This is a genomic window from Heyndrickxia acidiproducens DSM 23148, assembly GCF_000374345.1.
Lineage (GTDB): Bacteria > Bacillota > Bacilli > Bacillales > Bacillaceae_C > Weizmannia > Weizmannia acidiproducens.
Window position 1 is genome coordinate 1 of record NZ_KB893996.1, and the last position, 49,373, is coordinate 49,373.

Sequence of the window (49,373 nt, forward strand, 5' to 3'; positions counted from 1 at the left end):
GAGCTGATGTTGACTTATCGGAGGGAGAAGACGGAGAAATACGCCAGCCGATAGGCGCTGGAGCTGGACAGTTTAGAAGTGCAATTCTTGGTTTTACCGTTTTTCTCCTATCCAGTTTTGAAGGAATACATCCTTTACAACTTAATATGGTCCGGCAATAATGGCGAGAAGGCCACACCCGTTTCCATCCCGAACACGGAAGTTAAGCTTCTCAGCGCCGATGGTAGTTGGGGGTTTCCCCCTGCGAGAGTAGGACGTTGCCGGGCAAACAAAGGCCAGCTAAATCAGCTGGCTTTTTTGATGCGCAGATGTTGGGGCAGAGTTATTTACGCTTGTCCCGTTTTCCAAAAACGGGACATTCACCAGTATCGCAATTTTGCATACGATAAGTTACGTAAACAAAAGCGAATGAGGCTGTTGGATGAAAATATAATATAATTTAAAAATTAGTAATTGTCCATTCTAAAAGTATAACCAATCATAAATTTGGAAAGCATAGTATTCAGGGGGGTGGGGTATACATGAAACTTGAAGCGGAACAGGAAAACCAGGAAGTCTGTATTATTTGCGAACAGGCCAAACAAAATGGCATCCATCTTTATCACGCCTTTATTTGTAACGAATGCGAAGATGAAATGGTGCATACAGAGACAGGGGATCCCCGGTACTTATATTTTATCCGCCAGTTAAAAGCGATAAAAGCACCGCGGATGTATTCTTAACCAAGCCGGCATGGATGCTTGGTTTTATTTTTTCATCCCCTTTCATTCGTTTCCTCATTCCTCTATGTTGTCTCCTATTACATTTTACAAAAAATACGCCTGGCGTGATTTATAAATTCAACTTATATAATTATTTCTCACAGCGGTTTGCTTTTGGTATGATTATAGGAAAAGGAGAGTTTCAAACTTGAGGGATTTATGCTATGGACCAAACCACGATGCCTTTATATAGAGTGCTTGACCGTTTTAAAAATAAGAAGCCCGTTTCATTCCATGTCCCCGGGCATAAAAACGGATTGCTGATGCAGCCATTGCCGGGGGAAGGTTTGTCTTTTCTGCAGTATGATTTAACAGAACTGGACGGGCTCGATGATCTCCACCATCCGGAGGGGGCCATTAAAGAAGCGCAGGAGCTGCTGTCGGCGTATTATGGCAGTACGAAAAGCTATTTTTTAGTGAACGGGAGCACGGTTGGAAATCTGGCTGCGATATTAGCTGTATGCCGCCCCGGTGATCGGGTGCTGGTGGACAGGAACTGCCATAAATCGGTGTTACATGGCCTACAATTGGCAAAAGCCAGGCCTGTATTTTTGTTTCCTGAAATTGACGGGGAACTTGGGTTGGCGGGCGGCTTTAAAGAAACGGAAATTGAACAGGCGTTCCATGCCTACCCGGACATAAAAGCGTGTATATTGACATACCCAACTTACTACGGAATGGTTTATGATCTGCAGCCGATTATTGAAATGGCACACCGGCACCACTGCCTTGTTGTGATTGATGAAGCACACGGCCCGCATTTCCATATTGGCGCCCCTTTTCCTGCTTCAGCAATGGACTTGGGCGCGGATGCGGTTGTCCATTCCGCCCATAAAATGTTGCCGGCATTGACAATGGGGTCCTTTTTACATATCAAAAACGCACAGTTTCCAATCGACAGGCTGGAATATTATTTATCCGTTCTCCAAACAAGCAGCCCTTCCTATTTGATTATGATGTCGCTTGATTATGCAAGATGGTATGCGGCAAATTTTAATGCGGAGGATATCCGTTATACCATGTCGCAAAGGAAGTTCCTGATCAGCCGGTTAAAAGAAATAAAGGGGCTTGAGGTATTGGAGCGGGGAGACCAGGATCCGTTGAAATTGCTGGTTTCTTGCCCCGGTGTTTCCGGTTTCGATCTTCAGTCTGCTTTTGAACATGCCGGTGTGTACCCGGAAATGGCGGACCTCAATTTTGCCGTCCTGGTGCTTCCTTTACTGAAAGAAGGTATGGCCTTTCCTTATTCTGAAGCGTCTGACCGGATTAATAGGGCTTTGAAGCAGGATTTTCCGAAGCGCAAAGTAAGAAAGGCGCCGGTCTATTTTTCCGGAGGAGTTGCTGGACTTAGCCTTTCTTACGAGGAAATGGAAGAAAGGCCGGTTGAATGGGTTTCTTTTGGGGCAGCAGCCGATCGGATTGCAGCAAAAACAGTAACGCCGTATCCTCCCGGTGTCCCGCTATTGATGCCGGGTGAAAGGATTACAGCCTCCCATATTGAGAGAATCAAAAGTTTGCGTGCATATGGTGCAAAATTCCAGGCAGATGCACACTTTAAACATGAACAATTGGCAGTATATTTATAAACAAATGAGGTCGATTGAATGAAAGGAATTTTTATCACATCAGAAGGCCCGGATGGCGCGGGTAAAACGACGATCACCCAAATGGTCGGGGAATATTTGATGAAAGCGGGCTTTGATATTGTCCTGACGCGGGAACCCGGCGGCATCAAAATAGCCGAGCAAATCAGGCAGGTGATATTGGACAAGCAAAATACAGAAATGGACGCACGGACAGAAGCGCTTCTCTATGCAGCCAGCCGCCGCCAGCATATGGTGGAAAAAGTAATTCCTGCATTGGAACGGGGGGCAATTGTGCTGTGTGACCGGTTCATTGATAGTTCCCTTGCATACCAGGGTTATGGAAGAGGGATCGGGATAGAAGAGGTCTACAAAATGAATCAATTTGCGACAAATGGCATGATGCCGGATTTAACATTATATTTTGATGTCAAAGTAGAAACGGGATTGGACCGGATTGCTCAAAGTAAAAGCCGGGAAGTTAACCGCCTTGATCTCGAAACGATTGAATTCCACAAAAAGGTACAAGAGGGATTCCAAATATTACTAAAACGTTTTCCTGAAAGAATGTATGTGATTGATGCAAATAAAGATGTAGAATATATTTATAGAAAAGCATTGGAAACGGTTCTGAACGCTATTAAAAATCACAACAGGCATCCGTAAAAATTCGTGCGCCTTGAGGAAAAAATTTCCCGGAGTGGTTTTTTTAAAAGGATTATCACACTATCAAACAGAATTACATATATAACAGTAAACATAAGGTATTATAATTGCCATAATAATGAACGGTTCAGATATTGATGTTTGCAGGAGGGAGAAAGTATGAAACTGATTGTAGCAGTTGTACAGGACCAGGACAGCAACAGGCTGATGAAAGCAATGGTGGAACATAATTTCCGTGTAACCAAGCTGGCATCAACGGGCGGATTCTTAAAATCAGGGAATACGACATTTCTCATTGGGACTGAAGAAATCAGGGTTAATAAAGCCTTGCAGGTCATCAAAGAAAATTGCAAATCCAGGGAACAATTTATTACACCGGTGTCGCCGATGGGTGGAAATGCCGACTCCTATATTCCGTATCCTGTTGAAATTGAAGTAGGCGGCGCAACCGTGTTTGTATTGCCGGTAGATGAATTTCACCAGTTTTAACGGAGGAATAGTGCATTGAAAATCAGCCAGGACATCCGCTTAGGAATCGAAAAGACGGCGCGTGAACAAAAAAGCGCAGCTACAGGATCAGCAAATTTTTCGGCAATGGTAAAGAAAAACAGGGAAAAACTGCAGATTGACGAATTTCATCACCTTTTGTCACAGATAGATGATGCAGGTAACAAACTGGCCCGTTCCCGCAATTTTAAGGACCTGTCCAAATATAAAACACTGGTGAAGCAATTTATCCGGCAGGCTGTCGATTATAATATGAATATGAAACAATCCCAAAGCTGGAACCAGTACGGGGACAGCCACCGATTAAATATTGTGGAAACAGTGGACAAAAAATTGGCGGATTTAACAGATGAATATATGAAAAAAGAGCGGCCCGTCCTCGATATTCTTGGAAAAATCGGCGAGATCAAGGGATTATTGATTAATTTATATACGTAAGTGAGTGATGGAATGCCATGACATGGGAAGAATTTGAAAAGCTCCAGCCAATTGCGGCCACATTGCTGAAAAACAGCATCAAACGGAACAGACTGGCGCATGCCTACTTATTTGAAGGCCTGCGCGGCGCGGGAAAAAAGGAAGCCGCCATGCTGCTGGCAAAGACTTTGTTTTGTTTACACCCAAAGGATGGGTTTTTTCCGTGTGAAGCTTGTTCAAACTGTTTAAGGATTAGCCATGGCTCGCATCCTGATGTGCATATCGTTGAACCGGATGGCCTTTCCATCAAAAAAGAACAGGTGAAACAGCTGCAGCAGGAGTTTTCAAAACATGCAGTGGAGTCAAACCGCAAGCTTTATATGGTTGTACAAGCAGATAAGATGTCAACAGGCGCAGCCAACAGCTTATTAAAATTTCTCGAGGAACCAAATGCAGATACAACCGCAATCTTAATAACGGAACAAATGCAGCAGATCCTGCCCACTATTTTATCAAGATGTCAAATCGTTTCATTCCAGCCGTTTTCACCCGCCGTGCTGAAAAATAAACTGATCGAAAATGGCGTCAGCAGCACGATGGCCCCGCTTTTATCCCAGCTTACCAATAATATCAGCGAAGCACTTTCATTAAATGAAGATGAGTGGTTTGCACAAGCCAGAAAATTAGTGTTAAAATTATATACAACCCTTAGTAAACAATCATCTTCTTATGCAATGGTTACACTGCAGGGAGAATGGTCTCAGCATTTTAAAGAAAAAAAACAACTGGATCTTGGGTTGGATCTGTTGATATTTATTTATAAAGATCTTCTTTCCATCCATTTAGGAAAACAGGAAGACTTGATTTATCCCGATCAGCAAACCCGCTTTACTTCTGATCTTCTTTCCTACTCTCCGCGTTCTCTGGCTGAAAAAATGGCCGCATGTTTAGAGGCAAAAAGGAAGCTGAATGCTAATGTCAACCAGCAGCTGCTAATGGAACAGCTGGTGTTAAATTTGCAGGGGGGAACTGCCTTTGTTTAATGTAGTAGGAATCAGATTTAAAAAGGCCGGCAAAGTGTATTACTTTGACCCGGGTGATCTCGCCGTTGAAAAAGGCCATGCGGTGATTGTCGAGACGACCCGCGGCATTGAATATGGCCAAGTTGTGACGAACCGCAAAGTTGTCGGGGAACATGATGTCGTGCTGCCACTTAAAAAGGTGATTCGTATCGCCGATCAAAAAGACCATATGACCGTTAGCGAAAATAAAATTGCGGCCAAAGAGGCACATGAGATCTGTACGAAAAAGATTTTCGAGCATCAGCTGGATATGAAGCTTGTGGATGTTGAATATACATTTGACCGCAATAAAATTATTTTTTATTTTACTGCAGATGGGCGTGTTGACTTTAGGGAGCTTGTGAAGGATTTGGCCTCCATTTTTCGGACAAGGATTGAGCTGCGCCAAATCGGTGTGCGCGATGAGGCAAAAATGCTCGGCGGTATCGGCCCGTGCGGAAGGATGCTGTGCTGCTCGACCTTTTTGGGCGATTTCGAGCCGGTTTCAATCAAAATGGCAAAAGACCAGAATCTTTCTTTGAATCCGACCAAAATATCCGGTTTGTGCGGCCGTTTAATGTGCTGTCTGAAATATGAGAATGATGAATATGAACAAGCAAAAGAAGCATTGCCTGATATCGAAGAAACGGTAAAAACGCCTTATGGAATCGGAAAAGTAACCGGTTTAAATATTTTGGAAAGAATATTGCAAATCGAGTTGAAGGGCCAGGGGCGTGTGATCGAGTATACAATGGAAGAATTTTTAAATGCGGACGTCGTTTCAATTCAATCCACAGATTAATGGGGTGGAGAACTGATGGATAGGAAAGAGTTATTTGATTCGATTAATCAGATGGAAGCGCAGATCGGGACACTTCAGGAAAGATTGGGAGAACTGAAGCACTATTTGATCGAAGTGATTGAAGAAAATAATACCTTGAAGATCCAAAATAATTATATGCAAAGAAGGCTGGAGCAGCATTCCGGCGAAGCAGATCCGGAACATCAGGATGAACCGGTTCCTTTTACAGGGCAGATGCATGAAAAAGGCGTTCCCCAGTCGCTGGCAAAAGTGCTGGATATCGGGGAAGGCTATGATAATCTTGCCCGCTTGTATCAGGAAGGGTTCCATATCTGTAATGTCCACTTTGGCAGTCCGCGCAATGATGAGGATTGTTTATTCTGCCTTTCATTTTTAAACAAGAAGTAACTTATGAAAGTCTGACTAATCCGGTCTTTTATGGATAGATTGATTTGCTTAGCCTTCCTTGATAGGGGAAGGCTATTTTTAAATGAGCAGTAATCAGCATAATTGTATGGAGGGAGGGGATAAGCATGGTGGAATTATTACAGGATGAACGATTGGATTATCTGCTGGCTGAAAACCTGCAGATTGTACAGAGCCCTTCTGTTTTTGCCTTTTCTTTAGATGCGGTGCTATTGGCAAGGTTTGCTTATTTGCCGATTCAAAAGGGAAATGTGCTTGATTTGTGCACGGGAAACGGGGTAATCCCTTTATTGCTGAGCACGAGGACAAAAGCGCATATTACCGGTGTGGAGATACAGGAGCGCCTGTACGATATGGCAGTTAGAAGTGTCGGTTGTAACGGTTTGGAGCAGCAAATCAAGCTGATTCACGGGGACCTCAAGGATATGCCTGAAGTGCTGGGGCACGGAAAATTCGATGTTGTCACCTGCAATCCGCCTTATTTTGCGACGGCAAACAATAAGATTCACAATGAAAATGAACACCTGGCCATCGCGCGGCATGAGATTTACTGTACCCTCGATGATGTCGTCAGAGTGAGCAGCCAAATGCTCCGCCATGGCGGAAAGGCGGCCTTTGTCCACCGTCCGGGCAGGCTGATGGATATCCTATCGGCAATGAAAAAATACCATCTGGAACCAAAGCGGCTTCGATTTGTCTATCCAAGGGCGGAAAAAGAAGCCAACACAATTTTAATCGAAGGCATCAAGTATGGAAAGCCGGACTTGAAGATCCTGCCCCCGCTTTTTGTTTACGGAACGGATAACCAGTATACGGGAGAAGTGGAAGAAATACTGTATGGAAAACAAGACTAAATCCTATTTCTATGTGCTTTTATGCCGCGATGGAAGCTTTTATGGCGGATACACCGTTGATGTAGAAAGAAGGCTCCGTGAACATAATGAAGGGAGAGGGGCGAAATACACAAGAACCAGGACGCCTGTTTACATGCTGTACTACCGCGCATATGAAACAAAAAGCGAGGCCATGAAAGCCGAGTATGCTTTTAAACATTTAACAAGGCGGAAAAAAGAGCAATTTTTAAAAGAGGCGGGTGTTGATATTGCAGCAGCAGGCAAGTTATCGTGATGAAGAAACGAAAGGTATGCTTTATTTGGTCCCGACGCCGATCGGGAATCTGGAAGATATGACGTTCAGGTCTGTCCGCATTTTAAAAAGCGTTGATTTAATCGCTGCGGAAGATACGAGGAATAGCAAGAAGTTATGCACCCATTTTGATATCCATACACCGCTTGTCAGCCACCATGAGCATAATCAGGCATCAAGTACGCGTGAGTTGATCCGGAGGCTGAAAGGCGGGGAAAAAATTGCGCTGGTCAGTGATGCGGGCATGCCATGCATTTCAGATCCCGGAGCAGAGCTGGTAGCCGAAGCCATCCGGGAAGAAATTACAGTCGTTCCGCTCCCGGGTGCTAATGCTGCATTAACGGCGCTGATTGCATCCGGAATTACGCCGCAGCCGTTTTATTTTTACGGATTTCTCCCGAGGGGAAAACAGGAAAAAAAGGCGGAACTGGAGAGGCTGAAGGCCATACCTTCAACATTTATTTTGTATGAAGCTCCCCATCGTTTAAAAGAAACCTTGAAGGCTATGGCTGTGGTTTTAGGGAACAGGAAAATCACGATTAGCCGTGAACTGACCAAAAAATTTGAGGAATTTTTGCGGGGAACGCTTGAGGAAGCGCTGGAATGGGCAGCAGAAAATGAAGCAAGGGGAGAATTCTGCCTGATTGTAGAAGGAAATCCAAACGCGCCGATGGATAAACCAACAGCATGGTGGGAGCCCCTGACCATAAAGGAACATGTCGAAGCCTATATGGCAAAAGACCGGCTCTCTTCAAAAGAAGCCATCAAACGAACAGCAAAAGACCGCACACTGCAAAAAAGAGAAGTATACCAAATCTATCATGAACTGAAATAAAGTGAAACTTCCATCAGTGGAAAGCCCTTACTGATGGAAGTTTCACCTTATCTTGCGAGATGGAAGTTTTCTTCAATTTCCTTTAATAATTGTTCAGCGCCATCACGGCTGAGAACAATTTTTCCACCGGCCAGCCGCAGGTTATCATCGGATACTTCCCCTGTCACCAGGCAGGCCATGTCCGGCTTGTACTTTTTCAAAATAATCTTGTCATCGTCCACATAAATTTCCAATGCATCTTTTTCGGCGATTCCCAGGTTCCGGCGCAGTTCAATCGGGATAACGACGCGGCCTAATTCATCGACTTTACGAACAATGCCTGTAGATTTCATAACTACTCCTCCCTCAATGAATTGTCATTTTTGATACGATTACATAACCAACAACCAATGATTGACTGAATGTTTTCCACGTCTATTTATCTATAAAAGATTGTAAATGGCCTTTTCAACTACAATTGCCAATATTGCTTAAACACTATCTAATTTTATTATAGGAGATAAATTGGAATAAAAAAACAAATTTGTTTGAAATTTTTTTCGGCCGATTGCCGGGGTTTTTGATTATTTATCGGAAAAGTTTTATACTTATGATTTAGGAAGTTCATGAATACGTGATAAGATGTGATGGGTGACGAGTATAAAGTGTCAGAAAGGTGGAAGCTGCAATGGAAGAAAAATTAAAAACTTTTTATATTACAACGCCGATTTACTATCCAAGTGGAAAACTACATATTGGCCATGCGTATACGACAGTTGCCGGTGATGCAATGGCCCGTTATAAAAGAATGCGCGGTTATGACGTCATGTTTCTAACCGGTACGGATGAGCACGGCCAAAAAATTCAGCGGAAAGCAAAGGAAAAAGGAGTGTCGCCGCAGCAATACGTGGATGAAATCGTCGCAGGCATCCAAAAGTTGTGGAAAAAATTGGATATTTCTAACGATGACTTTATCCGTACAACCCAGGAACGCCATAAAAAATCAGTTGAAAAAATCTTTAAAAAATTACTTGATAAAGGCGATATTTATTTAGATGAATATGAAGGCTGGTATTGCACGCCCTGCGAATCATTTTTCACGGAACGCCAGCTTGTAGACGGAAAATGTCCGGACTGCGGCCGCCCTGTTGAGAAGGTGAAAGAGGAATCGTATTTCTTCAGAATGGGGAAATATGTTGACAGGCTGCTTCAGTTTTATGAAGAAAATCCGGATTTTATTCAGCCGGAAAGCCGCAAAAATGAAATGATTAACAATTTTATTAAACCGGGACTTGAAGACTTGGCTGTGTCACGGACAACCTTTGATTGGGGGATTAGAGTGCCGGGTGATCCCAAACATGTCATTTATGTATGGATTGACGCCCTGACGAACTATATTACAGCGCTTGGTTACGGGAGCGATGATGATTCGAAATACTTGAAATACTGGCCTGCCGATGTGCATTTGGTCGGAAAAGAAATTGTCCGGTTCCATACCATTTATTGGCCGATTATGCTCATGGCGCTGGATCTGCCGCTGCCGAAAAAAGTGTTTGCACACGGCTGGCTGCTGATGAAGGACGGGAAAATGTCAAAATCAAAAGGCAATGTCATTGACCCGGTTACACTCATTGACCGTTACGGCTTGGATGCACTTCGTTATTACTTATTACGGGAAGTCCCATTTGGCGCTGACGGCATTTTTACACCGGAAGGCTTTGTCGAAAGAATTAACTTTGATTTGGCCAATGACCTTGGAAACTTATTGAACCGGACCGTTGCGATGATGAACCAATACTTTGGCGGTGTCATTCCGGCATTTTCAGGATCGCATAATCCGTTCTCCATCCAGTTGGCAGACGTTTATAAAGATACGCTGAAAAAATATGAAGAAGCGATGGAGAACATGCAATTCTCTGTTGCCCTGTCATCACTTTGGGAGATGGTGAGCCGGACCAATAAGTATATCGATGAAACAACCCCATGGGCATTGGCAAAAGATGAAACGAAACGCGCAGAATTGGCCGAAGTGATGGTCCATTTAGCAGAATCGCTGCGCCACATCGCAATCTTGCTGCAGCCGTTCTTAACCAGCACGCCGAAGAAAATTTTTGACCAGTTAAATTTAAAAGACGAAAGCCTGCAATCATGGGAAAGCCTCTCATCGTTTGCCAGGATCCCGGAAGGCACTAAAGTTGTTGAAAAAGGCAAACCCATTTTCCCGCGCCTTGATTTAGATAAAGAAATCGCGTTTATTAAACAACAGATGCAGGGTTCTCTTCCGAAAAAAGAAGAAGCCAAGAAAGAGGAACCAAAAACAGAAGATACGAAACCGGAAATCACGATTGATGATTTTATGAAGGTGGAACTTCGCGTTGCCAGGGTAACAGCTTGTGAACCTGTGAAAAAAGCGGATAAACTGCTCAAACTGCAATTGGACCTCGGGTATGAAAAACGCCAGGTAGTTTCCGGAATCGCACAGTACTATAAACCGGAAGAACTGGTTGGCCGGAAAGTGATAGTCGTCGCAAACTTAAAAGCGGTTAAGTTGCGCGGTGAATTGTCACAAGGCATGATTTTAGCCGGTGAAAAAGATGGTGTATTATCATTGGCGACAGTAGATGAAAGCCTGCCTGTCGGAGCAGTTGTCAGATAAACAGCTATTTTTCGGTAAAAAACAGGCAGCCTTCCTACTTTGTATCCATCAGGTATACGAGTACCATTTATGAAAAAGATGCCGCAAGCAGGCTGAAAAGGTTGAAAGATAACATAGAGATGTTTCACGTGGAACAATATTCGACGTAGATCTCTATGTTTTCTTCATGTTTGGCAGGAAATATTAGACTGATTAAAAAATGTAAAAAGAATTTGTACGGGATATAATAGGTAAAGAAAGAGGTGCAGTAAATGTTATTTGATACACATGTGCATTTGAACGATGAAGCATTTCAGGATGATCTTGAAGCTGTCATTGAACGGGCACAGCAAGCCAGCGTCGAAAAAATGACGGTCGTGGGATTTGACAGGCCGACGATAACAAAAGCCATGGAATTAATTGATGCATATGATTTTCTTTATGCTGCGATCGGCTGGCACCCTGTTGATGCCATCGATATGAAAGATGAGGATTTGGATTGGATTAAATCTTTGGCAGGGCATCCGAAAGTGGTGGCGATTGGTGAAATTGGACTGGACTACCACTGGGATAAGTCACCAAGGGAGATCCAACAGGACGTGTTCAGAAGGCAGATCCGGCTGGCGAATCAATTATCGCTGCCCATTATTATTCATAACCGGGAAGCAACAGAGGACTGCGTTTCAATTTTAAAAGAAGAAAATGCACAGGAAACAGGCGGGATTATGCACTGTTTCAGCGGCAGCCCGGAAACAGCAATGGAATGTATCGGCATGAATTTTTATATTTCACTGGGCGGTCCGGTCACATTTAAAAACGCGAAAAAGCCAAAAGAAGTTGCTGCTGCTGTTCCGCTTGATAAACTTTTGATTGAGACGGACTGCCCATATTTAGCGCCTCATCCTTTCCGAGGAAAAAGAAATGAACCGGCGTACGTCAAACTGGTTGCGGAACAAATCGCGGAGATTAAAGGAATTTCATATGCTGAAGTAGCCGAACAGACCATGCGTAATGCTGAAACTTTGTTTAACATAAAGGAATCCTGAACATGGGAAAAATCAAAGAGATCATTGTTGTGGAAGGGAAAGACGATACCGCGGCTGTGAAGAGGGCTGTGGATGCAGATACGATTGAAACAAACGGTTCGGCAGTTTCAGAAAGCACGATTGAAAAGATCCGGCTGGCCCAGGAAAAAAGAGGGGTCATCATCCTGACTGATCCTGATTATCCGGGCGAGAGAATCAGAAAAATCATTGCCGAAGAAGTCCCTGAATGCAAACATGCTTTCCTCACTAAAAGAGAGGCCCGCCCATTATCAGGAAAAGGGATCGGTGTTGAACATGCCTGCCCGGAATCAATCCGAAAAGCATTGCGGGAAGCCCATCAGATGGACCAGGACGTGCCCGAGTTGATTACACAGGAGGATTTGCTGGCCGCTGGTTTAATTGCAGGTCCGCTGGCGAGAAAGCGGAGGGAAAGGCTGGGGGATATCCTGAAAATCGGATATACAAATGGAAAACAGCTCCATAAAAGGCTGATGATCTTTCAAATAGACAAAGAAACGTTCAAGCAAGCACTCGTACAGGTATTACAGGAGGAATAAATTTTGCAAAAGGATATTGCTACCCCCATCCGCACGAAAGAAATATTGTCGAAATACGGATTTTCCTTAAAAAAAAGCCTGGGGCAGAATTTTCTAATTGACCCGAATGTACTGCGGAATATTACGGAACAAGCAGATTTAACGGAAGATTCCGGTACAATAGAAATCGGCCCCGGAATCGGCGCATTAACCGAACATTTGGCGCGCAGCAGCAAAAAAGTAGTGGCATTTGAAATTGATAAAAGGCTGGCTCCTATTCTTGAAGATACACTTTCGCCCTATCGAAATGTAAAAATTGTTTACGAAGATGTGTTAAAAGCAGATGTAAACAAAATCATCCAGGATGAATTTCCCGATATAAAAGATATTATGGTCGTAGCAAACCTGCCGTATTACGTGACGACGCCGATCATTTTAAAACTGGTCACCGAAAATTTGCCTGTCAGGGGTCTTGTTGTAATGCTTCAAAAAGAGGTAGCAGAAAGAATTTCCGCCGGCCCCGGCACGAAAAATTATGGGTCGCTGTCAATTGCCATTCAGTATTATATGACGGCAGAAGTCGCCATGATCGTTCCGAAAACCGTTTTTATCCCGCAGCCAAATGTAGATTCTGCTGTAATTAAGCTGATTAAAAGGGAAAAACCGAAAGTGGAAGTGACAGATGAACCCTTTTTCTTTCAGATTACACGGGCTTCATTTGCACAGCGGAGAAAAACTTTGATCAATAATTTAACAAGCCAGCTGCCGGACGGAAAAGAGAAGAAGGAAAAACTGCTGGCCGTGCTTGAAGCATTGAAGATTGATCCCTCAAGGAGAGGAGAAACCTTAAGTCTTGAGGAGTTTGCAGATTTAAGCAATGCGCTGTACCCGCTTTTTCATCATGAATAAAGCCGGGAACCGCTAAGATATTTAACAAGGCTGGCAATCATTATCCCGTTCATTTCGCCGGGGCTGGAAGAAAAGGAGAGAGGATTCTTTTTTTCTTCCAGCCCTTTCTTTTACTTGTCTGGTTTCACCATTTGTTCCGGAAAGCATAGGCTATAATGTCATACAGCAAGAACGAGAAGGAATTAATGGAGTTGACGATCATGGATGTGGAAATCAATTCAATCGTGGGCCGGAAGTCTTACCACTGCGATATCCTGTTCAGAGTAATCGATATCCGTGAACACGGAAATCAAAAAATTGCTATTCTTTACGGGGAAGAATACCGGCTGATTGCAGATGCACCGTTTCAAGACCTTGTCAAAGTCGGCCGGGAAGAAAGATCAAAAATTTTACAAGGCTTTCGTTCATTGGAAGAGCAATCATTTGAATTATTTAAACAGGACATCCAATTGTTAAAAGAAAAACGGGAATATGAGGCCACAAATGGTTATAATGAGTCGCTGAGTTACTTTCAACTGCCGGGCAAAGTGCTGCATATAGACGGAGACCCCAATTATTTAAAAAAATGTTTAAGCCTCTATGAAAAGATCGGGGTAACGGTGTACGGCGCCCATTGTTATGAAAAAGAAATGCCCTATAAAATCGGGCCGCTTTTAGAAAAATACCAGCCGAATATACTGGTGGTTACAGGCCATGATGCATACTTAAAATCAGTCGGCAAAAAAACGGACCTGAGTGCGTACCGCCATTCCAAATCATTTGTAAAAACGGTGATGGAGGCGAGAAAAAAGGTTCCGAGCCTCGATCAGCTTGTGATTTTTGCCGGGGCCTGCCAGTCGCATTTTGAATCTTTAATTCAGGCCGGGGCGAATTTTGCCAGTTCCCCGTTGCGCGTCAATATTCATGCCCTGGATCCTGTTTATATTGTCGCAAAAATCTGTTACACCTCATTTATGGAACAGGTAAATGTATGGGATGTGATCCGCAATACACTGACAGGTCAGAAAGGGCTGGGCGGCATCGAAACAAAAGGCGTATTGAGGACAGGTATGCCGTATAAACCGGTTGAAGAGGAATAGAAAGGGATCTGAGCGCTCAGATCCTCTGCCTGCTCTGTTTTACATAATTCGGCCCAATTTGGTCAAGACTACGGATATGGAAAAATTGGTCGCTGGCATGTAAAAAATATTGACAGATGTACTGTTTCATTGTTAAAATATATGTTTTGTTTGACCTTTTCCACATCCTATGTTACAATGAAAATTAGTGAGGTGGAGCGAAATGCCAAAAACATTAACTGACATTAAAAAATCCTTGGATTCAAACTTAGGAAAACGATTAATGTTAAAAGCTAATGGTGGACGAAGAAAAACGATTGAACGTTCTGGTGTTTTGGCAGAAACTTATCCATCAGTTTTTGTCATCGAATTAGATCAGGAGGAAAATGCATTTGAACGTGTTTCCTACAGCTATGCAGATGTCCTGACTGAAACCGTACAACTTGTCTTTATGGATAAACAACAAGAATTGTAATATAAGTAGCAGCAGACAATTGTTTGCTGTTTTTGCTTGTTTTCGAAAATTGAAAGGTGCCGGGACGGATTTTCCCTGCAAGATTCCACCGCTCCAACACAGGCGGGAGCCCGCTCATAATTCCGTATGGATCGACACATACTACCCCTATGGCATGCATGGCGATGATTGATTTTCAAACCGATTGAAAGGAATGGGCAGTTAGCTGCTGAAGGGCACGCTCATTCTGAAAAGGGGGAACTGGGATCATATGAGCCGAAGAAGAGGGATCATGTCTGAACGGTTTAAAGAAGAGCTGGCAAAGGATCTGGGGTTTTATGATGTTGTCCAAAAAGAAGGTTGGGGCGGCATCAAGGCCCGTGATGCCGGGAATATGGTGAAGCGTGCCATTGAACTTGCAGAACAGCAATTAGCTGGCGGAAAATAACCGGGCATTTGAACCATCGGAAACATTTGATAACAATCGCATGCCTAAAGGCCGGGGGTTTCCCCGGCCTTTTTTCGCGCTTGTAGAGCTGTTTTAAGGGGGCTTGGTAAAGAGGGGAGGGTCTTTACTTGTACCTGGCTTAAAAAACATGTATGGAGGCTCTGTGCGCGCCAAACGGGTGCCTGGCTGCTGTAAGGCTGTCCAACGGGTTCATTTCCTGCCGCATTGTTCAAGAATAATATCATATTTATGTAAATATTTGGCGAGCATTATGTTAGAATAAGAAAAATAAAGCATAGGAATTTTTTTGCGGTTAGTTGGATTAGAAGTAGGTGGACGTATTGAAACTGTTAGTCAAAGCCCCGGCAAAAATCAATTTATCGCTGGATGTACTCCGCAGGCGCGAGGATGGCTATCATGAGGTGGAAATGGTGATGACAACCATTGACCTCGCAGACCATATCGAACTTTCCGAGAGGAGCAGCCGGGAGATCGAAATTGTTTCCCAAAACCGCTTTGTTCCCGATGACAAGCGGAATCTGGCATACCAGGCTGCACAATTATTGAGGGAACGCTTTCAAATTAAGCGGGGTGTCTCGATCGCAATCAATAAGATGATCCCTGTTGCTGCCGGCCTGGCCGGAGGAAGTAGTGATGCGGCTGCTACACTGAGAGGGCTGAATGAATTATGGAAACTTGGTTTGTCCCTGGACCAATTGGCGCAACTCGGAGCAGAAATCGGTTCTGATGTGTCTTTTTGTGTTTACGGCGGAACAGCACTTGCAAAAGGCAGAGGCGAGAAAATCACACGGCTGCCGCCGCCCCCGAATTGCTGGGTGATTTTGGCGAAACCTTCCATCGGTGTATCAACAGCTGAAATTTACCGGCAGCTGAATTTGAATCAGGTTGTTCATCCGGATATTCCCAGCATGATTGAAGCCATTCGCCGCCAGGATTTCCAGCAAATATGCCGGGTAGCAGGAAATGTCCTGGAAAGTGTGACATTAAGTGGATATCCGCAAGTCAAGCAAATTAAAGACCAGATGAAGCGTTTTGGGGCGGATCTTGTTTTAATGAGCGGAAGCGGGCCGACTGTTTTCGGGCTTGTTCGGTATGATTCCCGTCTGCAAAGGATTTATAACGGATTAAGGGGATTTTGTGACCAGGTTTATGCTGTCCGTTTAATTGGAGAACGCGAACAATATCTAAATTAATGATAAAAACGTACGGTTTTTATTTGCAAGCAGACAAAATTATTGTATATTTATTGTATCAATGAAACTGACAAAGAATACCGGTACCCGGCTGTTTTGGAATTGCCTTATGAACGAAAAGTTTTTAAAAAAAGGCGGTAATTCCTCTCGATGATTCCTGCAAGGTGCCTGTGCTTTTGATCAGTTTGAATGTAACGGGGGTTTTCGAAGTGAAATTTCGGCGAAGTGAACGGCTTGTTGATATGACGCATTATTTATTGCAAAGGCCCAGGATTTTGGTTCCCCTCAGTTTTTTTGCTGATCGTTATAATTCTGCCAAATCTTCCATCAGTGAAGATTTGGCGATTATTAAAGAAACATTTGAAAAGCGCGGGGTCGGCACATTGCAAACGATTCCCGGGGCAGCCGGCGGTGTGAAGTTTATCTCCGGGGTAAGCAAGGAAGAGGCAGTGGACGTAATCGAAAATTTGTGCAAACGGATGGAAGACCCCGGGCGGCTGTTGCCGGGCGAGTATTTGTATATGACCGATCTTATTGGAAACCCGCAGGTCGTGAATGAGGTCGGTAAATTATTGGCATCCGCTTTTGCAGACAAGGAAATCGACACAATCATGACGGTTGCTACAAAAGGCATTCCGATCGCACTGGCAACGGCAACCTTTTTAAATGTCCCGGTGGTCATTGTCCGTAACGACAGCAAGGTAACAGAAGGACCGACAGTCAGTATCAATTATGTTTCCGGATCTCAAAAAAGGATACAAACCATGGTGTTGTCGAAAAGAAGCCTGAAGGAAGGGGCAAAAGTACTGATTGTCGATGATTTTATGAAAGCAGGCGGCACGATTAACGGAATGATGAACCTGTTAAAAGAATTCAATGCGTTTGTTGCCGGCATTGGCGTTCTGGTAGAGTCGGAAGATATACAGGAACGCCTCGTAGATGATTATGTGTCCTTGGTTAAATTAATGGATGTAGACGTCCGGAGGCAGCAAATCAAAGTGGTTGAAGGTAATTACTTTTCTAAAGTACACGGATTTCTGAAGGAGGAGGAAGTAAATTGAAAACAGTAGCAACAGAACACGCACCACAAGCAATCGGGCCTTATTCACAAGGTGTGATTGCAGGCAGTTACTTATTTACTTCAGGACAAATTCCACTCAAAGCAGATGGAACTTTGGTAAAAGGCGGGATAAAGGAGCAGACGCATCAAGTGCTGCAGAATCTGCAGGCGGTTCTTGAAGAAGCGGGTGCCTCATTCGATACCGTTGTAAAAACAACCGTGTTTATTAAAGATATGAATGATTTTGCGGATGTCAACGAAGTATACGGATCTTACTTCACGGCACATAAACCGGCCCGTTCCTGCGTGGAAGTCGCACGGCTGCCGAAAGATGCCGGAGTTGAAATAGAAGTGACCGCACTGATCCCGTAACAGGCGCCATCCATCAGCATGTCATAACTGATTCTGCAGCAGTTGGCACGGGAGGCGCTGCACCTGTTCCAATTCTATTTAACCTTTTTAAAAATCATAGAATTTTTTTCTAAAAAAGAAGGAAAAATTTCAAAGTATGTTGAATTCTTAAAAAGAACCCGTACTATAAGACCAAGGTGGTGATAGAATGGAAGTAACAGATGTCAGGCTGCGCCGTGTCCATACAGAAGGCAGGATGAGAGCGATTGCATCTATTACAATGGATAATGAATTTGTTGTCCACGATATTCGCGTCATTGACGGCAACAACGGCTTATTTGTTGCAATGCCCAGTAAAAGGACTCCCGATGGCGAATTTAGAGATATCGCCCACCCAATTAATTCGGGGACGCGCAGTAAAATCCATGATGCCGTTTTGTCGGAATATCATCGTTTAGGGGAAATGGATGAAGTGGAATTTGAAGAAGCTGGCGCGTCATAATAGAATATTTGCAACAAGAGCCTACTTCAAAAGTAAGGCTCTTCTTTTTTCGGACTGTTCCATTTCAGTCCGGGCTGCCGCCGCTCATTCCCTGGAAGCCGGGAGGAGAGATGGAATATAAACGGCAAAGTTTTTCTCACATCCGCCCGGTTAAACAGCCTCCCGCTACTACCGATTCAGCCACGATCCCGCCATATTATCCAATTGTAAATAATTGTATTTCCCCGTGTTTCCTTGAAATAATGGGCTATTTAAGATATATTTTGTATGGATAAAAAGGTTTATTGGGGGATCATACATGACAAATAGATTCGCTGTACTCTTAGCTGCAGGCCGGGGAACCCGAATGAAATCTAAATTGTATAAAGTATTGCATCCTGTATGCGGGAAGCCAATGGTGATGCATGTTGTTGATGCAATTTCGCAGCTGAATATGAAAAAAACAGTGACAGTTGTCGGGCATGGTGCAGAAGATGTCCGGGCACAACTGGAAGGCAGGACTGATTTTGTTTTACAGCAGGAACAATTGGGAACCGGCCACGCCGTGCTGCAGACGGAACCGGTATTGGGGAAGGAAAACGGCGTCACTTTGGTCGTTTGCGGTGACACCCCCTTATTGCAGGCACAAACGCTGGAGGCGCTTTTGCAGGAGCATGAATCCCGCCAGGCGAAAGTGACAATTTTAACCGCACAGGCATCCGACCCAACCGGTTACGGGCGGATTATCCGCAACGAATCGGGGCTTGTCGACAAAATCGTCGAACATAAAGATGCCACAGCGGAAGAACGAAACATTAAGGAAATCAATACAGGCGTTTATTGTTTTGATAATCAGGCGTTATTTAAAGCGTTAAAGCAAGTAACGAATGATAATGCCCAGGGTGAATATTATCTTCCTGATGTTGTCGGGATTCTAACTGCCCGCGGTGAAACAGTGGTTGCTTATCAAACGGAAAGCCTGGAAGAAACTTTAGGCGTCAATGACCGTGTCCAGCTTGCTGAAGCTGAGAAGATGATGAGAAAACGCATTAATGAACGGCATATGACAAATGGTGTGACGATGATGGATCCTGAGCAAACGTATATTGAAGCCGATGTCGTGATTGGCCGTGATACCATTATTTATCCGGGAACAAAAATTTCCGGCAAGTCAGTAATCGGAGAAGATTGTAAAATAGGCCCGCAATCGGATATTACCGATTGCAAAATTGGGGACGGTACTGTAGTCCGCCAATCTGTGGCAGAACAAAGTGAAATCGGTGCCCATGTCCAGATCGGCCCGTATGCCCATATCCGCCCTGAATCTGCTATATTTGACGAAGTGAAGATCGGAAACTTCGTGGAAGTTAAAAAATCGATGGTGGGAAAGGGCAGCAAAGCATCCCATTTGACATATATCGGCGATGCAGAAGTCGGATCCGGCGTGAACATCGGCTGCGGTACGATTACTGTAAATTATGATGGCAAAAATAAATACCTTACAAAAATTGCAGATGGTGTTTTTGTCGGCTGCAACTCCAATTTGGTTGCTCCTGTAACAATCGGAAAAAATGCTTATATTGCAGCCGGCTCCACGATAACGGAAGATGTACCGGGTGAAGCGCTGTCCATTGCGCGTGCCCGCCAGGTTAACAAGGAAAACTATGTCCACAAATTAAAACACAAACAATAATTGGAGGTCCATCATGTCTAACCAGTATCTTGATCCAAACTTGAAAATTTTCACTTTAAATTCTAACCCTAAGCTTGCGGAAGAAATTGCAAGAGTCGTTGGAGTAGAGCTTGGAAAATGTTCTGTTACACAGTTCAGCGATGGTGAAATTCAAATTAATATTGAAGAGAGTATTCGTGGTTGTGATGTATATGTCATTCAATCAACAAGTGACCCTGTCAACGAACACTTGATGGAAGTTCTGATTATGGTGGATGCACTGAAACGGGCCTCTGCACGTACGATTAATCTGGTTATCCCTTACTATGGTTATGCCAGACAGGACCGTAAAGCGCGCGCACGTGAACCCATAACCGCAAAACTTGTTGCGAACCTCTTTGAAACAGCAGGCGCAACAAGAGTCATTACGCTGGACTTGCACGCACCGCAGATTCAAGGATTTTTCGATATTCCGATTGATCATTTAATGGGTGTACCGATTTTGGCTAAATACTTCAAAGATAAGCAATTCAGTGATGAAATTGTCATCGTATCTCCTGACCACGGCGGTGTAACAAGAGCACGCAAACTTGCTGAACGGTTAAAAGCCCCGATAGCGATTATTGATAAACGCCGGCCGCGCCCGAATGTCGCTGAGGTCATGAATATTGTCGGGAATGTAGATGGTAAAATTGCAATTTTGATTGACGATATTATTGACACAGCCGGCACGATTACACTTGCAGCCAATGCACTTGTAGAAAACGGCGCGAAAGAAGTATATGCGAGCTGTACGCACCCGGTTCTTTCCGGCCCGGCAATTGAACGGATCAGCCATTCGCCGATTAAAGAGCTGGTTGTTACGAATTCCATTAATCTTACGGAAGAGCGCAAAATTGATAAGCTTGTGGAATTATCGGTTGCGCCACTGTTAGGAGAAGCAATTATCCGTGTGCACGAAGACCAGTCTGTCAGTCCGTTATTTGATATGTAATCTGCAATTCTTAAAACAAAAAATATTATAAATTCCGGCATAAAACATCGTTCGCATAAAATTTTTTTAAAAAATGGGTTTACTTTTAAATTCTTGAGGGTAAAGTTATAGTTGATGCTTTCTTAATTTACTGGAGGTCAAGATAATGACAAATGTACTAGAAGCGAAAAAAAGAGATAGCAAACATCATTCCAGCACTCACCAGCTCAGGGAAAAAGGCTACATACCAGGTGTTGTTTACGGTTATAACGTAGAAAACACTCCCGTCTATGTTGATGATGCTTCTTTATTAAAATGCATTCGTGAAGAAGGCAGGAATTCTGTATTTTCATTGGATGTTGAAGGTTCGAAACAAAATGTCATGCTCCATGAAATCCAGACAGACCCTATTAAAAATAAAATCATTCATATTGATTTTCTGGCAGTCAATATGTCAGAGGATATTGAAGCGGAAGTACGGGTTGCACTTTCTGAAGCGTGTGCAGGCGTAAGAGACGGCGGCGTGCTGCAGCAGTCTTTGCATGAATTGAAGATTACGGCAAAACCAAATGAGATCCCTGAATCTATCGAAGTTGATATTTCCAATTTACAGGTAGGAGAAAATATTTCAGTTGGGGATATCCGCAGCCAATACAGCTTCAAAATTGACCATGATGATTCAGAAACGATTTGTTCGGTATTACCGCCTCGCCAGGAAGAAGAAATCAGCACCGGGGAACAACAGGAATCCGGCACGCCTGAAAACCTTGAAGGCAGAGAAACAACCGAACCAGCAGAATAAAAATGGCACACAAAAAAAGGCGTATAAAAAATGCGCCTTTTTTTGTGAGATAAATGACAATCAGCCCCATAGTTTCAAAGCCTGTTCGGATCGGCAGACTTGCTCTTTTTCCTTTATTTATGGATAATGGATAGAGGAAATCAGGCATTTGCTGGTTTCCCTAACGATAGTGAATAAAGGAAAAAACCACTTTTTTAGAAAATTCCAATCATAGCCGTTGTGCTCCCGCATATTTTCATAAAGAGAAAGAAACGAAAAAGTATGTTATAGTAAAATTGAGGTGTTACGATGAAATGTATTGTCGGGCTGGGAAATCCCGGCGCCCAATATCAAAAGACACGGCATAATATCGGATTTGAAGTCGTTGAACGTTTATCCGAAAGATTCCAGGCCCCTTTTAAGGAATCAAAATTTAAGGGAATGTATGCGGTTTTTAACCTGGGCGGTGAAAAAGTGCTGCTCTTAAAACCATTGACATATATGAATTTATCCGGGGAGTCCATCCGTGCCTGTATGGACTATTACCACATTCCTGTGGAAGATCTGCTTGTCATTTATGATGATCTGGATCTGCCGGCAGGGAAAATACGCCTGCGCCAAAAAGGCAGCGCCGGCGGCCATAATGGCATAAAATCGACGATCGCCCATATCGGAACCCAACAATTTAACCGGATTCGGATTGGAATCGGACGGCCTGAAAAAGATGTCTATATGCCTGATTATGTATTGGGAAAATTTTCAAAAGCGGAATGGGAAATCATGCAAAATGCCGTGGAAAAAAGTGCGGATGCCTGTGAAGCATGGATTTCAAAGCCATTCATAGAAGTGATGAACGATTTTAATTAGCGGCATGAATAGCTTTATCCTGCTGTGTCCATAATAATACGGACGAATGAGGATAAAGGAGGCCGCAATATGGCGATTCATTACTATTGCCGGCATTGTGGAACGAAAATCGGCACGCTTGACGGAAATGTCCAAGTAGAAAGAATGGGGTTTTCCTTGTTATCAAATGAAGAAAGGAAGGAAATGATCCTTCCCCAGGCTGATGGGAATCTCCGTATTCAGGCCATTTGTGAAGTTTGCCAGGCTTCATTTGAACAGGACCCGAAATTCCATGAATATGGTTATTTAATACAGTAATGCGCTTTGGAACTTATCCAAAGCATTTTTCTGTTTGGTATAGAAGAAAATAGGAAACAGGAAAGAAAAACATGATTTTTCCTGCCGGCGCAGGGAGGATTTTTCCTCCATCTTTCGCTTTGTCTGTCATATTGTCTAAATATTTTTAATCATAAATGCGGGTAAGATCCTAAAGAAGAATGAAAAATCCATGTAATGATAAAGAGAGGAGTCGGCATATTTGGACGGGATGCAAAATATCATGCTCGAACATGATGAGATTGATTCAGTAGTAAAAGGTTTATCCGAAGGGTTGCGGGAACAGCTTGTGTCAGGCCTGTCCGGCTCAGCAAGAAGCTTGTTCATTTCCTCGATCTATCGGAAATTGAACGAACCAGCGATTGTATTAACTTATAATCTATTACAAGCCCAGAAATTATACGATGATCTTTCCCAATTTGTAAGTGAAAAGGACTTATTTTTATATCCGGCCAATGAATTAATTGCCGCTGAACTGGGGGTAGCAAGCCCGGAACTGCGTGCCCAGCGTATTGAGGTCTTAAATGCGCTGCTGTCGCGAAAGAACTGCATGGTAATTGTGCCGATGGCCGGCTTAAGAAAAATCCTGCCGCCAATAGAGGTCTGGAAAAACTACCAGCTGCAGTTTGAGGTTGGAAAGGAAATCCAGTTGGATCAGGTTTTGGAAAAATTGATTGATATGGGCTATAACCGGTCGGATATGGTCGATGCACCCGGGGAATTCAGTTTGCGGGGCGGTATATTAGATATTTATCCGCTGACGGAAGAAGACCCGCTCCGAATTGAGTTATTTGATGCCGAAGTTGATTCGATTCGGACATTCTCAGCAGATGACCAGCGTTCAAAACATAAACTTAAAACGATTACAATCGGGCCGGCCATGGAATATTTGACCGGCAGGCAGACTTTGCGAAAGGCAGCTGCGGCAGTTCAGGATGGTTTAACGAAAACGCTCGCTAAGATTAAAGACCAGAAGATAAAACAGGATCTGGCACAAAATATTGGATACGATATTGAAAAATTGAAGAGTGGTGAGAAACCGGAGCAGATTTTCAAATACATGGCGGCCCTCTATGACAAGCCTGGTAGCTTGCTAGATTATGCCGGTGATAACGGTATTCTGTTTCTGGATGAGTTCAGCCGGGTGATTGAAATCCAGGAACACCTGGAAAAGGAAGAAGCCGAGTGGTTGACATCCATGGTGGAAGAAGGCCGGATGGTTTATGATTTGATCGTTTCCCATTCATTATCAGGACTGCTTGCGCATAAAAGCTTAAAGCGTATTTATTTGTCGCTCTTTTTGCGCCATATTCCAAATACGAGCCCGCAGAATATTATTAATCTTGCCTGCAAACCGATGCAAACCTTTCACGGGCAAATGCACGTTTTGAAAACGGAGGTTGAACGCTGGAAAAAAGGGCAATTTACGGTTGTATTTGCGGGAGCGGACCACAAACGTGCACAAAAATTGCAAAGCGTTTTGGAAGACTATGAGATTGAGTCGGCAATTTTGAAAGAAGGCCAGCCGGTGATTCCGCATTACATTCAGGTAATGACTGGAAACCTGAATACAGGGTTTGAATTGCCGATGTTTAAGCTTGCGGTTATTACAGAAGAAGAACTCTTTAATAAAAAGACGAAGAAACAGGCGCGCCGCCAGAAGCTGTCAAACGCTGAAAGAATCAAAAGTTATTCCGAATTAAATGTCGGTGATTATGTTGTCCATGTCAACCACGGAATCGGCAAATACTTAGGCATTGAGACGCTTGTCATTAACGGCGTCCATAAAGACTATCTGCATATCAAATACCAGGGCTCAGATAAGCTATATGTGCCGGTTGACCAGATTGATCTTGTCCAAAAGTATGTCGGATCAGAGGGAAAAGAGCCTAAAATTTATAAACTGGGCGGAAGTGAGTGGAAACGCGTCAAGCGGAAAGTCCAATCCTCCATCCAGGATATTGCCGATGATTTGATTAAACTGTACGCAGAAAGGGAATCAGCCAAAGGTTTTGCGTTTTCGCCGGATGGGGATATGCAGCGGGAATTTGAAGCAGCATTTCCATATAGAGAAACGGAGGACCAGCTGCGATCGATTCAGGAAATCAAACACGATATGGAAAAAGCCAAGCCAATGGACCGCCTGCTGTGCGGAGATGTCGGCTACGGTAAGACAGAAGTGGCCATCCGCGCTGCATTTAAAGCAATTATGGACGGCAAGCAAGTTGCCATGTTAGTGCCAACAACAATCCTTGCGCAGCAGCATTATGAAACAATTACGGAAAGGTTCCAGGATTATCCGATTACAGTCGGGCTTTTGAGCCGTTTCAGGACAAGAAAAGAGCAGAATGAAACGATCAAAGGACTGAAAAACGGAACGATTGATATGGTAATCGGTACACACCGTCTGCTCTCAAAGGATATTCAATATCATGATTTAGGCCTTTTGATTGTTGACGAAGAGCAGCGCTTTGGCGTCAGCCATAAAGAAAAAATCAAGAAGATCAAAACCAATGTTGATGTGCTGACACTAACGGCAACACCGATTCCAAGGACATTGCACATGTCGATGCTCGGTGTCAGGGATTTATCAATTATTGAAACCCCGCCTGAGAACCGCTTTCCTGTCCAAACATATGTAATGGAATATAATAACCAAGCGGTGCGTGAAGCCATTGAGCGCGAACTGGCAAGGAACGGCCAGGTATACTTTTTGTATAACCGGATTGAGGATATAGAAAGAAAGGCTGAACAGCTCTCGATGCTGGTGCCGGATGCGCGGGTCACTTATGCACACGGGCAAATGACTGAAGCCCAGCTGGAAACGGTGATTCTTGGATTTCTGGAAGGGGAATACGACGTCCTTGTCACCACTACCATTATTGAAACCGGTGTAGATATTCCGAATGTCAATACCCTGATTGTGAATGATGCGGACCGGATGGGGCTTTCGCAGTTATACCAGTTACGGGGGCGCGTCGGCCGTTCAAACCGGGTCGCCTATGCCTATTTTACTTACAGGAAAGACAAAGTATTAGCCGAGGCATCGGAGAAAAGGCTGCAGGCCATTAAAGAATTTACCGAGCTTGGGTCCGGTTTTAAAATTGCAATGCGCGACTTGGCGATCCGCGGTGCGGGGAACTTGTTGGGGGCACAGCAGCACGGCTTTATCGATTCTGTCGGATTTGACCTGTACTCGCAAATGCTTAAGGAAGCCATCGAAGAGCGCAAAGGCGGGGATCAGGAAGCCGGAAAACTGCCGCCGTTTGAAGTGGAGCTGGATATCGACGCCTATATCCCGGATGCTTATATCAAAGACGGCTATCAGAAAATTGAAATGTATAAACGTTTCAGGGGCATTGACACCATTGAGGATATTGATGAATTAAAAGAAGAGATGGTTGACCGTTTTGGCGAATATCCGCAGCAGGTTAACGATTTATTCACGATTGCAACAATGAAAGTGTATGCGAAAGAAGCGATGCTTGCGTCTATTAAACAAAGCAAACAACTGATCACGATTCTGATGTCAGAAGCCGGGACAAAAGTGGTAAACGGTCCGATGGTCGTCGATATCGTGAAAAAGTACGGCCGTTCCGCAGGCTTCGGCATGGACGGGAATCAGCTTAAAATTACGCTCAATATCAAAAATTTTAAAGACAACGAATGGCTTTCCACATGTTCCGATATGATCAAAGAATTGAGAAAGGCATTCAAATCTGTTGAAAAAGTCAGCGTTACAAAAGGATAGGCTTTTCCATATGCAGGTATGCAATCCTTACAACAAAAGATAGGGTTGCATACCTTTTTTTATACTTTCAGTGTTTGCATTGGGTAAAATATGGGAAAATAAAGTTAAGAAATGGAAGCAGATGCATGTAATGGTTGTTGTAGAAAAAAGGATCATGATGTATATAACTTGCCAAGTGAAAGATACTAATGTCAACGCAGGTAAAGAATGCAAGAACCATCTCTCATTCACATGAAGGATGGATGATAATCATCTGATGAAAGTGAGGCAACATGATGAAAGCAACTGGAATAGTTCGTCGAATCGATGATTTGGGAAGGGTCGTCATTCCAAAAGAAATTCGAAGAACGCTTCGTATTCGCGAAGGAGACCCTCTGGAAATCTTTGTGGACCGTGACGGGGAAGTCATCTTGAAAAAGTACTCCCCGATCAGTGAACTGAGCGATTTTGCCAAAGAGTATGCTGAAGCACTATATGACAGTTTAACCAGTCCGGTTTTAATCTGCGATCGTGATGCAGTGATTGCCATCAGCGGGGGATCAAAAAAAGAATATTTGAATAAAAGCAACGGCGAAGTCATTGAAAAAGTAATGGAAGACCGCAGTCCGGTATTGTCGGCCGAAAAAGGAAAAGTAGCACTGGTCGACGGCTTTGAAGATGAGATATCCTCCTATACGATTGCACCTATCGTGGCAAGCGGAGATCCAATCGGCGCAGTCGTGATTTTCTCAAAAGACCGTGAGTTCGGGGAAGTAGAACAGAAGTCAGCTGAAACGGCAGCCGGTTTTCTGGCAAGGCAAATGGAACAATAAGATTCCCGGAAAAAGAAGAAAACGCGCTTATTATTATCTTTTGTATGGCAATAATCTTGCCCGCTAAGCCTTCGAAATGCTGTATATAAGAAAAGCACAGGCAATCCGCCTGTGCTTCTTCCATTGGGTATATATTTTATGAACTTGTAAAAAATATGCAGGAGGTGTATGGGTGTAACGAATATGCTATAATACATAAGATTTCAAAAACAAGAACGGCATCGCTTTTTTGGCGGCGCCTTGTGAAAGGCAGAAAAAGAGTTTGCAGCAGGAAAATGATTCTATTAAGCTTTTTAAAGGCATTATGGTCTTAACCATTTCTTCTGTGATCACAAAAATACTCAGCGCTGTTTACCGGGTCCCTTTTCAAAATATAGTGGGGGATATCGGTTTTTATATTTATCAGCAAATTTATCCGATATATGGGATTGTCATTGCACTTTCAACATCCGGCTTTCCCGTTGTGATCTCCAAAATGGCGGCGGAAAGGCAGGCTTCCGGCAAAGATGAATACGGCTCGTTTTTACGGCTTGTCTTTATTGTTTTGGGGGCAGTGAGTTTCTGCTTGTTTCTGGCTGTGTTTTTCGGCGCCCGCCGAATTTCTGTGTGGATGGGTGATACAGCGCTCACACCGCTGATTAAAACGGTCTCCTGTTCTTTTCTGTTAATGCCGTTTATCTCAACCATCCGCGGAAATTTCCAGGGCCGGGGCAATATGATTCCGACTGCTGTTTCACAAGTTCTGGAGCAAAGTATCCGCGTTTTTTTGATCCTCATTTTATCTTTCTGGATGGTGCACCAGGGCTTTTCCCTGTATACGACAGGACAGGCGGCCGTTTTTGCATCCGTGTTGGGCGGCGCTGTATCCGCTATTGTACTGATTTTCTTTTTCCATAAAAGCCGGGGGAATAGGGAACATAAGCTGCCGGTGCAATGGGAGGAAGTCAAAACCATTTGCCGTGTCCTCTTATGGGAAGGCACAGCCATTTGCATCAGTGCTCTGCTGCTCGTCATGTTCCAATTCGTCGATGCGCTGGATATTTATGCGCTATTGTGTGATTCCGGGCTGGATGTTGAAACAGCGAAAAAGCTCAAAGGCATTTATGACCGGGGACAGCCGTTTTTGCAGCTGGGCACGGTTGTTGCGACTTCCTTCGCCCTCACCCTTGTGCCGATCATTACGCTGGAATTTAAAAGAGGGAATCGTCTGCAGCTGGAACAAAAAGTTTACTCGGCTGTGAAAATCAGTACCATGATTGGCGCCGGTGCAGCAGTCGGCTTAATGAACCTGATGAAGTTTGCGAATATCATGCTGTTTGAAAACAGCGAGGGAACGGCTGTCCTGACCGTATTTTCGATTTCAATTTTATTCAGCACCTGGATTTTAACCTTGTCCGGGATTTTTCAGGGAATGGGCCAGGTATATGCACCGGCTGCCTATATTGCAGCAGGGGTGGCGCTGAAGTTTGTATTAAATGAATGGTGGGTTGCCCGCTTAGGGACGATGGGGGCAGCCGCCGCAACGGTTGTCTCCCTGTTGTTCATCTCCCTGTTATTGATGTTAAAATTAGAAAAAGCACATTTCAAACCGCTGCCGTTCCGCTTTTACGGAAAAATCAGCCTGGCGCTGCTTATGATGACCGGCTGTCTGCAAGTATGGATGCGTTTCTTCACATACAGCGGGATGCCGGGCAGAATGGCAAGTATTCCGGGTGCATTGGGGGGCGTTGCAGTCGGCGGTGCGGTTTATATTCTCTGCGTTGCCGCCATGGGGCTGCTTTCGGATGAAGAATGGTCCTTTATCCCTTTTGGCAATAAACTAACCGGTTTAAGGAGAAAGAATTGGAGTGGAAAAGATGAACCATAAAATAACGGTAGTGGGCTTAGGGGCAGGCGATATCAACCAGCTGCCGCTTGGTGTGTACAAACAGCTGATTGGGGGAAGCCGTGTTTTTTTACGGACAAAAGAACATCCGGCTGTTGATGCGCTCCGGCGGGAAGGAATGGATTTTACAGCACTGGATGATGTCTATGAACGGTGCAGCAGCTTTGAAAAAGTATATGATGAAATTGTCCGGATCCTGTTCAAAGAGGCGGGAAAAGGGGAATTGATCTATGCGGTACCCGGCCACCCGCTGGTCGCAGAAAAAACCGTGCAGCTGTTGCTTGAGCAGGGCCCGGCAAATGAAATCGGGATTGAAATCGGCGGCGGCCAGAGTTTTATTGATGCTTTATTTGCGGCAGTCAAGGTCGATCCGATTGAAGGTTTCCAATTGCTGGACGGGACTGCTTTGCAGCTAAAGGATATCAGGACCAGCCAGCATTTAATCATTGGCCAGGTATATGATGCTTTTATAGCTTCTGAAGTGAAACTTACATTAATGGAGAAATATCCGGTTGAGCATCGTGTGGCCATCATCTCAGCAGCGGGGAGCATGGAAGAAAAAATCACTTTTCTCCCGCTATACGAGCTCGACAGGCAGTTTGCGCTTGACAACCTTGCCAGCATCTATGTTCCGCCGCTTAAGGGACGGGATGTAAGGGATTTTTCAGCGCTGCGGCAAATTATTGCAGATTTAAGGGGCCCTGGCGGCTGTCCATGGGATAAAGAGCAGACCCATCTCTCCCTGAAAAAATACTTAATTGAAGAATGCTATGAGGTCCTCGAGGCCATCGATGAAAAAGATGACGGCCATCTTGTGGAGGAATTGGGGGATGTTCTTCTTCAGGTCATGCTGCATGCACAAATCGGCGAGGATGAAGGCCTGTTCCAAATAGAAGACGTAATAGAGGCGCTGGCTTCTAAAATGATCCGCCGCCACCCGCATGTATTCGGCGATGTGAAGGTATCCGGCTCAGAAGATGTGATGAAAAACTGGCAGTGCGTTAAAGCAATGGAACGATCCGGAAATGCTCAAGAAGAAATCCATTCCATGCTCGATGGCATTGCAAAAGGCCTGCCTGCGCTTTTGAGGGCGTATGAGCTTCAGAAAAAAGCAGCCAAAGCTGGTTTTGATTGGCCAAATGCCCGCCAAGCCTGGGATAAAGTCCGGGAAGAGTGTGCTGAATTTACTGAAGAGATGGAGCGTGGAAGGCAGGAGGAACAGGCGGCAGAGTTTGGCGATTTATTATTTGCCATGATTAATGTGGGGCGCTTGATGGCGATTCACCCGGAAGATGCTCTTGAGAAAACGAACCGGAAATTTATCCGGCGCTTCCGGGTGATCGAAGACGAGGTAAAGAAAAGCGGAAGGCCGATTGAGGATTTTTCTTTGGAGGAACTGGATAATTTTTGGAATTTGGCAAAAAAACAGGAAGATCGATGAGGTGAGAAAATGGAAACGGCAGTCATGCGATTGGATAAATTTTTAAAAGTATCGCGTTTAATTAAACGGAGAACACTGGCAAAGGAAGTGGCTGACCAGGACAGAATTCAAATTAACGGCGTCCAGGCAAAAGCCAGTTCGAATGTAAAAGCAGGCGATGAACTCACGATCCGGTTCGGGCAAAAAGTGGTCGTTGCGAAAGTGGAACGTTTAAAAGAAACCACGAAGAAAGAAGAAGCCGCCGATATGTATAAAATCATCAGTGAAAAGCGGATCAACGAATAGGGACAACATAAAACCGATATGCCGGAAAAAGCCGGTATACCGGTTTTTTTTTATGCAAAAAAGAGGATTGATGCGAAATACGGGACGGATTGTTTTCGGTCTTTTTTCTGCAGGCGGTGCATAGTATAGTACAAAGTTTGGACAAGGAAAGTGGGGATCAGGATGAATGATTTTTATAGCACTCCGTCCAATAGTAAACCGGTTCTTCAGGAACATGATGTGATAATGCGCGGCAGAAAACTATTAGACATTACAGGGGTGAAACAGGTAGAAAGTTTTGATAATGAGGAATTTCTGCTCGAAACGGTGATGGGATTTTTAGCAATCCGCGGCCAGAATCTGCAGATGAAAAACCTGGATGTCGATAAAGGCGTTGTTTCGATTAAAGGGAAGGTATTTGACCTGGTTTACCTGGATGACAGCCATGGGGAGAAAGCTAAAGGGCTCTTTAGCAAATTGTTCCGATGAGCCTGACTGTTCAATTTTATACGATGCTTGCCATGATCGCCATGGGAAGCTTTTTTGGATGCGCCCTTGATACGTATAACCGGTTTTTAAAACGGAGCGAAAGAAAAAGATGGATCGTTTTTATCCATGACATTTTATTTTGGCTGTGCATCAGCCTGTTGCTTTTTTATGTATTATTCATGGTGAATTCCGGCGAAGTCCGTTTTTATATTTTCGTCGCGCTCTTTTGCGGATTTGCGGCTTACCAGGCCTTGTTGAAACGGATCTATTTAAGTATATTGGAATGGTGGATTCAAGCCGCCGTCAGCATTGCACGTATGATCACCCGTTTGTTCCGCCTGGTCATCTTCAACCCGGCCAGATGGTTGATACTGGGTTTGGCGGCACTTGTCTTAGGTACAGGAAGGGCCTTTTACGCTATTGTAAAAGGCCTGGCAAAAGTGATATTATGGATATTAAAGATCATCTTCAAACCGGCTATTTGGATTGGAACAGCCATTTGGCATTTCGTTCCGGAACCGGCAAAAAAATTTTTTGCGGACCTTTTTGCAAACGTTGCAGGAGTATGGGGATTTCTAAAGAATATAGTTATGAAAGCAAAAAAACGATTAAGCCGCTTTTTTAAAAAATAGCCTGCTGCATAAGGGTACAGGAATAAGGAGGTATAGGATTGGAACATAAAATTGCTTCAATGGATAACGCTTATACAAAGCAGAAAATCGTCAAAGAAAAGATTATAGCAAGAAGGCGCAAATTGCTTGTGCGGCGGCTGACGCTGTTTACCGCTGTTGCCGTTGTCATTTCCTATATTCTGGTTGCAACCCTGATTTCCCGGAATGAGCAGCTGGCTGCCAAACAGCAGCAAAAGGCGGGCCTGGAACAAAAGGTAAAAGAAATCGACAAGCAGCAGGCCTTATTAAAAGGCGAAATTGTAAAACTAAAGGATAATGATTATATTGCGAAGCTTGCCAGGAGCGAATACTTTCTTTCCGAAAAGGGTGAAATCATTTTCAATATCCCAAATTCCAAAAAGAATGCCGAAGAAGGAGACGTGTCGTATTGACACTCTTTTTTCATGTTCGTTATAATATATAAAAGGTTGATTTTTTATCTTTTAAGGAGGAAAAATTTTTTTATGTCAATCGAAGTAGGCAGCAAGTTACAAGGGAAAGTAACAGGCATCACTCATTTTGGGGCTTTCGTTGAATTGCCGGATGGAAAAACAGGGCTTGTCCATATCAGCGAAGTTGCTGATAATTATGTGAAAGACATCAATGATCATTTGAAAATCGGTGATGTAGTAGAGGTCAAAGTCATTCATGTCGAAAAGGACGGGAAAATCGGGTTATCCATCCGCAAGGCGAAAGAGCAGGCGCAGCATTCCACGCAGTCACACCGCCCGCAAAGGCATAACCGGACAAATAACCATCGTCCAAAAGAAGATTTTGAGTCAAAGATGGCGCGTTTTCTGAAAGATAGTGAAGACCGCTTATCCTCGTTAAAAAGAAACACAGAATCCAAGCGGGGCGGCCGTGGTGCCAGAAGAGGCTAACTTGCTGTCTAATATATAAATAGATCTGCCGCTAGAAAAACTGATCAGTAAAGCGGCGTATGCTGCTTAAAAAAGCTTAAAGGGCAGATCCGACAAACAAGTTCCCTTTTGTCGGATCTGCCCTTTTTCTATCGCCGTTTTGGACAAATTTCGTTTAAAAATACAAAAAAAAGCCGGGCAATCTGCCCGGCCTTTTTCGTTATCATTAGTAGCGGCGGAGGGGATCGAACCCACGACCTCACGGGTATGAACCGTACGCTCTAGCCAGCTGAGCTACGCCGCCGTGATTTCTAAAAAGCACATCTTCTATAATAAAGGCATGCTGTCTGTTTGTCAACTTATCTTTTGAAGAAAATTGTAAAAAACATATCCTTTCACCGTATAAAAAGTCGAACTTTTCTTTTAAGTCTCCCTGGAATTTTGACAAACTTTTGAACTTGTCCCATTTATAATAACATTTAACAATATGGATAGGGGGAGTAGAAGTGAATATAGGGAAAATTGAACGCGGGACGTATGAGCAGGGAAGCAATGTAGATTTTCGGGAGACGAAGCTGGAAATGAAAAAGGGTTTTAAAAAACTGCAGGAAAAATTCGAATTCATCTTGATACAAAAAGGCATCAGCCTGCTGGTGATCGGGTTTTTACTGGGGAGGGCGCTGATCTTATCGCATTTTATGCCCTTTGCGCTGCCGTTCTTTGCTGCTGTATATGTAATGAAAAGGGAAAAGGCACCGATTGTATTGCTCGGCTTGGCAGCAGGGAGTTTAACCGTATCCATTACGAGCGGCATATATACACTTGCGTCAACCATCCTCTTCGTACTGGTTTTCAGGCAGTTTGGCAAATACCATAAAGAAGAGGTCAGGGTGCTGCCCTATTATATTCTTGCGATTTCGTTTCTATCAAGATGCACTTATACGTATTTGCAGCACTTTGACCTGTCGCTTTATGACAGCCTGATGGCCGGCGTGGAAGCCTGTTTAACTTTCATCCTTACCATGATATTTATGCAGAGCATTCCCATTTTATCACAAACGAAACGGAAAAAATCATTAAAAACAGAGGAAGTTGTCAGCCTGATTATTGTGCTCGCTTCAGTGCTGACAGGAACAATTGGCTGGTCTCTTCACGGCCTTTCCATTGAGCATATATTATCAAGATACCTGGTCCTCTTGTTTGCCTTTGCCGCCGGGGCAACTGTGGGTTCGACAGTCGGTGTTGTGACAGGCCTGATCTTCAGCCTTGCCAATGTCACCAGCTTTTATCAAATGAGTCTGCTTGCCTTCTCAGGGCTGTTATGCGGCTTACTAAAAGAGGGAAAACGCGCCGGTGCGGCAGTCGGTTTATTAATTGCGACACTCTTGATCGGCATGTATGGGGAAACGAACACGCCGCTGAGCGAAACGATGTATGAATCCTGTATCAGTATTCTGCTTTTGTTTCTGACCCCGCGGCGCCTGACTCAAAAAATGGCCAAGTATATCCCGGGCACGGCTGAATATGCAAAGGAACAGCAGCAGTATTTGCGGAAAGTCCGCGATGTGACCGTCCACCGCGTTGAGCAGTTTTCATCTGTTTTCCAGGCGCTCTCCACGAGTTTCGCGCAGTATGACCATTCGAAAGAAGAGGAAGACAACGAGCGGGAACTGGATTACTTTTTCAGCAACGTCACAGAAAAAACATGCCAAACCTGCTACCGGAAGGACAAGTGCTGGGCCAAAAATTTTGAACAGACATATGATTTAATGAAAATGACGATGAAAGACATGGATGAGGGGGGCGGGAACGTTTCCCGCAGTGCCCACCGCGAACTGGATAAACATTGTGTGAAAGCGAAAAAAGTAGAAGATGCAATCTTGCAGGAACTGTCATTCTACCAGGCGAATCAGAAATTAAAGCAAATGATTAAAGAAAGCCGCAAACTGGTGGCTGAGCAGCTGCAGGGCGTCTCTGAAGTGATGGGGGATTTTGCAAAAGAAATCCAGCGCGAGCGGGAAAACCACCAAAAACAGGAGGAAATGATTTTGGAGGCGCTGCAGGACTTTGGCCTTGATATTGACCAGGTTGAGATTTACAGCCTTGAGGAAGGCAATATTGATATTGATATTACGCTGCCGCAGTACAGCGGATACGGGGAGTGCGAAAAAATCATTGCCCCGATGCTGTCTGATATCTTAGAAGAAACCATTGTGGTCCAAAAAGAAGACTTCAGTACGTATTCCGGCGGGCTTGGATATGTGACGTTCCGGTCAGCAAAGGCGTATGTGGTGGAAACGGGTGTAGCCACCGCTGCAAAAGGGGGAGGTTTTATTTCCGGGGACAGTTATTCAATGATTGAGCTCGGAACGCGAAAATATGCGATTGCCATCAGCGACGGCATGGGGAATGGGGAGCGGGCCCATTATGAGAGTAATGAAACGCTCCGTCTGCTGCAGCAAATACTGCACTCCGGGATTGAAGAAAAGATCGCAATTAAATCAGTCAATTCAATTCTTTCATTGCGGACGCAGGAAGAAGTCTTTTCAACATTGGATCTCGCCATGATTGACCTGCAGGATGCAAGCAGCAAGTTTTTGAAAATCGGATCGACACCAAGTTTTATTAAACGGGGAAATAAAATCATTAAAGTGGAATCGGGAAATCTGCCGATGGGGATGATCAAGGAATTTGATGTCGATGTCGTCTCCCAGCAATTAAAAGCGGGCGACCTGCTGATTATGATGAGTGACGGCATTTTTGAAGGACCGAAATATGTGGAAAATCATGAAGTGTGGATGAAACGGAAAATTAAGGAGATCGAGACGGAAAACCCGCAGGAAATCGCGGATCTGCTGATTGAGGAAGTGATCCGGACAAGATCAGGCCTAATAGAAGATGACATGACAGTCGTCGTCGCAAAAATCAAACACAACACCCCAAAATGGGCCGCCATCCCAGTAAACAAAGGAAAAAAACTCATATCGTAATAAGAAAAGCGGAGGGCGCTAGCCCATCGGCGACAGGCAAATGGGCCGTCCCCAATGAAGTCCGCCCTTTGACTTCAATGGGGAAGGAACAGTTGACCCGAGCCGATAGCGCCCGCAGCCGGACAAAGAAAAGCGGAGGCGCCCTGCTGCCGTATAGATTTCTTCCCATTTGTCGATGATGGTAAAAACAAACCTGCCATCATGGGCGAAGGAGGAAATGGAATGAAACCAGGAACGTTAAAACAAATTTTATTGATTACGGACGGATGTTCAAACCAAGGGGGGGATCCGGCGGCGATTGCTGCATTAGCAAAGGAACAAGGCATTACCGTTAACGTGATTGGTGTCATGGAACATGATGTGATCGATGAAAAAGGCATGCAGGAAATCAATGAAATTGCACTATCGGGCGGCGGCGTCAGCCAGATCGTGTACACAAAAATTTTATCGCAAACTGTCCAAATGGTCACAAGAAAAGCAATGACACAAACACTTCAAGGCGTCGTTAACCGGGAATTAAAACAAATACTGGGAGATTCGGCATCAATAGAAGCTTTGCCGCCGGAAAAGCGCGGCGATGTACTGGAGGTGGTCGATGAGCTGGGGGAAACAGTGGATCTGGAAATCCTGATATTAGTCGATACAAGTGCGAGCATGAAACATAAACTTCCAACTGTAAAGGAGGCATTGCTTGATTTATCGCTGAGTTTGAATGCAAGAATGGGAAATAATCAATTTTCTGTTTTTGTATTTCCCGGGAAAAAGAAAGAGGTGGAGCGGCTGCTTGAGTGGACGCCAAAATTGGAATCCTTGACGAGTATTTTTCCAAAGCTGCAAGTGGGCGGAATCACACCGACAGGGCCGGCCTTGAATGAGGCAATCCATTATTTCCGCAAAAAAAATTCACGAAGAGGATTGTTATCGCGTGATGACGAACAGTACTTTGAAGAATCTATCTAATATTTCCCCTGGCACTTGGATCATAGGAAAGTGGCACAAGCAGCATTACAAGGTCATAAAAAAACTGGGAAGCGGCGCAAATGGCGTTGTCTACCTCGCTGAAACATCCGGGGGTCCGGCTGCGTTAAAATTAAGCAGCAGCACGGAATCGGTGACTTCAGAGGTAAATGTGCTCAAAACATTCGCCAAGGTCCAGGGTTCTTCCCTCGGGCCTTCTTTATTGGATGTGGATGACTGGGAAACAGGAAACGGAATGGTTCCATTTTATGCGATGGAGTATATCAAAGGCACCGGCCTGCTTTCCTTTATTGCCCAAAAAGATTTCTCATGGGCGGGGATATTGATCCTTCAGCTTTTAAGGGATTTGCAACGGATACACGAAGAAGGCTGGGTGTTCGGCGATTTAAAACCTGAGAATATTATCGTAACCGGTTCCCCGGTTCGCATCCGCTGTATTGATGTTGGCGGAATGACGAGATTAGGAAGATCCATTAAAGAATTCACGGAGTTTTTCGACAGGGGTTATTGGGGAATGGGATCAAGAAAGGCGGAACCAAGCTATGATTTGTTTGCCGCTGCGATGATTATGGTGAACCTGGCTTATCCGCAGCGGTTTTCAAAAAAAGCTGACAGCGAACTGCAGTTGAAGACGGCCATCCATCAAAGTGCAGAACTAAAAAAATATGAACCTGTTTTAATCAATGCCTTAAAGGGAAAGTACCAATCTGCACAGGAAATGAGGCGGGCGCTGCTTGATTTGCTGGCGGGCCGACCGCAATCACGGGCAGAAACCGTACAAGCAGATAGAAAGGGAGGAAAACCTCAGTCAAGATTAAAAATAAGGCGGTTTAAAAAAACTAAAAGATTAATCACAACAATAACATTCATTGTGATCGTGTCTATGTTATACTTTTTATATATATATGAACAATTGCTTTAATAAGACAGGCGCTGCCCGGAACATCCGAAAAACAGCAGCTTGCGGATATCTTTAGAATTTTATTGGAACACATGGTAAAATAAGTTTTGTAAATTGAACAAAGGAAAGGTATAAAATGCTGCCATTTGAGGCAAATGTGTCTGATTTTATTAAAAAACACCAATTAATATCGGAAGGCGACCACTTGATTGCAGCCGTTTCCGGAGGGCCGGATTCGCTCGCTTTACTCCATTTTTTGAAAGCACAAAGCAAGTCCTTCAAGATCAAAATTACAGCAGCCCATCTCGACCACATGATTAGAGGGAAAGAATCTTACGAAGACATGATGTATGTTGAAAGGATTTGTAATCATTTACATATTGAATACCGGGCAAAACGGATTCCGATTCCGGAAAAAGCCGCTTCTTCAGGCCTGGGACTTGAAGAAACAGCGCGGAAATACCGATATGGCTTTTTGAAAGACGTCTTGGCTGAGACTGGTGCCAATAAAGTTGTCTTCGGCCATCATGGTGATGACCAAATTGAAACCATCCTCATGCGCCTGACGAGGGGAACAAGCGAAAAAGGCAGGGCAGGCATCCCTTTTCGGCGTCCATTTTATACTGGTGAAATTATCCGCCCGCTTCTAGGTACAACCAAAAAGGAAATTGAAGAATACTGCCTCCATTACCAGCTTCATCCGAGGATTGATGCAAGCAATTATTCTTTGGATTACACAAGAAACCGGTTCCGGTCTGTTATATTGCCATTTTTAAAAAAAGAAAACCCGCATGCCCACAAGCATTTTCAAAGATTTAGCGAAGAACTGCTGGAAGATGAGGCTTTTCTGGAGAGCCTGTCGCAAAAACACCTGGAGGAATCGCTTGATACTACCGGCCGTGATTATCTTGTGGATCTCCCTGCCTTTAAACGGGCACCTTTACCTTTACAAAGAAGGGGGATTCATCTAATATTAAAATATCTTTACAATCAAAATGTAACAGAACTAACTGCAATACATACCGAGGCCATTTTCAATTTATTCTACAGCAGGCATCCGTCAGGCCGACTTGATTTGCCGGGGGGATTAAAAGTGCTAAGAAATTATGAACGCTGCGTGTTCACGTTTCAATTACCTCCCCGCTCTACTTCATATCAATATCTTTTATATGAGGGAATGGAGATCCGCCTGCCGAATCAGGATAGGATCAAACTTAAAAAAAAGGAAATATCATATTCATACAGGCCTGAGAATATGCTATTATTACACATAAACGACATTTCTCTCCCTCTGATTGTCCGCAATCGAAAACCGGGGGACAGAATTGAAGCAAAAGGATTAAATGGTTCAAAAAAGGTAAAAGATATATTTATTGATGAAAAAATTCCAAAGCCGGAAAGAGATTCATGGCCAGTTGTGACAGATTCCAGCGGGAAAATTTTATGGCTTCCGAATCTAAAAAAATCAAGATATGAACCAATTGATGTTTTACCTGATGAGACCTACTATATTTTGCAATATTGCAAGCAAACATCTTCTAGGGGGCAGTCGCACGATGAAGCATGATATCGAGAAAATATTAATTTCGGAAGAGGAAGTCCAGCAAAAAGTAAAGGATTTAGGAGAGCAGCTGACGAAAGATTATGATAGCAGGTTTCCGCTGGCAATCGGCGTACTGAAGGGAGCCATGATGTTCATGGCGGATCTTGTCAAACATATAGATACATATTTGGAAATGGATTTTATGGATGTATCTAGTTATGGCAATTCAACCGTATCTTCCGGGGAAGTAAAGATTTTAAAAGACCTGGATACATCCGTTGAGGGCCGTGATGTGTTAATCATTGAAGATATTATCGACAGCGGAATGACCCTGAGTTATTTGGTCGATCTTTTCCGTTACCGTAAAGCAAAATCAATCAAAATTGTAACGCTGCTCGACAAACCAACCGGCCGCAAAGCGGATATCCAGGCAGATTATGTCGGCTTTAATGTCCCGGATGCGTTTGTGGTGGGATACGGTTTGGATTATGCAGAGAAGTACCGCAACCTTCCCTATATCGGCGTCTTAAAACCTGAGGTGTACAGCCATCCGGAAGAAAGCGCCGATATTTAAGCGTAATGGTGTGAACATGGCATTGGACGATTTATGGAAATGCAAAATGAAGACGGTCGCTGTAAAAAATGGTGAAAGCCAATGCAAATTATTGTTAAATTAAAATTTACTATAGTACTATTGAATATAGCTTTTTAAGACCGTGGGAGGAGGTAAGGAATGAATCGTATTTTCAGAAATACAATCTTTTATGTATTATTATTTATAGTACTGATTGGAATCGTCAGCTATTTTAATAATAGCAGTGAAACGACGGAGAGTATATCATATGACAAATTTGTTTCTTATTTGGACGAAGGCAAGGTTAAAAGCTTTTCAACCCAGCCTACGCGGGGCGTTTATGAGGTCCGCGGACAGTTAAAAGATAATAATAAGCAATTTGTCACTTATGTCATGGATGACCAGGCCATGCTTAACCGGATTGATAAAGCAGCCCAAAATACTAAAGTGGATGTATTGCCGGCAAAAGAAACGAGTGGCTGGGTATCATTTCTGACATCCATTATTCCGTTTGTGATTATCTTTATTTTGTTCTTCTTCCTGATGAATCAGGCGCAGGGCGGCGGCGGCCGGGTAATGAACTTCGGCAAAAGCAAAGCGAAACTGTATAATGACGACAAGAAAAAAGTCCGTTTTCGCGACGTAGCCGGCGCTGACGAAGAAAAGCAGGAACTCGTTGAAGTAGTTGAATTTTTGAAAGATCCGCGGAAATTCTCGGAATTGGGTGCACGCATTCCGAAAGGTGTTTTGCTGGTAGGGCCTCCGGGAACTGGTAAAACTTTGCTGGCAAGAGCTGTTGCCGGTGAAGCAGGCGTTCCTTTCTTCTCCATCAGCGGTTCTGATTTCGTTGAAATGTTTGTCGGGGTTGGTGCAAGCCGTGTCCGCGACTTGTTTGAAAATGCGAAAAAGAACGCGCCTTGTATCATTTTCATTGATGAAATTGATGCGGTCGGACGCCAGCGCGGCGCGGGATTAGGCGGCGGACATGATGAACGTGAACAAACTTTAAACCAATTGCTGGTTGAAATGGACGGATTCGGTGCAAATGAAGGCATTATCATTATTGCAGCCACAAACCGTCCGGATATTCTTGACCCGGCACTTCTGCGTCCCGGCCGGTTTGACAGGCAGATTACGGTAGACCGTCCGGATGTGAACGGACGTGAAGCCGTGCTCCGTGTTCATGCACGGAATAAACCGCTCGACAGTACGGTTGATTTAAAGGCAATCGCCCATCGTACCCCCGGGTTCTCCGGTGCGGATTTGGAAAATCTGCTGAACGAAGCTGCACTGATTGCGGCAAGGGCTTCCAAGAAAAAAATCGATATGAGTGATATTGATGAAGCAACGGACCGCGTGATTGCAGGACCGGCTAAGAAAAGCCGCGTGATTTCCGAAAAAGAACGCAATATTGTGGCTTACCATGAGAGCGGGCATACGATTATCGGGCTTGTGCTTGATGAAGCTGAGATTGTCCAGAAAGTAACCATTGTACCGCGCGGCCAGGCCGGCGGTTATGCGATGATGGTTCCGAAAGAAGACCGTTATTTTATGACGAAACCGGAATTGCTCGATAAAATTACCGGCCTCCTTGGCGGGCGCGTTTCAGAGGAAATTATTTTTGGGGAAGTGTCCACAGGGGCTTCCAATGACTTTGAACGTGCGACCGGCATTGCAAGAAGAATGGTAACTGAATTCGGGATGAGCGACAAGCTTGGCCCATTGCAGTTTGGCCAGTCGCAGGGCGGCCAGGTATTCCTCGGCAGGGACATTAATAATGACCAGAATTACTCTGATAAAATTGCGTTTGAAATTGATACAGAAATGCAGAGCATTATGAAAGCCTGCTACGAACGTGCAAGACAAATTTTATTGGAAAACCGGGATAAGCTTGAATTAATTGCGAAAACATTATTGCAAGTGGAAACACTGGATGCCAAGCAAATCAGGCACCTCTTTGATCATGGGACATTGCCGGAAAAACCTGTTCCGGACCAGGGTTCTGCATACCCGACAGGAACAGAGCCGCGTGTAAACCTCCAGCCAAAGCAGGAAGGGATAAAAGAGGTGAATCCGGCAGACGGGAATGATTCGGATCCTGCGAAGCCGATTGAAACACGGCCGGGTAAATTAGGCCCGACAAAAACACCGGATGATGATGAAAAACTATAAATGAAAAATGAAACGGGTTTGAAAGAGGCCCTGGATAAAAAAAGGCACCGTCTGAATGTAAAAGGCGGTGCTTTTTTACCGGATGAGGAACGGGAGCAGGCGGTATTTCCCGGTTGATAGGGCATGTTCTGCATGCCAGCTGCTCCGAAAGCAGCCGATTGCAAGGGATTCTATAAACGCCGGATATTATGGTATGATGGTTGCATAATCAAATCTATAGATAAAATAGAGTGGTGAGCATATGTTACTTGTGATTGATGTGGGGAATACAAATATTGTTTTAGGTGTTTATGATAAAAATGATTTGAAATACCATTGGCGCATCCAAACGGTACGCGATAAAACGGATGATGAATACGGCATGTCATTTAAAGCGTTATTCGGCCATGTAGGGATTGATTTCAAGGATATTAGCGGGATTATCATTTCTTCCGTTGTCCCGCCGATTATGTATGCACTGGAGAGAATGTGCAGCAAATACTTCCATGTAACCCCGCTAATTGTCGGGCCCGGGATCAAAACAGGCCTTGATATAAAATACGATAACCCGCGGGAGGTTGGTGCGGACAGAATCGTGAATGCTGTTGCAGGCATACATGAATACGGCAGCCCGTTAATTATTGTCGACTTTGGCACCGCCACCACATACTGCTATATTAACGAAGATAAGCAATATATGGGAGGAGCGATTGCACCTGGTATCGGCATTTCAGCGGAAGCACTGTACTCAAAGGCTGCGAAACTGCCGAGAATTGAAATTGCCAGTACGGATGATGTTATCGGACGCAATACCGTTAGCGCCATGCAGGCGGGGATTGTTTTCGGCAATGTCGGACAAGTTGAAGGTATTGTCTCGCGCATGAAAGCAAAAAGTAAAAAAGATCCGGTTGTCATTGCGACGGGAGGCCATGCTCCATTGATTGCAAAGGAATCAAAAAGCATTGATATTGTAGATCAGTTTTTAACTTTAAAAGGCTTGTATTTGATTTATAAACGGAACATACAGGAGTAAAAGGAGGATTTTCTTTGACAGATTATTTAATCAAAGCTTTGGCATATGACGGCCAAATAAGGGCATATGCCGCTGAAACAACCGAAACAGTGGGCGAAGCACAGCGCAGGCATTATACATGGCCGACAGCATCAGCTGCACTTGGGAGAACGCTGACAGCAGGTGCTATGATGGGCGCGATGTTAAAAGGTGATGAGAAAATTACAATTAAAGTAGAAGGCGGGGGTCCGATCGGCGCTATTATTGTCGATGCCGACGCACACGGTGATGTACGGGGATACGTGACAAATCCGCAGACCCATTTTGATTTAAATGAGCAGGGGAAACTGGATGTCCGCCGCGCAGTCGGAACAAATGGGACGCTAACCGTTGTGAAGGATCTCGGCCTCCGTGAAAACTTTTCCGGGCAGGTGCCCATTGTTTCCGGAGAATTAGGAGAGGACTTCACGTATTATTTTGCTACTTCTGAGCAGGTTCCGTCTGCTGTCGGGGTCGGGGTGCTCGTGAATCCGGATAATACGATTTTAGCGTCAGGCGGGTTTATCATTCAGCTGATGCCAGGCACAGATGAAGAAATCGTCACTGCCCTTGAAAAACGAATTTCGGACACACCGCCAATTTCGTCTTTAATACGGCAAGGATTAAAACCGGAAGAAATCCTGGAAAGCCTGCTTGGCAAAGACAACGTTAACGTGCTGGAAACTATCCCGGTCCGTTTTGAATGTACCTGCTCAAAAGAAAGGTTCGCCTCTGCCATGATCAGCCTGGGCAAAGAAGAACTCCGTGACATGATCGAAGAAGATGGCCAAGCCGAAGCGGTCTGCCACTTCTGCAGAGAAAAATACCACTATACCCGCCAAGACCTCGAAACCCTGCTCCAACAAGCAAAAGGGTAAAAAGAAATCCGCTGGCCGATAGGAGCCGCAGCTGGACAAAGAAAAGCGGAGGCGGTTGCCCGCTTTTTATAGGAAAAAGATCCCATTTTTCAGAGTTTTCTACTTGACATATTAGGAAAATGGTGTTAATTTTTAAATATTAAACCAATAAAAATACTCGGAAATATGAGGTGAACATTTTGGCACGTTTAGTTAACTCAATCGCTGAATTAGTAGGCAATACACCGGTAGTAAAAGTGAATCGTTTAACAGATGAAAATTCTGCAGATGTTTATTTGAAACTGGAATATTTCAATCCGGGGAGCAGCGTAAAAGATCGTATCGCACTTTCGATGATTGAAGATGCCGAAAAAAAAGGCCGCTTGAAACCGGGAGATACAATCGTTGAACCAACAAGCGGGAACACAGGTATCGGCCTGGCTATGATCGCAGCTGTAAAAGGCTATAAAGCGATTATTGTCATGCCTGAAACCATGAGCATGGAACGCCGCAGCCTGCTGCGTGCATACGGTGCAAAACTTGTCTTAACACCGGGATCAGAAGGGATTAAAGGCGCGGTAAACAAAGCGGAAGAACTTGTGAAGGAAAATGGATACTATATGCCACAGCAATTCCAAAACCCTTCCAACCCTGAAATCCATCGTTTAACAACCGGTAAGGAAATCGTGGAACAAATGGGAGACCAGCTGGATGCGTTTGTAGCCGGCGTCGGCACTGGCGGTACGATTACAGGTGCAGGACAGGCACTAAAAGAAGCTTATCCGGATATTAAAATATATGCAGTCGAACCGGATGACTCACCGCTATTGTCGGAAGGAAGACCGGGCCCGCATAAAATTCAGGGGATCGGAACAAATTTTGTCCCGGAAACACTGGACAAAAATATTTACGATGAAATTATTCGCGTAAAAACAGAGGAAGCATTCGAAGCAGTGAGAAGAGCCGGGAAAGAAGAAGGAATCCTCGGCGGAATTTCATCAGGTGCTGCTATTTTTGCGGCGCTGGAAGTTGCAAAAAAACTGGGTAAGGGCAAAAAAGTGCTTGCCATTGTTCCGGACAACGGTGAACGTTACTTGAGTACAACTTTATTCCAATTTGAAGATTAATCCGGAATGACATTTTCATAGATAAATGGAAGAAGGCAATCATGTTTAAAGTGATTGTCTTTTTTCGTTGGATATCGCGGTTTTTTATTTTGCAGCGTAAATTATGGTAGACTATACATATTGACAAGCGTTGACAAAGGGGAGAGTCATTTTGAAGTGCGGACGGTTTGTGTTGGATTTTGATAAAAAGACATATGTAATGGGAATTCTGAATGTCACGCCGGATTCCTTTTCAGATGGTGGGAATTTTTTTAAGCAGGATGCAGCAGTTACGCACGCCTTTCAAATGGTGGAAGACGGTGCAGATATCATTGATATCGGCGGGGAGTCGACAAGGCCCGGACATCAACCGATCTCTGCAGAAAAAGAACTGGAGAGAATCCTGCCTGTCATTAGAGCGATTGCAGGCAAGGTTGACGCCCCGCTATCGATTGATACTTATAAAGCCAGAACGGCAGACGAAGCGATTACGGCAGGGGCGCACATTATCAATGATGTATGGGGGGCCAAGCGCGATCCTGAAATTGCAGCGGTTGCCGCTAAGCGCCATGTCCCGATTATTTTAATGCATAACCGCGAGCAACAGGACTATCAGAATTTTATGCGTGACGCTTTGTATGACCTGTATGAAAGCATCAATATTGCCAAAAAAGCCGGCGTTGGTGATGACCAGATCATTCTGGATCCGGGGATCGGCTTTGCAAAGGGGTTAAAGGAAGATGTTGAAATGATGCGGAATCTGGATCGTTTGGTTGCACTCGGGTATCCGGTGCTGCTCGCTCCTTCAAGAAAAAGGATGATTGGGCACACGCTCGGACTGCCGGTCGATGAGCGCATGGAAGGAACAGGGGCTGCAATTTGCTACGGGATCACGAAAGGCTGCCAATTGGTTCGCGTACATGATGTAAAGGAAATCAGCAGAATGGTTAAAATGATGGATGTATTCATTGGTAAAGGGGAAACAAATGGACAAGATTATCATTAAAGATATGGAATTTTACGGCTATCACGGTGTACTGGCGGAGGAAACAAAACTGGGCCAGCGTTTCCGGGTATCGATGGAGCTTCAGCTGGATTTGAAAAAAGCCGGCACGACGGATGATTTGCATGAAACAGTGAATTATGCGGAAGTTTATCAAATGGCAAAAAGGATTGTGGAAGGGGAACCCTGCTGCTTAATTGAAACCGTCGCCGAAAAACTGGCAGCCGCCGTTCTCGATACGTTTCTAAAAGTAATGGAGATTACAGTAAATATTACCAAGCCGGATCCTCCTATTCCGGGCCACTACCGTTCTGTTGCAGTCGAAATGACGAGGAGAAGAGTGCAATGAACCATATCGCCTATTTATCACTGGGTTCCAATATTGAACCGCGCTTAACTTATTTACAAAATGCGGTCAAAGCCCTGCAAAGCACCCCCGGCATTGAACTTGATAAGGTTTCATCGATTTATGAAACGGATCCGGTCGGCTATACGGAGCAAGGTAATTTTTTGAATATGGCGGTAAGAATCAAAACGGTTTTTACTGCTCTTGAACTGCTTGAAACCTGCCTTTCGATCGAGCAGCAGCTTGGGAGAGAAAGAAAAATTCATTGGGGACCGCGAACAATCGATCTTGACATTTTATTGTATAATCATGAAAATATGAAAACAGAGAAACTCGTTTTGCCACACCCCAGAATGCATGAAAGGGCATTTGTATTGGTCCCGCTTCTGGAACTGGAGCCCGGGCTGGTTCATCCGGTGAAGAAGATCCCTTTGATGCAAATGTGGAACGATCTTTCGGATAAAGAAGGAGTTCGGTTATGGAGACAGATAAATGGGGAAGACGTATCCGTGCTTTTCGAAAATTAAAAGGGTATACGCAGGAAAGCTTTGCACGCGAACTTGGCATATCTGTATCCATTTTAGGAGAAGTGGAGAGAGGAACACGAATGCCAACGGAAACACTTCTAAAAGAGATTTCATCACTGCTCGATATCCCGTTAGAAGAAATTGGCTGTTTGGATCAGCCATAGGAATCGTACATATGGGAAAAAACGGATTTAAATGATGTCTGAATCGTAAAGATTGTGTACAATAATAGAGGTAAACGGCTATAATGGCTAATGTTGGGCGACAAATGGTATGTTTCATAGTGAGTTTGATATCAATACGGGGAAGTGCAGTCTTCCTTTTTATATAGTTGCAACATAACTTGGCCAATGCTTTTAAAAGACTGGAGGAACGATTTATATGAGTGGCGAGAATGTAAATGAACAGTTTTTAGTCCGGAAAGAAAAAATGGAGGCGCTCCGTGAAAAAGGCATCGACCCGTTTGGCAAGCGCTTTGAAAGAACCGCAAATTCAGCGGAACTCCACCACAAGTACGGCGAATGTACGGAAGAAGAGCTGGAGGAAAAAGAAATCCCGGTAGCCATTGCCGGCCGGATTATGACCAAGCGGAGAAAAGGAAGAGCCGGTTTTGCGCATATTCAGGATTTAAAAGGCCAAATCCAGTTCTATATTCGCCAGGACGCCGTCGGTGAAGAACAGTACGAATTGTTTAAAAGTGCCGACCTTGGTGATATTGTCGGTTTAAGAGGGACGGTATTCCGCACAAAAGTTGGGGAACTTTCCGTTAAAGTAAAAGAATTTACGATCTTAACGAAAGCCCTGCGCCCTCTTCCTGACAAATATCATGGCTTAAGGGATGTTGAACAGCGCTACCGCCAGCGTTACCTTGACCTGATCATGAACGAAGAAAGCAAGAATACGTTTATTACGAGAAGCCGCATTGTCCAGTCCATCCGCAATTATTTGGACAAGACCGGCTATCTTGAGGTGGAAACGCCAATGATGCACGCGATTGCCGGCGGCGCAGCAGCACGCCCGTTTATCACGCACCATAATGCGCTCGATATAGAACTGTATATGCGGATAGCGATTGAACTCCATCTAAAACGTTTGATCGTCGGCGGGTTGGAAAAAGTATATGAAATCGGACGTGTATTCCGCAATGAAGGGATTGATACCCGCCATAATCCCGAGTTTACGATGCTTGAGTTATATGAAGCTTACGCTGATTTTAACGATATTATGCGCCTTACAGAGAACCTGATTGCCCATACTGCAAAAGAAGTTTTAGGCACCACGGTAATCCAATACGGGGAATACGAAGTAAATCTTGAGCCGGATTGGCGCCGCCTGCATATGGTAGACGCGATAAAAGAATTTACTGGTGTGGATTTCTGGAATGTAACAAGTACAGAAGAAGCAAGAAAGCTTGCTAAAGAACATCATGTTGAGATTACAGAACATATGGAATACGGCCATATTGTAAATGAATTCTTTGAACAAAGGGTTGAAGAAAAACTGATCCAGCCGACATTCATATACGGCCATCCGGTGGAAATTTCCCCGCTTGCCAGAAAAAATGAAAAAGACCCGCGTTTCACAGACCGATTTGAGCTCTTTATTGTCGGACGCGAACATGCGAATGCATTCACGGAATTAAATGACCCGATTGACCAGCGCGAGCGTTTTCTTAACCAGTTGAAAGAACGCGAGCAGGGAAATGATGAAGCCCATCAAATGGATGAAGACTTTCTGGAAGCCTTGGAATATGGCATGCCTCCTACAGGCGGGCTCGGCATCGGTGTTGACCGTCTGATCATGCTGTTGACCAACTCTCCATCCATCCGTGACGTTCTTCTCTTCCCGCTGATGAAAAACAGGGACTAATTGTAACGCCTTTTTTAATAAGCGGATGAATGAAAGCAGCGGTGAGCACTTGCCGATACGGGCAGTACTTCACCGCTGTTGTAATTTTTATATAAAATCTACTTGCCTTCTATCAATTTATCTTGAAAAAAAGCAAAAAAACTATTGCATAATGAAACTAGAGATGGTATATTATTATTCGTTGACCAATTAAATAGACGACAACGAAAATAAAAAGTTGTTGACATTGGCATTGGTTAGTGGTAAAATATAAAAGTCGCTAAAAAACAAAGTGGTTGTTCCTTGAAAACTGAACAAAACAAAACGTCAATGTTTATTTTA

General features: G+C 44.2%; 51 protein-coding genes, 1 tRNA gene and 1 rRNA gene. 51 read left to right on the top strand and 2 right to left on the bottom strand.

Features of this window, described 5'->3' with window-relative positions; genetic code table 11:
- The first annotated feature begins 150 nt into the window (after positions 1-150).
- The 12 genes from rrf to rsmI all read left to right on the top strand — a co-directional run bounded on the left by rrf (position 151) and on the right by rsmI (position 8,204).
- A 5S ribosomal RNA gene (gene rrf / locus C232_RS0109225) occupies positions 151-266 on the top strand.
- Positions 267-521: 255 nt separating this feature from the next.
- Complete coding sequence (locus C232_RS0109230) at positions 522-722, top strand: sigma factor G inhibitor Gin (RefSeq protein WP_018663613.1); 201 nt, start codon at positions 522-524, stop codon at positions 720-722.
- A 203-nt stretch (positions 723-925) separates the two neighbouring features.
- Positions 926-2,347: an aminotransferase class I/II-fold pyridoxal phosphate-dependent enzyme gene (locus C232_RS0109235; RefSeq protein ID WP_018663615.1), complete on the top strand. Its 1,422-nt coding sequence runs from the start codon at positions 926-928 to the stop codon at positions 2,345-2,347.
- 18 nt (positions 2,348-2,365) lie between these two features.
- Positions 2,366-3,010 (top strand): dTMP kinase, encoded by a 645-nt coding sequence (gene tmk / locus C232_RS0109240; RefSeq protein ID WP_018663617.1) that lies wholly within the window; start codon positions 2,366-2,368, stop codon positions 3,008-3,010.
- 159 nt (positions 3,011-3,169) lie between these two features.
- Positions 3,170-3,499, top strand: a complete 330-nt coding sequence (locus C232_RS0109245) for a cyclic-di-AMP receptor (RefSeq protein WP_018663619.1) — start codon at positions 3,170-3,172, stop codon at positions 3,497-3,499.
- A 15-nt stretch (positions 3,500-3,514) separates the two neighbouring features.
- Positions 3,515-3,955, top strand: coding sequence for a YaaR family protein (locus tag C232_RS0109250; protein ID WP_018663621.1), 441 nt, complete (start codon positions 3,515-3,517; stop codon positions 3,953-3,955).
- 17 nt (positions 3,956-3,972) lie between these two features.
- Entirely contained in the window at positions 3,973-4,977 is a 1,005-nt protein-coding gene (gene holB / locus C232_RS0109255; protein WP_018663623.1) for a DNA polymerase III subunit delta', read from the top strand.
- Complete coding sequence (locus C232_RS0109260) at positions 4,970-5,797, top strand: PSP1 domain-containing protein (protein ID WP_018663625.1); 828 nt, start codon at positions 4,970-4,972, stop codon at positions 5,795-5,797. Before holB ends, C232_RS0109260 begins: the two co-directional genes overlap by 8 nt.
- A 15-nt stretch (positions 5,798-5,812) precedes the next feature.
- A complete protein-coding gene (gene yabA, locus C232_RS0109265; RefSeq protein ID WP_018663627.1) occupies positions 5,813-6,205 on the top strand; it encodes a DNA replication initiation control protein YabA in 393 nt (130 codons plus the stop codon).
- Positions 6,206-6,330: 125 nt separating this feature from the next.
- Positions 6,331-7,077 carry a tRNA1(Val) (adenine(37)-N6)-methyltransferase gene (locus C232_RS0109270; protein ID WP_018663629.1) on the top strand — a complete coding sequence of 249 codons (747 nt, stop codon included), beginning with the start codon at positions 6,331-6,333 and terminating at the stop codon, positions 7,075-7,077.
- Positions 7,061-7,351 (top strand): GIY-YIG nuclease family protein, encoded by a 291-nt coding sequence (locus tag C232_RS0109275; RefSeq protein ID WP_018663631.1) that lies wholly within the window; start codon positions 7,061-7,063, stop codon positions 7,349-7,351. The genes C232_RS0109270 and C232_RS0109275 overlap by 17 nt, the downstream gene beginning before the upstream one ends.
- Positions 7,326-8,204, top strand: coding sequence for a 16S rRNA (cytidine(1402)-2'-O)-methyltransferase (rsmI, locus tag C232_RS0109280; protein ID WP_018663633.1), 879 nt, complete (start codon positions 7,326-7,328; stop codon positions 8,202-8,204). Before C232_RS0109275 ends, rsmI begins: the two co-directional genes overlap by 26 nt.
- Positions 8,205-8,251: 47 nt before the next feature.
- On the opposite strand, the gene C232_RS0109285 is transcribed toward rsmI, so the two are convergent.
- Complete coding sequence (locus C232_RS0109285; RefSeq protein ID WP_018663635.1) at positions 8,252-8,536, bottom strand: AbrB/MazE/SpoVT family DNA-binding domain-containing protein; 285 nt, start codon at positions 8,534-8,536, stop codon at positions 8,252-8,254.
- A 335-nt stretch (positions 8,537-8,871) separates the two neighbouring features.
- Between C232_RS0109285 and metG the strand changes: the two genes are divergently transcribed.
- The 25 genes from metG (at position 8,872) to C232_RS0109410 (ending at position 33,177) form a co-directional block, all read left to right on the top strand.
- Positions 8,872-10,839 carry a methionine--tRNA ligase gene (metG, locus tag C232_RS0109290; RefSeq protein WP_018663637.1) on the top strand — a complete coding sequence of 656 codons (1,968 nt, stop codon included), beginning with the start codon at positions 8,872-8,874 and terminating at the stop codon, positions 10,837-10,839.
- Positions 10,840-11,090: 251 nt separating this feature from the next.
- On the top strand, positions 11,091-11,864 hold the full coding sequence (locus C232_RS0109295; protein WP_018663639.1) for a TatD family hydrolase: 774 nt from the start codon (positions 11,091-11,093) through the stop codon (positions 11,862-11,864).
- 2 nt (positions 11,865-11,866) lie between these two features.
- Positions 11,867-12,421 carry a ribonuclease M5 gene (gene rnmV, locus C232_RS0109300; RefSeq protein ID WP_018663641.1) on the top strand — a complete coding sequence of 185 codons (555 nt, stop codon included), beginning with the start codon at positions 11,867-11,869 and terminating at the stop codon, positions 12,419-12,421.
- Between the two features lie 3 nt (positions 12,422-12,424).
- Positions 12,425-13,309 carry a 16S rRNA (adenine(1518)-N(6)/adenine(1519)-N(6))-dimethyltransferase RsmA gene (gene rsmA, locus C232_RS0109305; protein ID WP_018663644.1) on the top strand — a complete coding sequence of 295 codons (885 nt, stop codon included), beginning with the start codon at positions 12,425-12,427 and terminating at the stop codon, positions 13,307-13,309.
- Between the two features lie 185 nt (positions 13,310-13,494).
- Positions 13,495-14,388, top strand: a complete 894-nt coding sequence (gene yabG, locus C232_RS0109310; RefSeq protein ID WP_422723660.1) for a sporulation peptidase YabG — start codon at positions 13,495-13,497, stop codon at positions 14,386-14,388.
- A gap of 202 nt (positions 14,389-14,590) precedes the next feature.
- A complete protein-coding gene (veg, locus tag C232_RS0109315; RefSeq protein ID WP_018663648.1) occupies positions 14,591-14,842 on the top strand; it encodes a biofilm formation stimulator Veg in 252 nt (83 codons plus the stop codon).
- 250 nt (positions 14,843-15,092) lie between these two features.
- Positions 15,093-15,269 (top strand): small, acid-soluble spore protein, alpha/beta type, encoded by a 177-nt coding sequence (locus C232_RS0109320; RefSeq protein ID WP_018663650.1) that lies wholly within the window; start codon positions 15,093-15,095, stop codon positions 15,267-15,269.
- Positions 15,270-15,610: 341 nt separating this feature from the next.
- Positions 15,611-16,483, top strand: a complete 873-nt coding sequence (gene ispE / locus C232_RS0109325; RefSeq protein ID WP_018663652.1) for a 4-(cytidine 5'-diphospho)-2-C-methyl-D-erythritol kinase — start codon at positions 15,611-15,613, stop codon at positions 16,481-16,483.
- 209 nt (positions 16,484-16,692) lie between these two features.
- Positions 16,693-17,544 (top strand): pur operon repressor, encoded by an 852-nt coding sequence (gene purR, locus C232_RS0109330; protein WP_040400054.1) that lies wholly within the window; start codon positions 16,693-16,695, stop codon positions 17,542-17,544.
- Positions 17,541-17,915, top strand: a complete 375-nt coding sequence (locus C232_RS0109335; RefSeq protein ID WP_018663656.1) for a RidA family protein — start codon at positions 17,541-17,543, stop codon at positions 17,913-17,915. The genes purR and C232_RS0109335 overlap by 4 nt, the downstream gene beginning before the upstream one ends.
- Before the next feature lie 187 nt (positions 17,916-18,102).
- Positions 18,103-18,396 carry a septation regulator SpoVG gene (spoVG, locus tag C232_RS0109340; protein ID WP_018663658.1) on the top strand — a complete coding sequence of 98 codons (294 nt, stop codon included), beginning with the start codon at positions 18,103-18,105 and terminating at the stop codon, positions 18,394-18,396.
- 298 nt (positions 18,397-18,694) lie between these two features.
- Positions 18,695-20,068, top strand: a complete 1,374-nt coding sequence (gene glmU / locus C232_RS0109345; RefSeq protein ID WP_018663660.1) for a bifunctional UDP-N-acetylglucosamine diphosphorylase/glucosamine-1-phosphate N-acetyltransferase GlmU — start codon at positions 18,695-18,697, stop codon at positions 20,066-20,068.
- A 13-nt stretch (positions 20,069-20,081) separates the two neighbouring features.
- On the top strand, positions 20,082-21,041 hold the full coding sequence (locus C232_RS0109350; protein WP_018663662.1) for a ribose-phosphate diphosphokinase: 960 nt from the start codon (positions 20,082-20,084) through the stop codon (positions 21,039-21,041).
- Positions 21,042-21,186: 145 nt separating this feature from the next.
- Positions 21,187-21,822 (top strand): 50S ribosomal protein L25/general stress protein Ctc, encoded by a 636-nt coding sequence (locus C232_RS0109355; RefSeq protein ID WP_018663664.1) that lies wholly within the window; start codon positions 21,187-21,189, stop codon positions 21,820-21,822.
- Positions 21,823-22,110: 288 nt separating this feature from the next.
- Positions 22,111-22,668 carry an aminoacyl-tRNA hydrolase gene (gene pth, locus C232_RS0109360; RefSeq protein ID WP_018663666.1) on the top strand — a complete coding sequence of 186 codons (558 nt, stop codon included), beginning with the start codon at positions 22,111-22,113 and terminating at the stop codon, positions 22,666-22,668.
- 69 nt (positions 22,669-22,737) lie between these two features.
- A complete protein-coding gene (locus C232_RS0109365; protein WP_018663668.1) occupies positions 22,738-22,965 on the top strand; it encodes an anti-sigma-F factor Fin in 228 nt (75 codons plus the stop codon).
- 220 nt (positions 22,966-23,185) lie between these two features.
- Positions 23,186-26,734: a transcription-repair coupling factor gene (mfd, locus tag C232_RS0109370; protein WP_018663670.1), complete on the top strand. Its 3,549-nt coding sequence runs from the start codon at positions 23,186-23,188 to the stop codon at positions 26,732-26,734.
- 275 nt (positions 26,735-27,009) lie between these two features.
- Complete coding sequence (gene spoVT / locus C232_RS0109375; RefSeq protein WP_018663672.1) at positions 27,010-27,546, top strand: stage V sporulation protein T; 537 nt, start codon at positions 27,010-27,012, stop codon at positions 27,544-27,546.
- Positions 27,547-27,808: 262 nt separating this feature from the next.
- On the top strand, positions 27,809-29,413 hold the full coding sequence (locus C232_RS0109380; RefSeq protein WP_018663675.1) for a putative polysaccharide biosynthesis protein: 1,605 nt from the start codon (positions 27,809-27,811) through the stop codon (positions 29,411-29,413).
- Positions 29,403-30,872 (top strand): bifunctional methyltransferase/pyrophosphohydrolase YabN, encoded by a 1,470-nt coding sequence (gene yabN, locus C232_RS0109385; RefSeq protein ID WP_018663677.1) that lies wholly within the window; start codon positions 29,403-29,405, stop codon positions 30,870-30,872. Before C232_RS0109380 ends, yabN begins: the two co-directional genes overlap by 11 nt.
- Positions 30,873-30,896: 24 nt before the next feature.
- Positions 30,897-31,157, top strand: coding sequence for an RNA-binding S4 domain-containing protein (locus C232_RS0109390; protein WP_026314550.1), 261 nt, complete (start codon positions 30,897-30,899; stop codon positions 31,155-31,157).
- Positions 31,158-31,319: 162 nt separating this feature from the next.
- Positions 31,320-31,625 (top strand): sporulation protein YabP, encoded by a 306-nt coding sequence (yabP, locus tag C232_RS0109395; RefSeq protein WP_018663681.1) that lies wholly within the window; start codon positions 31,320-31,322, stop codon positions 31,623-31,625.
- Entirely contained in the window at positions 31,622-32,257 is a 636-nt protein-coding gene (gene yabQ / locus C232_RS0109400) for a spore cortex biosynthesis protein YabQ (RefSeq protein WP_018663683.1), read from the top strand. Before yabP ends, yabQ begins: the two co-directional genes overlap by 4 nt.
- Positions 32,258-32,295: 38 nt before the next feature.
- The gene (locus C232_RS0109405) at positions 32,296-32,688 is read left to right on the top strand and encodes an FtsB family cell division protein (RefSeq protein ID WP_018663685.1); all 393 of its coding nucleotides are present in this window, start codon (positions 32,296-32,298) and stop codon (positions 32,686-32,688) included.
- A gap of 72 nt (positions 32,689-32,760) precedes the next feature.
- The gene (locus tag C232_RS0109410) at positions 32,761-33,177 is read left to right on the top strand and encodes a S1 domain-containing RNA-binding protein (protein WP_018663688.1); all 417 of its coding nucleotides are present in this window, start codon (positions 32,761-32,763) and stop codon (positions 33,175-33,177) included.
- 209 nt (positions 33,178-33,386) lie between these two features.
- Here C232_RS0109410 and C232_RS0109420 read toward each other — a convergent pair.
- Positions 33,387-33,460, bottom strand: a tRNA-Met gene (locus C232_RS0109420).
- A gap of 202 nt (positions 33,461-33,662) precedes the next feature.
- Between C232_RS0109420 and spoIIE the strand changes: the two genes are divergently transcribed.
- The 14 genes from spoIIE to lysS all read left to right on the top strand — a co-directional run bounded on the left by spoIIE (position 33,663) and on the right by lysS (position 49,052).
- Positions 33,663-36,146 carry a stage II sporulation protein E gene (gene spoIIE / locus C232_RS0109425; protein WP_018663690.1) on the top strand — a complete coding sequence of 828 codons (2,484 nt, stop codon included), beginning with the start codon at positions 33,663-33,665 and terminating at the stop codon, positions 36,144-36,146.
- Between the two features lie 222 nt (positions 36,147-36,368).
- Positions 36,369-37,106, top strand: coding sequence for a vWA domain-containing protein (locus C232_RS0109430; protein WP_018663691.1), 738 nt, complete (start codon positions 36,369-36,371; stop codon positions 37,104-37,106).
- Positions 37,075-38,046 carry a protein kinase domain-containing protein gene (locus tag C232_RS0109435; protein WP_026314551.1) on the top strand — a complete coding sequence of 324 codons (972 nt, stop codon included), beginning with the start codon at positions 37,075-37,077 and terminating at the stop codon, positions 38,044-38,046. The genes C232_RS0109430 and C232_RS0109435 overlap by 32 nt, the downstream gene beginning before the upstream one ends.
- Positions 38,047-38,161: 115 nt before the next feature.
- The gene (tilS, locus tag C232_RS0109440; RefSeq protein ID WP_018663696.1) at positions 38,162-39,592 is read left to right on the top strand and encodes a tRNA lysidine(34) synthetase TilS; all 1,431 of its coding nucleotides are present in this window, start codon (positions 38,162-38,164) and stop codon (positions 39,590-39,592) included.
- Positions 39,582-40,142 (top strand): hypoxanthine phosphoribosyltransferase, encoded by a 561-nt coding sequence (hpt, locus tag C232_RS0109445; protein WP_018663699.1) that lies wholly within the window; start codon positions 39,582-39,584, stop codon positions 40,140-40,142. Before tilS ends, hpt begins: the two co-directional genes overlap by 11 nt.
- A gap of 159 nt (positions 40,143-40,301) precedes the next feature.
- Entirely contained in the window at positions 40,302-42,314 is a 2,013-nt protein-coding gene (gene ftsH / locus C232_RS0109450; protein WP_018663701.1) for an ATP-dependent zinc metalloprotease FtsH, read from the top strand.
- Positions 42,315-42,555: 241 nt separating this feature from the next.
- Complete coding sequence (locus C232_RS0109460; RefSeq protein WP_018663706.1) at positions 42,556-43,326, top strand: type III pantothenate kinase; 771 nt, start codon at positions 42,556-42,558, stop codon at positions 43,324-43,326.
- A 14-nt stretch (positions 43,327-43,340) separates the two neighbouring features.
- Entirely contained in the window at positions 43,341-44,222 is an 882-nt protein-coding gene (hslO, locus tag C232_RS0109465; RefSeq protein WP_018663708.1) for an Hsp33 family molecular chaperone HslO, read from the top strand.
- Between the two features lie 179 nt (positions 44,223-44,401).
- Positions 44,402-45,328: a cysteine synthase A gene (cysK, locus tag C232_RS0109470; RefSeq protein ID WP_018663710.1), complete on the top strand. Its 927-nt coding sequence runs from the start codon at positions 44,402-44,404 to the stop codon at positions 45,326-45,328.
- Positions 45,329-45,479: 151 nt separating this feature from the next.
- A complete protein-coding gene (folP, locus tag C232_RS0109475; protein WP_018663712.1) occupies positions 45,480-46,313 on the top strand; it encodes a dihydropteroate synthase in 834 nt (277 codons plus the stop codon).
- Positions 46,294-46,659 (top strand): dihydroneopterin aldolase, encoded by a 366-nt coding sequence (gene folB / locus C232_RS0109480; protein ID WP_018663713.1) that lies wholly within the window; start codon positions 46,294-46,296, stop codon positions 46,657-46,659. Before folP ends, folB begins: the two co-directional genes overlap by 20 nt.
- On the top strand, positions 46,656-47,183 hold the full coding sequence (gene folK / locus C232_RS0109485; protein ID WP_018663715.1) for a 2-amino-4-hydroxy-6-hydroxymethyldihydropteridine diphosphokinase: 528 nt from the start codon (positions 46,656-46,658) through the stop codon (positions 47,181-47,183). Before folB ends, folK begins: the two co-directional genes overlap by 4 nt.
- Complete coding sequence (locus C232_RS19395; RefSeq protein ID WP_081622746.1) at positions 47,135-47,347, top strand: helix-turn-helix domain-containing protein; 213 nt, start codon at positions 47,135-47,137, stop codon at positions 47,345-47,347. The genes folK and C232_RS19395 overlap by 49 nt, the downstream gene beginning before the upstream one ends.
- A gap of 217 nt (positions 47,348-47,564) precedes the next feature.
- The gene (lysS, locus tag C232_RS0109495) at positions 47,565-49,052 is read left to right on the top strand and encodes a lysine--tRNA ligase (protein ID WP_018663718.1); all 1,488 of its coding nucleotides are present in this window, start codon (positions 47,565-47,567) and stop codon (positions 49,050-49,052) included.
- Positions 49,053-49,373: the final 321 nt, after the last annotated feature.

Bases quoted from the DNA above. Each gene is read 5' to 3' on its own strand.
- C232_RS0109230 (WP_018663613.1), top strand. From the start codon at position 522: ATGAAACTTGAAGCGGAACAGGAAAACCAGGAAGTCTGTATTATTTGC.
- C232_RS0109235 (WP_018663615.1), top strand. From the start codon at position 926: ATGGACCAAACCACGATGCCTTTATATAGAGTGCTTGACCGTTTTAAA.
- tmk (WP_018663617.1), top strand. From the start codon at position 2,366: ATGAAAGGAATTTTTATCACATCAGAAGGCCCGGATGGCGCGGGTAAA.
- C232_RS0109245 (WP_018663619.1), top strand. From the start codon at position 3,170: ATGAAACTGATTGTAGCAGTTGTACAGGACCAGGACAGCAACAGGCTG.
- holB (WP_018663623.1), top strand. From the start codon at position 3,973: ATGACATGGGAAGAATTTGAAAAGCTCCAGCCAATTGCGGCCACATTG.
- yabA (WP_018663627.1), top strand. From the start codon at position 5,813: ATGGATAGGAAAGAGTTATTTGATTCGATTAATCAGATGGAAGCGCAG.
- C232_RS0109270 (WP_018663629.1), top strand. From the start codon at position 6,331: ATGGTGGAATTATTACAGGATGAACGATTGGATTATCTGCTGGCTGAA.
- C232_RS0109275 (WP_018663631.1), top strand. From the start codon at position 7,061: ATGGAAAACAAGACTAAATCCTATTTCTATGTGCTTTTATGCCGCGAT.
- C232_RS0109285 (WP_018663635.1), bottom strand. From the start codon at position 8,536: ATGAAATCTACAGGCATTGTTCGTAAAGTCGATGAATTAGGCCGCGTC.
- metG (WP_018663637.1), top strand. From the start codon at position 8,872: ATGGAAGAAAAATTAAAAACTTTTTATATTACAACGCCGATTTACTAT.
- C232_RS0109295 (WP_018663639.1), top strand. From the start codon at position 11,091: ATGTTATTTGATACACATGTGCATTTGAACGATGAAGCATTTCAGGAT.
- rnmV (WP_018663641.1), top strand. From the start codon at position 11,867: ATGGGAAAAATCAAAGAGATCATTGTTGTGGAAGGGAAAGACGATACC.
- yabG (WP_422723660.1), top strand. From the start codon at position 13,495: ATGGAGTTGACGATCATGGATGTGGAAATCAATTCAATCGTGGGCCGG.
- veg (WP_018663648.1), top strand. From the start codon at position 14,591: ATGCCAAAAACATTAACTGACATTAAAAAATCCTTGGATTCAAACTTA.
- C232_RS0109320 (WP_018663650.1), top strand. From the start codon at position 15,093: ATGAGCCGAAGAAGAGGGATCATGTCTGAACGGTTTAAAGAAGAGCTG.
- spoVG (WP_018663658.1), top strand. From the start codon at position 18,103: ATGGAAGTAACAGATGTCAGGCTGCGCCGTGTCCATACAGAAGGCAGG.
- glmU (WP_018663660.1), top strand. From the start codon at position 18,695: ATGACAAATAGATTCGCTGTACTCTTAGCTGCAGGCCGGGGAACCCGA.
- C232_RS0109350 (WP_018663662.1), top strand. From the start codon at position 20,082: ATGTCTAACCAGTATCTTGATCCAAACTTGAAAATTTTCACTTTAAAT.
- C232_RS0109355 (WP_018663664.1), top strand. From the start codon at position 21,187: ATGACAAATGTACTAGAAGCGAAAAAAAGAGATAGCAAACATCATTCC.
- pth (WP_018663666.1), top strand. From the start codon at position 22,111: ATGAAATGTATTGTCGGGCTGGGAAATCCCGGCGCCCAATATCAAAAG.
- C232_RS0109365 (WP_018663668.1), top strand. From the start codon at position 22,738: ATGGCGATTCATTACTATTGCCGGCATTGTGGAACGAAAATCGGCACG.
- spoVT (WP_018663672.1), top strand. From the start codon at position 27,010: ATGAAAGCAACTGGAATAGTTCGTCGAATCGATGATTTGGGAAGGGTC.
- yabN (WP_018663677.1), top strand. From the start codon at position 29,403: ATGAACCATAAAATAACGGTAGTGGGCTTAGGGGCAGGCGATATCAAC.
- C232_RS0109390 (WP_026314550.1), top strand. From the start codon at position 30,897: ATGCGATTGGATAAATTTTTAAAAGTATCGCGTTTAATTAAACGGAGA.
- yabP (WP_018663681.1), top strand. From the start codon at position 31,320: ATGAATGATTTTTATAGCACTCCGTCCAATAGTAAACCGGTTCTTCAG.
- yabQ (WP_018663683.1), top strand. From the start codon at position 31,622: ATGAGCCTGACTGTTCAATTTTATACGATGCTTGCCATGATCGCCATG.
- C232_RS0109410 (WP_018663688.1), top strand. From the start codon at position 32,761: ATGTCAATCGAAGTAGGCAGCAAGTTACAAGGGAAAGTAACAGGCATC.
- C232_RS0109430 (WP_018663691.1), top strand. From the start codon at position 36,369: ATGAAACCAGGAACGTTAAAACAAATTTTATTGATTACGGACGGATGT.
- C232_RS0109435 (WP_026314551.1), top strand. From the start codon at position 37,075: ATGACGAACAGTACTTTGAAGAATCTATCTAATATTTCCCCTGGCACT.
- tilS (WP_018663696.1), top strand. From the start codon at position 38,162: ATGCTGCCATTTGAGGCAAATGTGTCTGATTTTATTAAAAAACACCAA.
- hpt (WP_018663699.1), top strand. From the start codon at position 39,582: ATGAAGCATGATATCGAGAAAATATTAATTTCGGAAGAGGAAGTCCAG.
- ftsH (WP_018663701.1), top strand. From the start codon at position 40,302: ATGAATCGTATTTTCAGAAATACAATCTTTTATGTATTATTATTTATA.
- C232_RS0109460 (WP_018663706.1), top strand. From the start codon at position 42,556: ATGTTACTTGTGATTGATGTGGGGAATACAAATATTGTTTTAGGTGTT.
- folB (WP_018663713.1), top strand. From the start codon at position 46,294: ATGGACAAGATTATCATTAAAGATATGGAATTTTACGGCTATCACGGT.
- folK (WP_018663715.1), top strand. From the start codon at position 46,656: ATGAACCATATCGCCTATTTATCACTGGGTTCCAATATTGAACCGCGC.
- C232_RS19395 (WP_081622746.1), top strand. From the start codon at position 47,135: ATGGAGACAGATAAATGGGGAAGACGTATCCGTGCTTTTCGAAAATTA.
- lysS (WP_018663718.1), top strand. From the start codon at position 47,565: ATGAGTGGCGAGAATGTAAATGAACAGTTTTTAGTCCGGAAAGAAAAA.